A 53,952-nucleotide genomic window follows, 5' to 3' on the forward strand; every position below is an offset into this window, starting at 1 on the left:
ATCCTCGGCTTGCCTCTCGATTAGGGCCCCTCATGGGGCCGTGGTGTCTCACTGCGCAAGCGGCCGCGAGCCGATGCCTGACCCATGGCCAGTCGGCCCTCACTGTGCGTGCGGTTTCAGCCTGTTGTGGGACGTTCACGAGATCCTTTGACCAGGCGCAACGCGAGTTAATGATCAATAGTTTCCCGCAGCCCGCGAGATCACTCCCCGAGAACATGCGCGTGCATTCATGCGCCATGAACCGTTCCTACCGCGTCATGGGCCACCCACCCGTTCAAGCACCGGAGGCGGATCACCCAAACCGGCAGTGGATCAGGCATGCCTGAGACCGCCCTCTCCCCCAAGCCGTCCGCCTGCCGCGCCCGGGTGCTGGGCGAGATCACCATGGATAGGTCGACCGGGATTGCGGCCCAGATCGTCGACACGCAGTGGTGCTAGCAGGCAAATCATCGTGATCACTGCCAGCAGGCGATACGCGCACCTCCGCCTCCGGCCGTGCCGACCCCGCTCGCCATGCATGCCGGCTCCCGACGGCAGCGCTGCCCCTCACCCTCAGCACTGGAGTCCCACCGTGCCGACCATCGCCACCGACGGGGACCTGTACGTCTCCTCGCTTTACGTCGCCAGCTGCACCGTCACCGGCGAACCTGCCCTTGCACCCCTCGACCACGGCCTTGCCCTCCACGACAACGAGCTACATTGATTGGCGTAGGAGCACCGACGAAACGGGTTCCGGGCGGTGACGAAAGTCGCAGTCCGGGGCCCGTTTCTCGTTGATCAAGGGGTCGGCCTGTCGGCTGGGGCGGTTCTCGGCATCCTCACGCGCTGGAGCCCCTCTCGCTGGCCGTTTGCGGTCAGCGAGAGGGGGCTCTTTCGTATGGGTGATGTTCATCTGTGAGGCGCGTCACTCAAGTGGCGGGTGTCAGGTGGCGGTTGGTGTCCGGGTGCCAAGGGGTGATGAGAACAGCTCAGGCCGGTGCGGCCCAGCCTGTGTCGGGCCATGCGAGCAACGTGGCGATGGCCCCAGTCCCTATTCCGGCACCCTGCGCCCGCCGGTCGCGGATGAACGCCCAGTAATGCCGGGCGATGCCGGGATGGCGCAGCTCGTCAGCTCGTCCAAGCCGGTCCGAACGATCAGGGCGGCGATGACCATTGCGGGTGCGATCGGGGTGGCTTCCATGATGACCCTCAGTCGCAGGCGCCGGGAGACGTGTGCGCGAAGCCCTCATCATGGTGATCAGCGGAATCGAGATCCTCTTCCTCGCACAGCCGGCGGTAGACACGGTTGCGCCGCGCGAGCAGCACCGCGGCGACGGTCGCCGCGGTGACGGAGCCGACGAGGACGGCGGCCTTGACGTGCTCGACGGCGTCGGGATTTGTGAAGGCGAGTTCCCCGATGAGCAGCGCGACGGTGAAGCCGATGCCCGCCAGGACGGACAGCGCGAATACATCCGCCCAGGCGAGGCCCGGGTTGAGCCGGGCGCGGGTGAAGCGGACTGCGAGATATGTGGCCGCGAAGACGCCGAGGGTCTTGCCGACGGCCAGTCCCAGCAGGACACCCAGGGGCTCGGGGCGGGAGAAGACCTGCCCCAAAGCGGAGCCCGAGATGCTCACACCTGCCGCGAACAGAGCGAACAGAGGGACGGCCACGCCCGCTGATACGGGTCGCAGCGCATGTTCGGTGTGTTCGCCCAGATCAGCGCCACCGCGGCAGCACCGAGCAGCAACAGACCCCCGACCGTCTCCGTCCGCAGGGCCTGGGCGAGCGCGGCGCGCTCAGGCCGTGGCAACACTCCGAAGAGCAAGGAGCGCGAGCGGGGGTTTTTGGGCATAGGGACCGGCCTCCGGCTGTTCGACACGCGGGCAACAGCCCGCTTGGACGCCGACCAGACTTCCCGGCACACCCCGCATCGTCTTGACGCGTTCTTTACACCCTAGCCTCGATCTTTCGTGATGGTCCGTCGGATTCTCTGGCGGGCCGTTTCGGTCGTCCGGGCTGGTCACGGGCAGGTCGGGGGCCCGGCTGTCGCGTCGGGTGGGCGCCGGGTTCCACGGCTCCGGTTGGGTGGTGCTGCTGTTCGTAGGGGTGGGAAGTTGCTGGTCAGCCGGGGTTTGGCAGGGACGCGAGCCGTTGCAGGGCGTCGGTGATCTCGCCGGTCCAGGGCCAGTGCTTCGCGAGGCGGAGGATGCGGCGCCGTCCGGTGGTGGCGAGCTGGGCGGCGGCGGAGAACAGCCGCAGCCTCAGGCGGCGGGGCTCCCACAGCCGGGCGGGGCCGGTGAGGGCGAGCATCGGCATCCAGGCCAGCAGGTCGAGGGCGATCTGCATGATCTCCAGCCAGACCTGGTTCTGTGCACTGTCGTGCAGGGGAAAGTTGCGCAGACCGGTGGCGCGGGCGGCGCGGATGCGGTCCTCGGCGCGGGCCCGCCGGCGGTGCCGCAGTTCCAGCGCTGCGATCGGGACATTCTTGGTGTTGGTGGCGAACGCCGTGAGCCGCATCCCATCGGCATCGGTGAAGCGCAACTGGGCTCCGGGGTGGGGGCGTTCCTTGCGGACGATCAGCCGCATGCCCTGGGGCCAGCCGTCCAGGACGTCTCCGGCGAGTTCGGCGACCCAGGCACCGTCACGGATCTCACCGCCGGGTTCGACGGCCGGCGTCCACGCCGAGGCAGGAACCTGCAGCACTGCCTGATGGATCTGCTCGGTGATGGTCATGCCGACCGAGTACGACAGCCACCGCCCGCGCGCCGTGAGCCAGTCGAGGAACTTGTGGGTGCCGCCGGCGGAGTCGGTGCGGATCAGGGTGCGTCGGCCGCGCCGGAACTTCTTCGGCAGCTGGGCCAGCGCCAGGCGGGTGGTCTCGATGTGGTCGGCGGCGGTGTTGCTGCCCGCCCTGCCCGGCCGCAGCAGCCCCGCGACCGGCTCTCCGGTGCCGCCGCGTCCGTGGTCGACGAAGGCCATGAGCGGGTGGTGGCCGTAAGTCTTCTTCCAGGTCCGCGTGGCGTCCTCCTTGTCGGAGTGGGACAGCACCAGCACGCCGTCGATGTCCACGATCACCTGCCCGTCGGCGTGCGGAGCCTCAGGACCGGCCAACTGCCATATTCGGTCGCGGACTTCAGCTCGTGCGGAACGGATGGCGGCCAGTGCCCGAGAGCCCGCTGCGGCGAGCGTGTCGACCAGTCGGGAGACGGTCGGGTCGGAGGCCACCGGCCCGAAGAGGGCCGGCTCGGCCCGCAGCATCGCGACATCGGCCAGGCAGTCCCCGCCCAGTGCGACCGCGAGCGCGAGGTCCAGCAGGATCTTGCCCGGGTCGTGCACCGCCCGCGGCTTGCACCACGGCGCCAGGGCCACGGATATCGCGTGATCCAGGCCGCTCTTGCGGACCGTCTCCACCAGCAGAACCGCCCCGGCCTGCGAGACCACCGCACGGCCGTTGCCCTCGACTCGGACAGGCGGGTACGACCCGCTACGCTTCTTCACCTGGGAAGTGCTTCTTTCATCGCAACCAACAGGACCCTCAGCAAGTCCTATCGTTGCAGGTCAGGAGCACTTTCCGCTTTTCTGATCAAGCCTTGGCCAGTCCACTTCGTGAAAGCGCGAGGCTAACGGCCGACCGGGCGCGGGGGCGACCGGGTGAAAGAAGCCGCCCCCGTGGGTGTGGCGGTCAGAGGTCCGGAGCCGGGGTTTGGTGTCCGCGGTGCTGCAGCAGTCGGGCGAGTCCGTGGCGGGTGGCCGCGAGGACGACGCGGTCATCGGGCTGGAGGACGTAGCCGGGATGCAGGTCCCAGGCCAGTTCCGGTTCACGGGTGCCGAGATCGTGGTCGATGGCGGCGGCCAGGTCCGGGCGCCGGTCGGACGGCGCGGCGAGGTCGAGAGCGAGCACCCGCCATTCACCGGGTTGGAAGGCGTCGCGGATGGTGCGCCCCTCCAGCTCGGCGTGCCCGCGGACTTCGACAGCGGCGAAGAGGAGCACTTGACGCTCTACCGGTATGGCGCCGAGGATCTGGCGGCCCATCATGGCGCCGGCGAACGCTGGTGCCGCCAGGGTGGAGACGCTGCGGCTGCGGGTCGTGGCTTCGGGATAGGAGTCCCGCAGCGCCCGGTAGACGGTGGTGGCGAAGTCGTCGTCGAACAGCCGCATCACCACGCGCAGCGCGGGGGCAGCCTCCCGGGCGTACAGCGCGGCTTCGAGATTGGTGGTGTCGTCGCTGGTGAGCGCCATCAGGGCACGGCTGGCGCCGATGCGGGCCGTCTCGAGGACACCTTCCTGGGTGGCGTCCCCGATGACGACCGGCACGCGGCGCGCGCGGGCCGTGGCCACACCGCGCGCCTCGGGGTCCCGTTCCACGCAGACCACGTCGATGTCGAGCGCACACAGCCGGTCGAGGACCCGGCTGCCGACCTTGCCCAGGCCGATCAGGACGACGTGTCCGGACAGGCCCCGGGGAGGCACCCGCAGAGCGGAGGCGGTGCGGAAGCTTCCCAGCGTCTCCAGCACGATTGCGAAGAGCACCGGCAACAGCGCCATGCCGGCGAGTCCGGACAGCAGCTGGAGGATCTGGCGTCCGGGGCGCTCGTCCACCGCCGGGTCGTTGATATTGAGCACGTCCAGCAGCGACAGGTACGCCGCGTGAAGCGGAGAGCCGCTTATGACACGCCAGGTCAGGGCGGCGAAGACCACTTGCAGGACGATGAGACCGGCGGCGGCGTACCTCAGCCGCGGGGAGAACAGTTCCTGCAGCGGCGGTGCGCCCTGGCGGCGCCGCCGGGCCGTGGGCTGCCCCTGGCTCCGGGTGATGGCCTCCAGCACCACGCGGCCGTGCGAGCCGGCCGCAGTCTGGACCGTCCGGTCGTCGGGCAGCAGCCGCGCGCCGCCGGGACCGGGGCCGTCGGCCTCGCCACCCGGATCGGCGTGGGAGTCGGACAGCAGGGCCAGGGTGCACAGCGCCGGTGGGTGGCGAAGGCCGTCGTTCTCGCTGTTCAAGGGCCGCTCGGCGGCGCGCAGGAGCAATCCGTCTGCTTGGACGACCTTGCTGCTCCCGACCACGGCCGCCGCCACCAGCGCCGGGGCGGCGGTGTCCGCGTCGGACAGGACGGTGGTAGACGCGTCGAGCTCGTAGGGCCGCAACTGGGGAGAACGGCTCGCGGCAGCCCGTTCCAGCAGGTCCTCCAGATGTCGACCCAGCTTGCGGTTGTACATGCGGATGACGAGACGGATGTCGGGATTCATGCGCCTGGCCCGTAAGGCAGCGTGGATGTTCGTCTGGTCGTCGCCGTACGCCAGCGCCAGCGCGACCGCGCCCTCCACGCCCGCCTCGCGCAGGTCTGTGTCGCTCGGCTCCATCGCCTCCAGGACGCGCACGCCATGCCGCCGTGTGAGCTCGGCGATCTGCGGTCCGTGGTTGTGGCGCAACGACGGCAGGACCACGGTGACGTGCTCGCCGTAGACGGCGGCCAGTTCGTAGGCGAGCCGGTGCGCGAGCGCGTCGTCACCGCAGATGACCATGTGGCCTGTTGGCGGTGGGTGCTGGGCTTGGCTGGGAAGGCTGTGCACGCCCGTAGCTTCCCTGATGCGTGACAAGGAATCCCCCGTTTCCCTTTCTCGGCCGGTACTCGGTTGTTCGCCTGCCTGTGTCAGGTCGATTCGGCCCGGGCCTCGACGTCCTCCACTCCTGACGGGCGGCCGGCATGGGCCCAGCGCATGTAGAGGGCCCCGGCGATGGCGAGGGTGGCGGCAAGGGAGAGCACCGGCCATCCGCGCAGCAGGTTGACCAGGAGGGTGAACGCGACGGCTGTGGCCGCCACGGCATTGACCGCTGCCAGTGCCCCCTTGCGCTCGCCGTGTGCGAAGCGGGCCATGGCCAGCAGGCCCACCAGGAAGCTGACGAAGACGGACACCGCGTAGAACAGCACCAGCTCCTGTTCCTGTCCGGCCGCGGCAACGATGATCAACGCGGCGGCGGCGAGGTAGACCACGACGGACCAGTACGGAGTGTGGTGCCGGTTGACCCGCCCAAGTACCGGCGGCAGAACGCCGGGGCGCCCGGGTGTGCCCGCGAGTGCCTTGAGGAGTCCGGGCCCTGCCTGGAAGGAAGAGCTGGCAGCTGCCAGGAGGAGCAGGGAGCTGGTCAGCTGGAAGGCTCCGTAGAGCCAGCCGGGTCCCGCGGCGGCACGGGCGATGTCCGCGATCTGGGTCGAGTCCGCGCCGGGCAGCCCGATGTGAAGGCGGACAGCCAGGGCGGTGAGGGCAAGGGTCAGACCGCCGACGACTACCAGCAGCAACGCCAGGGTGCCACGGCCGAAGCGCCGGCGGTACGTGTCGCCGAGCTGGCCGAGCTGGGCGATCGCGGTGGAAGGGGCTTCGACGCCGGTGGCCAGAGCCATGGCCACCGGGAAGGCAAGCACCACGGCGAGAACCGCGGAGTGGCCGGGATCGGCCGTCGCCGACGCCGTGCCCACGTTGTGCGGGCCGGTGAACCCCAAGGTCACCACGGTCACCGAAACCACGAGGAACAGAACGGTCATGGTTGCGAAGACCAGGCGCCCGCCGTGCCCGAACCAGGTCAGTCCCGCGACGATCAGCAGCAGAAGCAAGGCCAGCGGAATGCGCACCGAAGCCAGCCCCGGAACCAGCGCGATCACCGCACTGGCGGCGGCCGCGATGGAGATGCCGATGGTCAGCACGAAGTCGACAACCAACGCCCCGATCGGCAGGAACGTCCAGCGGGGGCCGAAGGCCCGGGCGGCTGCCGCGGCGGCGCCTCCGCCCTTCGGGAAGCGCCGCACCAATTGCCAGTAGTTGGCCGTGATCACGACGACCAGACCCACCACCAGTGCCATGGTCGGCAGCAAGAGCGCCAGGTCCCCGTGCAGGGCATGGAGCGCGGCCTCGATCGCGTAGGCGACGGAGGAGACCGGGTCCGCGATCACCGCGAAGGCGAACGCGAAGAAGAGCAGGAACCGACGCGTCCGGGGACCGGCAGTGTCTCCGTTGCGGGAGAGAATGGGGACGGTTGTCCGTGGGGCGGCCATCGAAGGCCTTTCGTGACGGCGAGAACGACAACGACTGATTTCGCCGACCAGGCTTCCCGGCACACCGAGCATCAATGCTACGTCAGAGTCGCAACAAACAGGCGTTAAGGAACCGTCAAGACAACGAGCCCTCGGCTGACGTGCCCGGTTACGGCAAGGAACCGGTCCTCCCGCTGCAGCGGTCGCTCATTCCCCACCACCGGACACCGTGCGTTTACTACGGGGCATGAACATGACGTGCATGGCATGGCCCTGCCTGGCCTGGATCGCACCACTACTGCTGAGAACGGCGGCCGTGTCGGTCATGCGGCAGCACTGGTCGCGGAAGGCAACCGCAGGGCAGGCGATTCAGGTCTGGTGCCGCATGGAGGGCGACGCGTCGCCTTACCCGTGGCGCTTCGTACGGGGGCGCCTTGCCTGGGGACGGGTCAGGTCGCCTGGTGTTCCGTCCTTATGGGCGCGCCCCGATCCCGCTCGGCGGCAAGGGAGCCGTGCTGTCGGTGACCCTGCCTCGTCGTTCCCGGCGGTGGTCGCTCGCCCGGACCCGGATCGTGTACGCGCCCGCTCCCGGGGCGTGGCCTGTCCGTCTCGACGTCACGACCGCGTACGCTCCTGCGCTGCTCACCGTGCTCCATGCCGCCGACGCCACTCCATCACCTGAACGACCTGCCGACAGGCCGATATGGCGGCGGCTGCCGTCGGCGCAGTGGTTCCTCTGGCCGTCACGGCCAGCCTCGTTACCGCTGCCGGCTACCTGTACGGCCTGGGCCGGACGGTCCAGGCGTCGGTATCTGCCAACGAGAACGACCGATGCGCGGTGACTCGGGCAGACCCCTGGGAGCGTGTGCCCCGGCATGCCAAGGTCGAATGCGGCGCCGAACGCGTCGGCTCTCCACTCGACGTGACGGCCCTACCCGTGGCCTCTGCATGGTAGGGCCGTCGACCGCACCTTCACTCCGCGGCTGTGCGGTTTCCCCATTGTTCTTTTTTGGCGATGGGGCTGGTGACGGCCCTCGGCACATTGACTCGGGAGGCAAGGAGCTGGCGACCGCCCCAAGAAGAAGCGGCCCCGGCCCCGGCGCGGCCTTGACGCGTCTACCATGCCCCACTGCGGTGTCCGAGGTCGGGCGAGGCAGCCACCTGCCCTGCGACCCCGGTCCTCGCCACGCTGTGCTCACCCGCACGTTCCGCTCGTGTTGGGCGGTGCGGCCATCGACCGCGTTCCCGCGGCCGTGAAGACCTGGGCGATCCGGGAGTTCGGCACCGACGACAAGTTCGTACCGGAGCTCGGCATCCTCACTGTGCTGGGTGTGCTGGCGGTCTCAATGGGGCTGGCGTGCCTGCGGCACCGGCTCGTGGGGGCGATGGGCTTCTTTGTGTTCGGTGTCGTCGGAGCGTCGGCGGCGCTGAGCCGGCCGGACGCGGCTGGTGCACTGGACGCGCTGCCCTCTGCGGTTGGAGCGGTTGCCGGGGGTTTGCTGCTGCACTTCCTCATCGGGTCGACCACTCGGCCCGGCTCCGGCACGGATGCGTATCACGGCCAGGACGTGGGCCGTCGCCGTTTTCTGCTGGTTGCCTCCGGCGCGGCCGCGGCCTCGACGGCTGCGGGTCTGCTCGGGCGCCGACTGGGCTCGTCCGACGGCAGACAGGCGGTGGCGTCCCGTGCGGCCGTCATTTTGCCGGCGCCTGCCTCACCCGCAAGGCCTGTGCCCCGCCGCGCCGCTCTGCGCATCCCGGGAATCAGCCCGTTCGCCACGCCGAACCAGGACTTCTACCGAGTCGATACGGCGCTGGTGGTGCCCAAGGTCGACGCCTTGCGGTGGCGGCTGCGCATCCAAGGGCGCGGCGTGACGAACCCCTTGGAGCTGACCTTCCCGAACCTGCTCGAGCGTGAGCTGATCGAGCGGGACATCACCTTGACCTGCGTCTCCAACGAAGTGGGCGGACCGTACGTCGGTAATGCCCGCTGGATCGGGGTTCGGCTCGCAGACCTGCTGCGCGAGGCGGGTGTGCGGCCCCCGTCCCAGGGCGGCCCGGCGGACCAGTTGGTGTCCCGGTCAGTGGACGGGATGACCCTGGGCACTCCGGTCGAGGACGTCATGGACGGCCGCGACGCCATGCTCGCACTCGGGATGAACGGCGAGCCGTTGCCGCTGGTGCACGGCTTCCCCGTCCGTATGGTCGTCCCCGGCCTGTACGGCTACGTCTCGGCGTGCAAGTGGATCCAGGACATCGAACTGACCACGTTCGATGCCTACGACGCGTACTGGGTGAAGCGAGACTGGGCCCGCGAGGCCCCCGTCAAGACCCAGGCCCGCATCGACACGCCCAAGCCGTTCGCCCGCCCCAGAGCCGGAACGGTCACGGTCGCCGGCGTCGCCTGGGCACAGCACCGGGGCATCAACCGCGTCGAGGTGAGGGTCGACGACGGTCCCTGGCAGGAGGCCGCCCTGGCCGCCGAGGCAACGACCGACACCTGGCGCCTGTGGTCCTGGTCCTGGCCGGCCCTGCCCGGGTCTCACACCTTGACCGTCAGAGCTACCGACGGCACCGGCGCCTCCCAGACGTCCCAGCGCGCCCGCACGATCCCCAACGGGTCCAGCGGCTGGCATTCGGTGGTGGTCACCGTGGATTGACCGGCAGGCCTCGAGCAGCAGCTCCCACATGAACGCGTCGTCCCACGAGCCAGCACCCCTGTGAAGAAGACAACCAAGGAGAACCCGAATGCCCACTTTGCGCTTCCGCCGCACTGCCATCGCAGCGACCGCTGCTGCCCTCCTTCCGTTCACACTGACCGCTTGCGGCGACGACGGCAAGGACAACGCCTCCGACGCCTCGTCCACCATGGCACCGTCCGACCCCGCCGACGACAGCTCACCGAGCCAGGACCCCGCTGACGCCATGTCCGTGGACAACCCCTTCGGCGCCGCGTGCTCTGCTGTGCCCAAGGACGGCGCCGGCAGCTTCGACGGCATGGCCAAGGACCCGGTGGCGACCGCCGCGTCCAACAACCCGGTCTGTCCACGCTCGTGGCGGCGGTGAAGAAGGCAGGCCTGGTGGACACCCTGAACAACGCTGAGGGCATCACCGTCTTCGCCCCCACCAACGACGCCTTCGCGAAGATCCCCAAGGCCGACCTCGACAGGTGCTCAACGACAAGGCCACCCTCACCAAGATCCTCACCTACCACGTCGTCGGTCAGAAGATCACGCCCGCCCAGCTGGAGAGCGGCTCGTTCGAGACCCTCGAGAAGGGCAAGGTGACCACCTCCGGCGCCGGCGAGGACTACACGATCAACGGCACCTCGCACGTCGTGTGCGGCAACGTCTCCACCGCCAACGCCACCGTCTACATCGTCGACACCGTCCTGATGCCCAAGTAGCCGCCATCCGATCGGGGCCAGCGGCCTGACCTGGCCAGTCAGGAGCGCCACCGAAAGCCGGGCAGCCCGGAGGAGGACAACGGCTGTGTGCGTCCATCCATCCGCACACACCTCCTCCGGGCGCGCCCCTCTTGCCTTCCTTCTGTGTCCCGCACGGCGGCTGCCCCTTGAGGCCCGTCCCGCCCCGACGGGTATCAGATGCGTCCGGGCACGGCAGCGCACCAGAAGAGGCCGGATCCGGCCGGCAGGGCGCCGAGCGCGAACGTGTTCCGACGGCTGCAAAGTGGCAGCGTAACCGGAGGTGCAGAGGGGGCCCGTCGAACGGCGGGCACCCTCTGACCGCCCTCGAATCATTTCGACCCATGCCGCGACCAGTACGCGCCCAGGACGAAGGCGTCCCGGTTGGCGAGTCGCGGACGACGCCATCGGCCCGTGCCGCGTCGGATTGACGGCGGAGATCCATTGCGCGGTCGACGGTCACTGTCGGCTCCTCGCGCTTGTTCTCACCATGGACCAGTGCGGCCGGTCTGCCCCCATCTCGAGCATCTGCCTGTGGTCAGACCGATGCTCCGAACGAAGGCCGTAAGCGGTGGGCGCGCTCGTGGAGCGAGGAATCCGATGCGCTGCATCCGCTGACCGCACCCAGCTGGAATCACGGGTGTCCACAATCGGAGGACCTGAGTCTTTTATGAAGATTTGATTATCCGCCGCCCGTCCTCGTGAGTGTCAGAACCGGAGGAGCGTGTCTGTCATGGCAGCAACCGAACTGGTCCAGCTGGCTGTGCCTCACGGTTACATCGTCGGCATCGCACCGCTGGTCGTGGGCATCTTCCTCGTCGGAATCCTGGTCGGGGCCGTGTCCCTCGGGGTGTGGGCCCGCAGCAAGGAACCTCCGCCTGAGCAAGAGCCCCAGCCCCGCTGCGGGGCTTGGCACACCCGCCAGGAACACGGCCAACCCTGCCCCTCAGACCACGGGCCCGGGCACCAGGACGGAGAGAGGCATCAGGTGACCGAGTGGCGAGAACCGGATGAATGGCCAAGCGACGGAGTTCGACTCCTGCCCCACTCCTTGAAGGGATTCGGCAACTGGGGCTCTCACGGAGTCAGCCTCTCCGCCCCGGAAGGGAAGAGCAGTACCAACAACGGCACGAGGCAGGGCTCCGTGCAGAACTAGAACCGCGCTTTCCGCCGGATGAGACGGCGGTGACAGCACTGGCGATGTCGTGAGGTAGCTTCGACAGCCTCAAGGGTCGGAGCTACCTCACGGGTGTTCAGATGCTTAGCCGCGCCGATTCTTCTGCCGGCGCCTGGACGAACGGAACGCCCGACGGCCACTGCTTTGCCCGAGCGACGGCGAGCATCCCGGCTGAAGCGTCCAGCGCTGTGATGTTCGCGTGGGGTGCGACGGACAGCTAAGCAGCAGTCGATGTCCCTGTTCCGCACACCAGGTCGAGAATCCGTAGCGCCTCACCTCCTCCGGGCAGCCCGAGCCGCCGTGCTGATCGCCGTGGGTGCCGGTGGCACCCACGATTCACCGCAACCATCCAGTCGGAGGAGGAGCTCCAAGGCCCGCTCGGCAGACGCAAAAGCGTGATGCTCCTGCTCCTCGAGTTGGTGACGGGATGACGGTCAGCTGGGTGAGAGTCCTCGCGTCCGCAGCTGCCAGCGGCGTTCGGCGTAAGCCAGATCGTCCCGCCACAAGCGACCGGCGGCCGCTCGTACCAGCGGCCGCAACACCGGGGTGACGACGCGTGCCGCAGCAAAGCCGCGGCGGCCGGAGGTGGCGACGACAGCCTCGATGACTGCGGTCCGCGGCCGTCCGTGCAGATCCGGTCCGATGGGGGTGGCGTGGGTTTCGACCACAGAACCGGCACCTTCACCTTCCGTGATGTGCATGACGACGGTGCGCGGTTCCGGCGCGGTGAACACCGCCGTGACCGGAGCGACCAGCCGTCCGGCGAGCTTGAAGGACACATCGACGATCAGCGCGTCGTCGACGGCGGAGCCGGGTGGGCCTGCAGTGGCGGGCTGGTCTCGAACCGTCAGGTCCACAAAGGAATAGGGGTGGAACCATGCGCCGTGCCACGGATCGAGTCGGTTGGCCACGATGTCATCCGGTTCACAGACCCCTTGGCCGGTATAGACGCTGGCGATGGCGCCGGCCAAGGGAGGACGGGCCGGCAGAACCGGCCGATCCAGGGGCTGCTCTCCGCCGATGTCGTCGAGTCGCACCCAGGCGAGCAGGCCGTCGTCGAAGGTGGGATAGGGCTCCCAGCCGCCGAAAGCCCGTCCGTCCAGTGACAGCCCGTGCCAGTGACAGATGAGGGTGCCGCAGCTCACAGGGCTGTCCCGGAGGGGAGCACCCAGGTGGGGGCAGGCTCCCGGGCCCACGGCCAGGTCACCTCGTTCGTTGCGCCAGGCGACCACCTCGATTCCTGCGATGGTCTGGCCAAAGCTGGCGTCATGCCTGATCGAACGACTGTCGCCGAGTACGAACCAGTTGCCTGACTGGCGGGCCAGTGCCCGTTTCAGGGCGGCGTCGATCAGCGCCGGCTTGGCGTCGCGCCACGTGGGTCGCTGACGCTCCCAGGTGGTGGCGTTCTTCCGCAGGCGCAGCGGCGACCGTGGCCGGCGCGCGGGAGGGGTGGAGGTCATCCGGCTTCGCTTTCCCATCTGGGGCCGTGAACATCGGGACGGTATGACTGCTTGCCGCGCCGCTGGGCGGTGAGCCGAGCCGCGGTAACCCGGACCAGACCATCCAGTGCCACACGGGCCCGACGACGTCCAGGGACGACCGCACGCCGGTGGACCGATGTGTACGTGTCGTCGGCAATCGCCGCGAGGATGTCTCGGTAGAGGGTGAAGGCCGTGCGGATGCAGGGCCGCGTGACCGGATCCAGCATGTCCACGCCGGGCTCGGCCTGGCGGTACATGTCATGGGTGAGGTCCGCCGCTGCTCGCAGTGCCGCAGTGATCCGAGGGTCGCTCCTGCCGGTGGTGCGGCTCCATTGGAGCAGTTCCCTGCCCGCGCCGTGAGCGGCCAGGAGGTCCGCGGGCAGGTAGACCCGCCCGCGGTCGAGGTCCTCGCCCACGTCCCTGAGGAAGTTGGTCAGCTGGAACGCCACGCCCAGGGAAGCCGCGTATGGTGCCGCCTCTTCGCGAGGGACCACGGTCCCCAGGACCGGCAGCATCTGCAATCCGATGACCGCCGCGGAGCCGTGCATGTAGCGCTGCAGATCATCGAGGGTGGCGTAGTCCGTCACGCTCAAGTCACTGCGCATGGACTCGAGGAAGTCCGTGAAGTGACGGTGGTCTATGGCGTAGCGGCCGGCAGTGTCAGCCAGGGCCATCACCACTGGTTCGCTGCTGCGGCCGGTGCGCAGGCCGTCCTGCAGCCGGGCTGTCAGCAGTTGGAGCCGGTGCGCACGTTCGGCAGGTCCCGCGTCGCTGGTGAGGTCGTCGACGATGTCGTCGGCCCAGCGGGCGAATCCGTACAGGGCGTGTACAGCGGGACGACGCTGAACCGGTAGGAGCCGCGTCGCCAGGAAATACGTTTTGCCGTGCCGTGCGTTGAGGCGACGACACTGGTCGTAGGCAGCACGCAGGCCGGGATCGGTGATCGCTGCAGCGTCGAGTTCGCGGCGTGTCATGCGGTGCTGCTCTCCTCGACCTGGCGGCCACCTGTCCGGGACCGCATGTGGGCGCCGGTGATGCGGGCGGCCGCGAGCTTGCCGGAGATCAGGACCGTGGGGACGCCGACGCCCGGAGTGGTTCCGCAGCCGGCCAGGACGGCGTTGGCAGTGCCGTTGACGAGGTTGCGAGGCCGGAACGGACCGGTCTGCGCGAAGGTGTGCGCGACGGAGAACGGTGTGCCCGCGCCGTGTCCCTGCCTCGACCAGTCCGCCGGCGTCACAAGGCACTCTTCCTCGATCGCCGACGCGAATCCGGTAAGCCCTCGGCGCTCGAGCTCCGTCAGGATGCTCTGGCGATAGCGCGGTGCGAGTTCTTCCCACTGACTGGGACCGGGGCCGATCTCGGTGTTGGGGCAGGGCGCCAACACGTAGTGCACATGCTTGCCGGCCGGAGCCAGACTGGTGTCGCTGGCCGTAGGCCGGGTGATCAGTAGGGACGGGTCGCTCATCAGGCCGCCGGTCCGGGTCAACTCCTGGAACGTGCGTCTCCAGGAGTTCCCGAACGAAAGAGTGTGATGGCCCAACTCCGGCCAGCTGCGGCCACCACCTGTATGCAGGACGACCGCTGACGGCGCGTGGCGCAGGGTCAGGGGGCGCCTGGGGCTACGGCCCAGCAGCCCGTATGTTGCGTGCAAGTCCGGGGTGAGAACGACCGCGTCGCAGGGAATGCGCGCCTGGTCGGTGACAACGGCGATGATCCGGTCGCCGGCGCGTTCCAGGCGGGTGACGTGGTGTCCGTAGCGGAAGTCGGCACCCGCGTCTGCGGCGGCCTCCGCCATGGCACGCGGAAGCGCGTGCATCCCACCGACGGGGAAGTACACCCCGGCCACCGTGTCCATGTATGCGATCACTGCGTAGGCCGCCATCGCACGTGAGGGTGCCACCCCGGCATACAGGGACTGGAAGGAGAACACTCGCTGCAGGCGGTCGTCGGTGATGAAGCGCCCGACCTTCGCGTCCAGACGGCCGAAGCCACCGAGGGCTGCGAGCCTTGCGAGGTCCGAGTTCAGCAGAGCGAAAGGCGAGTCGAAATTCGTGTCGATGAAACGTCTCATCTGGGCCTTGTACAAGTCTTCCAGCCAGCGGCGCAGCCGACGGTAGCCCAGCGCCTCCCGGCTGCCGGCGAACCTCTCCACCTCCGCTTCCATGGCGTCGGAGTCAGTGTGCACCTCAAGGGCGCTGCCATCGGAGAATCGGGCGTGGTAGGCCGGGTGCAGTGCCATCAGCTTAAGCCGCTCACTGAGCGTGCCGCCCACGGCGGCGAAGGCATCCTGTACGAGGTCCGGCATGGTCAGCACGGTCGGACCCGTGTCGAAGTGGTATCCCCCCTGCGTGATACGGCCCGCCCGCCCTCCAGGCAGTCGGTCGCGCTCGACAACCGTCACACGCCGACCCGCACCCAGCAGATGCAGAGCCGCCGACAGGCCGGCCAGACCGGCACCGACGACAACGACATGATCCGTGCGGCCACCGACGGTCCTCATCGGCCACCTCCGTGGGCCACGGAGGAGATGAGTACGGACCCTGCGCCATGGTCCTCCTGCACTCCTCGCGCGATCGGCTCGAAAGCCATCACGGCGTCGAGTAGCTCCCCCAGCCGTTCCGTGGCGGCCTGGTCGAGGTCAAGAGCCCTCAAGTGCCCGGAAGCGAGCCGGCCGAGCCGAACTACGCGTTGTTCCACTGCCTGCCGGGCCCCGCAGGCGACAAGGGCGTCTCGAACCTGCCGCAAGTCCGATGGGGAGAGAGAGGTGTTGCCGACCGCGCTGTCCAGAACGGAGATGACGTAGCTGTCCCGCTGCGACTCCGCACGGGCGCGGGCGACTGCGATCAAGTAGGTGAGCTTGCCGGCCTTGATGTCCTCCCCGGACTCCTTCCCGGTCAGGAGTGAGTCTCCGAAGACGCTGTCGAGATCGTCTCTGAGCTGGAAAGCGATGCCCGCGTATCGACCGGCGCATCGCAGCCCGTGCAGCGTCGCGGCGTCGGCGCCCGCGATCACCGCGCCGAACGCCAAGGGACGCTCAACCGAGTACAGCGCGGTCTTCAGCCGCGCGGCCTGCAGGGAACGGATCACGGACCGCGAACCCGTCACCTGACCGTGCAGATCCAGGTACTGGCCGGCCACCATCTCGGTGCGCAGGCAGCGCCACATCTCGAGAACCTCCCGCCCTGACCCGTGGGGGAAGTCGGTGGCCGCCACGATGTCGTCGGCCCAGGACAGAGCCAGGTCACCGGCCAGGATGGCTGCCGAAGCAGCGAAAGACGCCGTGCGGCCGGCACCTGCGATCACATGCCGGTACTCCTCCTCCACCCGTGTGTGAAAGGACGCCCGACCACGCCGCTGCGGCGAGCCGTCCATGACGTCGTCCTGCACCAGCGCACATGTCTGGATCAGTTCGATCGCCGCGGCCATCCGCAGCGCCGAGGCGGTTTCCGCGCTCCCGCCGCCGCAGGCCCGCATCGCCCACCACAGCAGTAGTGCACGCGTGCGGCGGCCGCCTTTGAGGGTGAACTGTGCGACAGGTCGGGCCACATCCCGTGCGAAGACGCCGTCCAGGCGGGCGGAGTACGTCAGCCGCTCGTCGAGCAGCACCGCCAGCTCCTGGCCCACGCTGCCGACGACGTCGGCGTCTACTGCCTCGCACGGGGTGCCCGGGACGACGGTCCGCCCGCTGGCCGACACGCGTTCGATTGCCCCGGTTGGGCGCATCACGATCCTCCGGAAGGGTGACAGGCTCTTTGCTCTTCTTCCGCACCACCCGTTCCCGTGGATGCGCCGTTCAGGAGTAATGACCAGTGCTACGGAGCGACGGGGTGCACAGTGGTGCAACGTCAGTGCGTCACGCGGTCGCCGGACGGAGTTCGTCCATCGCCTCGCGCACCGATCCGATGACCGCTCGCGGTGACGGTTCATCGGGAACGACAGGACCGCTCCATCAGTCGACGATCCCGTCTTCCGCTCCGCTGGGGACGCCACGCAGGTCAATTACGACGCCACCATCGCCTTCCACGGTCCGGCCGGGCACGCCGACCCTCTCATGAAGGAGAGTTCGACCGGCTCGGAGAGGAAGTCGCCCGTACCGCAGACAGCAGAGGTGCTCTGCCGGGCTGACGATCGGCCACGTACCTCGCGTGGGACTGAAACGGTCACTCCCGCCCTCGTCCCAGCCGGAACCGCTCCAAGCCCTCAGAAAGGCCGACGATGGGATCCGGATAGCCGCACAGTGCGCGCCGTGCCTCGGGCAGCTTCCACGGCTGGTGCACCTCAGACCCCTCAAGCCCTTCCAGCTCCGGCACCCAGCGGCGAACGTAGGCGCCCTCGGCGTCGTACCGCAGGCCCTGACGTACGGGGTTGAGCACCCGGTTGGGTCGGGTGTCCGTCCCCGTACCCGCCATCCACTGCCAATTGAGCTGATTGTTCGCCACGTCACCGTCCACCAACCACTCGAGGAAGTATCGAGCGCCCGCCCGCCAATCGATGTAGAGCGTCTTGGTCAGAAAACTCGACGTGATCAGCCGTCCGCGGTTGTGCATCCAGCCCTCGTGACGCAACTGCCGCATCGCCGCGTCGACCAGCGGATAACCGGTTCGCCCCTCCTTCCAGGCCTGAAGGTCCTCCTCGGCTGCGCCCTCCGAACGCCAGCGATCCCCCCTCGTCCGGTAGTCCGTCACTGCCGCACCGGGCCGGGCTGCCAGTACCTGATGATGGAAGTCGCGCCAGCACAACTGTCGTACGTACGCTTCTGCGCCATCCCCACCCTTCGATCGCGCGCGTTGGACGAGCTCGGCGGCAGAAAGCGTTCCGAAGTGAAGGTGCGCGGACAACCGGGAGGTCGCATCGGCTGCCAGAGCATCGTGTCGTTCCTCGTACTGCGCGATCCCGTTCTGCAACCACAACGCCATTGACCGGCGTCCCTCTTCCTCGCCGCCCGACGCAAGGCCCGGCGAGACACCGGTGACGCTTTTGCGCTCGGGAAGGGTCTCCGAGTGGATCGCCGTGGGGACCTGCACCCCGCGCGGCGCGCCCAGCGTCGTTCGGATGTCACGCTGCGACCAGCGACGGAAGTATGCGCTGAACACTGCGAAGTGATCCGAACCGGAAGGCGCCACCGCGCCAGGAGCAAGAGCGGTCGTCACCGCCTCATGTACGTACAGCCGGGTCCCCTCCCGTTCCAGAGCGCGGCGCAGCCGCTCCTCTCGCGCCCGGGCGTAGGAGCTCACCCCTGCCGCCATGTGTACTTCGTCCGCCTCGGCGTCGGCGACCACCTTGCAGACCTGCTCGACGACCTCGCCCGAGCGCAGGATCAGCCGTCCACCGCGTCTCCGCAGCCCCTGATCGAGATCCTGCAGGCAGTCGGCCAGGAAAGCCTGGCGGTTGGGAGCGTCGAAGCCGACTGCCGCGATGCCCTCGTCGCGCACGAACAGTGGCACCACGAACGAGTTCGACATGACAGCAGCGTTCAGCGGTCGCGGTCGTGCGGACGAAGGTCCGACGTGAACAGCACAACCGCGACGTTCATGGGGCAGCTCCTGAGATGCGTCCTGGACCCGGGTTTCCCAGCCTGGCGAAGCCTCGGATGCGCGAGATGCGCGTGTCGCCACCCTCAGGCGACACAGAGGCCTGATGTCAGAATGAACCCGACATTTCTTCCTTCGCAGCAGCCCCGTACGCCGGATGCAGCGACCCCGTAAGTGCGTTGCCTGCACGGCCCTCGTCCCTCGGGCGAGCCTTTCGACAGCCCTCGGCACGAGCCGGCACGCGCGCAGGCCACGTACTTGGTCAACGTCCGCGTGTGAGCTCGACTCCCCAGGTGGTAACGGAACATCCGGAGGCTGTCTTTGGGCCTCAGCTGAGTCGGGCCAGCGCCCGCATGCCTGCGGACCGTCCCTGGATCGGCACGGACCACAAGGGGTGCCCGAGGATGCCCCAGCTCTTCAGGAGCGCGTTGGCGGCCTCGAAGCCGGTGGTGGCGGCTCGTTCCATCAGCGCGACTGGCAGCATCGACCGCACCATGTCACCCGCGACCACCAGCCGCGGGTGGCCGGTGCGGACGCTGGGCCGGTCAGCGTAGCCTCCGATAGGGAAGAGCGGGCAGTCATCCCGCCACTCATGGCGCACGTCGACCACGCGCGCGTCAGCGGACTCAGGGTAGACCCGGGCGAGTTCTCGGAGCATCGCGGCCTCCACGGCGCCCCGTTCGGCCGTGGGGTCGACGGCGTACGCGTGAAGTTCCACCACGGAGCCGCCGGTAACCGCGGCCCAACGGGCCGCTTCGCCCTCCCACCGGTCGAGGACGCTGATGTTGTCGACGGGCCCGTACCCGCTGGTGCCGAGGAAGCCTGGCCGGTCGGCGCGGACCGGGCGGTCCAGCCAGTACCGGGAGACGAGGAAGGGCGGTGCCTGGCGCAGCTTGTCGACGCGAGCGCGCCAGTCGGCATCCACCAGATCCGGTGAGGCGGCGACCACGCTCCGCAGCCCGCGGCTGTCGAGAGCGAGCACGACCCCGTCGTACGGCTCCTCCCGAAGGGGTGCGGCCGGTGAGTCCGCACAGGTACGGGTCACGCGGAAGCCGTTCCCGTCGGGCCGGACCGCAACGACCCGAGTGCCGGTCTCGACGGTGGTGCCGAGCTTGGACAGATAGGCGGCCAGCGGATCCCACAGAGCCTGGGGATAGGGCTCACGTGGCACATCGAAGAGCAGGCCCTCGGATGAGCCGAGAAAATAGACGTGGAACATCAAGACCAGTTCGGCGGCCGACAGTTGGTGAGGATCGGCGAAGAAGCTGCGGGAGAACACCTCGAAGGCCAGGTGCCGGGCGTCCTCGGGGAAGCGGACCCGGTCCAGGTATTCGGCCGCGCTGATGTGGTCGAGCCGTTCGTACACGTCGGGGACGCGGACATCCAGCAGGGTCAGCGCCTGGCGGGGATTCATCCCCGCCAGTCCCGACCAGGTGAAGCTCGGGCTGAGCGCGACGAAGCCCATGACACTCCACGGGGGCGTCCTCGGCACATGGCGGAAGCTGTCACGGGCCTTGCCGCGCTGCAGGGGGTAGTCGGCCAGCGGACGCAGCATGCTCGAAGTCGGGTCGGTGCGGCGCAACAGTTGCCGCAGGTTGTAGTACTGACGGAAGAAGGCGTGGAAGCCTCGGCTCATAGTGGCTGCTGAACCGTCTGCCAGTGTCGTCGACCAGCCGGAAACGCGGCCGCCGAGCGCGCTGCCCTGTTCCAGCAGGTCGACTCGAACGCCTCGTTCGGCCAGGGCGGTGGCGGCGGTCAGGCCGGCGATGCCGCCGCCTACGACGGCCACCCGGGGACCCGGTGAGGGCGCGCAGGCGATGCCGTCGGTGGCCGGCCACAGAACCGCTCGGCGGTCCCGGCCGTGGTGGGCCGAACGGTAGGGGCGGGTCAGGAACACGTCGTGGCCTTTCGACGGGGAAGCAGGGGAAGTTCCGCCAGGGAGCGCAGCATGGGGAGGACCGGGGTGCTCAAGCCGATGGCCCACTCGTCACGCAAGGACGAAGCACCGTCAAGGAACCTCACAACCCGCTCGGCCGGGTTGCGGCGGAAGAGTTCCTCGAAGAAGGCGGCCCCCCCGACCCGGCCGGTCGCCAACGCGCGCAGCATGACGGCGTCCATCAGCCGGTGCCGGGCCGTATGAGGCATGGCGGGCAGGGGAGTCCGGCCGGCGTGCAGGGCCCGAGCGGCGGCGGCCGACTGCCGCTGGATCGCAGCGAAGGCATAGCCTGTCGACGGACGGGTTGCTCCTCCGGCGACGCCGATACGGAACACCTGGCGTCCTACCCGGCGCGGAAAGAAGCCGTCGGTCATAGGGATGACGCCCTGCTCCACCGCTGTGACAGCGAAAGGGCCGAGCGAACGCACGCGGCGTACGTAGTGGTCGAGTGCCGAGTCGTAGGCCGCCTCAGACAGCGGTGCGGCGGAGAACTCCGTGTACTCCACGAGCGCCTGCCGGGTGCTGATCGGCAGCGTGTAGACGAAGGAGAGACCCTGGTCGGGCTGCCCAGTGCGGAAGTCCATCAGATCGGCGACTGCCGGATCGAAGCACTCCGCCTGTGTGGTGACGAACCAGCCCCGGAAATGCTGCAGCAACGTCGTGCGGGCGGCGGGCAGTTCCCGGGGCGGCCTGGAATCGAAGACGTAGCGGCCGGTGAGCCGCACGTTCCGCCCCGCAGCGTCCACCGCGCTTACCTCGGCGCCCCCCGGGACGTCGCGGACCGCGGTGACCGTCGCTTCCAGCCACCGCACCTGTGTCCGATCACGCAGCGCGGTGCCGATGTGGTGGAGAAAGTCGACCGAGCGGATCATCTTGTAGGCGCGGAGGAGCGGTGCCGTCGTGTTCGTACCGTCGCGGTTGGTGATGCGCATGTGCCGCCAACTGGCGGCGACGAGGTCGTCGTACTCACCTGGGTCCTCGTCCCAGAAGCACCAAGTACGCGATGCAGACCGCGCGGACGACCCGGCTGGAGGCTGCACGAGGATCACCGAGGGCGTCGCGGTTGACGACTCCGGCGGTCGTGTCAGGCGACGTGCGAGGGACAAACCAGCCGCGCCTGCTCCCACGATGACGACATCAGCGGTGTCGGATCGGTGCACGGCAGTCCCTTCCCAGCGGTACGCGGGATGACCGCGATCATTGGTCCTTCCGTCGTCTCAGGCGTGGCGGATGCAAAGACCTCGACACAACCGCCTACGGGCTGGCAGGCGACTGCGGCCGGACCACGTCTCCCCTCGAGGTCGGCCGCGGGCGGCAACCGCGGTGGCCTTCCGGCCACCGCCCTGTCAGGGAGACCTGGTTCCAGGTGCGGCAGCCGAACGTCCGGCACGGTCACGGCGCGAGTGCGCTCCCGCCTCCTGTGCGGCGGGACTCAGGACTTGGCCAGTCCCGTGAGCAGATCGAGCGCGTCTTGCAGGCTGTGGGGGCGGAGACTGCCGCCAAGGTGTCTGGCATGCGTTGCCCAGCCCGGTCCCGTGAGGACCACCGCCGGAGCCGTCCGGGCTCCGCTGACCCCCCACTCACTGGCGCACAGCACGGCTGCCAATTCACGCTGAGCGGTCGACCTGCCCTGGGACCACACCACCACGGCTACCGGTCCCAGCCGGCGTACAGCCTCGAACAACGCTCCGGCGGGAACGGCAGCCCCGAACATGCGCACCGGGACATTGCGCTGCGAGAGTCCGGCAGCCACTGCTTCCAGCGGCAGGGTGTGCTGCTCGCCGGGTGCGCAGGCCAGCAGCACCGGACGGCCGCCCGGTCTTGGCCGGTCCGCAGCGGTGACTCGCCGCAGCGCGCTGGAGACATGCCAGGACAGCAGGTGTTCGACCTCCACGTAGCGTTCACCGGAGGAGGCCCACTTACGGCCCACGGCACGCAAGGCGGGAATGATGATCTCATCCCATGCTTCGACCAGATCCAGGTCGGCGAGTGCTGCAGCCAGGAGTCGCTCCACCTCCGGACTGTCCAGACGCACAGCTGCACGGGCAAGGCCACGGCACTCTGCCCGCACCTTGCCCAAGGGCAGACCGTGGCCGCCCGGTGCGCCCGGTCTGATCATCGGAGCAGGCGACTTCGCCGGTTCCGCCTCCTGCGGACTGCGAGGGCGGTCCTCCGCCAGTGCCTGCCGGGCCGCCTCGCCCGGAGGCACTCCTGTCGCCGTGAGACTGCACATACGCTCCAGGACCGCGATATCGCGCGCTGACCAGCGGCGATGCCTCCCGCCCTCGCGTGATGCCGGCCCCAGGCCGTAGCGACGGTCCCACGATCGGATGGTGGTCGGGGCCACACCCAGCTGCCGCGCCACGGCACCCGTGCTGAGCCCGCCGCGTCCCGTGATGTCCGCTGTCTCCCGACCTTCGTCCGTGTCTGTGATCACCCCTCCAGAATACGACGCACAAACGATGCGAGTTGTGTCTCCTGCGCTTTCGGACTGCCATGGTCACTGCCGGATCGTGATGCGAGACCTGCGCGATTTAGCCGGCCCACCTGCGGAGGGATCACATGACTGCTCTGACGGATACCCGCAACAGCGTCCGTGCCGGCGCGGCACCCACGGCTTGGGCTCCGGCCACTGCGGGCCTGTCCGGCGAACGGCTGTCGGACGAGGAACTGGCCGCCGGCATCGTGCGGGGTGACGAGCGATGCCTTGCCGCCGCCTACCACCGCTGGGGGAGCCTGGTCTACTCTCTCGCCACCCGCGCTCTGGGAGACCCGACAGAGGCCGAAGACGTGACTCAGCAGGTCTTTCTTGGTGCATGGCGGGGACGCCACACCTATCGCGCCGAGCGCGCGGCACTGCCCGCATGGCTCGTGGGCATCGCCAAGAAGAAGATCGCGGACGCGCTGAGTGCACGTACGAGAAGGCGCAATCTGGCCGATGCCATGATCACCGCTGTGGCCGACCCCGCCCCTCCTGCCCTGGCCGAGCAGATCATCGACCATGTTCTCGTCGAACGCGAACTGGCCAGGCTCCCCGCTCCGCAGCGCGAGGTGCTCCGCCTGGCGTTCTACGACGACCTCACCCACAGCCAGATCGCCGAGCGGACCGGGCTGGCCCTGGGCACCGTCAAGAGCCATGCCCGCCGCGGGCTGATCCGCCTGCGGCACAGGCTCCGGACCGTTCTCCTTGATCAGTGATGCCGTCACACGACGCCCTGTGGTGACGGACGAGGGGCCGCGGCGCAGTGGACTGCCCTGCTTCAGCAGCGGCGCTGTCAGCCAGAAGCCGGCTCCGGTCCGGCGGCCTGCAGGGCTTGTCTTCTCGGAGACGAGAACCTGCCGTGCATCCGCAGGGGGCCGGCGGGAGGAAGCCGTCTGTGTAGCAACTCGTGAAAGGACTGCCGACCCTTCAGGTCTGGTGCCCAAGGCCAGCCCGTTCCACGCTGGTTGGCTGATCCCGGAAGGCAGGCACCAATGCCGCATGTCGATACCCGCATTCTTGCTGACCTTGCGCTCGGCGAATCGACGCCCGAGCAAACGCGCCTGGTCGGAGCCCATCTGCGGCAGTGCGGGAGGTGCCTGGGAGAGCTCGAGGCCCTGCGGCGCGTCGTACGGGCGGGGCGATCCCCGGCCGCTGAGCCGCTCACTTCGCCCCCGGAGCGGATCTGGCGGAACATCACGGTATGTCTGGATGCCGACTCGGGGCGGACTTCTCGTCCTGATCCAACCGCGGTACCGCGCCTCCGCCCGCGTTACCCCATGTGGTTGCTTGCCGCCTGCGCGTTCCTCGTCGCAGGAGTCGCTGTGTGGAGCGTAGCCACGCGGTAGCCCGCGCCGGTCACGGCCCCGTAGCTCAAGGCGGACGCGGTCGCGCTCGACCGGTCACGGCCCGGGGCGACGACTCGGCAGGTCGCTGCCGACCCGGAGATCAGACCCGAGACCTGCGCGACTGGGTCAGGGCGGCCGGAGCGAGCCGCGCAACCGTGTCCAGGCGCAGCTCTTCCGAACTGGTGGGCAAGTTACCTGGCAGCACCCTCGCCCCGACACGGCGGCAAGTACCGTACCCGCTGATGGGCGGCGGGGCGGGCATGGACGTGTAGGCAGACATCGCCGGGCGCTGCGCGGTTCGCCGTGGAAGGACACCGGCGGCGGCAGCGGCCCGGCGTGTTCACCGGAGGGTGGCCAGTACCTCGTTGAAGGCTTCGGTGGAGCTCGGGTGCGTGTAGATGGCGTCGCGCAGCTCGGTCGCCGTGACCCCGTGGCGGATCGCCAATGCGACCGTGTTGACGAGTTCCTGGGAGTCGACGCTGAACAGTGCCGCACCGAGCACCCGGTCGGTCGCCGTGTCGAGGACGAACTTCATCAGTCCCCGGGTCTCCCCGACGATCTTGGCCCGGGGCATCGACGCGATCTCGCCGACCGCCTTCTCGGCGACCGCGACCGCGTACCCCTGCTCGCGCGCCTGCTGCTCGGTGAGCCCGACGCGGGACAGCGGGGGCGTCGTGAAGACGGTGTACGGCACCGCTTCGCGGTCGCGGGTCGTGCGCGTGCCGGCCCCGGTGAGCTGGTCGGCCACGATGCGGCTGTCGTCGAGCGAGATGTAGGTGAACTGGGGCCCGCCGTTGACGTCCCCGACGGCGAAGACGTTCGGCTGGCTGGTGCGCAGGTACTCGTCCACGGCTATGGCACCCGACTGCGTGGTCAGGATGCCGGCGTCCTCGAGCCCGAGCCCCGCCGTGGCGGGCCTTCGCCCGGTCGCGACGAGTACGGCCTCGGCGTCGACCGTGCGGTCCTGCCCGTCGACACGGTAGTGCACAGCGGCGTGGTCGGCCGTGTCCGTGACGCCCGTGACCGTCGCTCCCGTCACGATGGTGACGTTCTCGTCGGCCAGGACGGCCGCCACCGCGTCCGCGACGTCCTCGTCCTCACGCGGCAGCACCCGCGTCCCCGCCTCCAGGACGGTCACCTCGGTGCCGAACGCGCGGTACATCCCGGCGAACTCCAGTCCCAGGTAGCCCGCCCCGAGGATCACCATGCGGGCGGGGCGTCGCGGATCACGCACCAGGTCGGTGCTGGTCCTCATGAACGCGCTGCCGCGCAGCCCGGGGACGTCGGGCACGACCGGCACCGCGCCGGTGTTGACGACGACGGTGTCCGCGGTGACGAGCAGGCGGTCGCCACCCGCGCTGACCTCCACCGTCTTCGGGTCGACGAACCGGGCGCGGCCGGTGACGACCGTGACGGAGTCGACGGTGTCGAGCATCTCGAAGTTCTTCGCGCGGAGCGCGTCCGTCAGCCGGGTCGTGCTCAGCACGGCGTCGCGGAACCCGGCCTCCGGCGGATCGTCCGGGCGGCGCTCGCCTGCGTGGTGGATGAGTGCCTTGGTCGGTACGCACCCCACGTTGACGCAGGTGCCGCCGTACATCGCGTCCGACTGCTCGACGATCGCGACGCGCCGGCCGAGACGGCCCATCCGGCCCGCCAGGGTTTTGCCGCCCTTGCCGAATCCGATCACGAGGAGATCGACATGCATGGTTTCCATGCCCCCTACCTTGCTGCCCCCGTGTCGAGATGCCAAGATCAGTGAGTGCCGATTTCTATCGAGAAAGTCTCATGGATACTCTGAGTCGCGTGGTCCACCTCGCCCGGCTTCGGGGCAGCGTCGACATCCGCTGCCTGATCGCCGGGAGCCACACCCTGGACAATCCCGCGGGCCGGACCGGCAGCTCGCCCTTCCATCTGCTGCTGGAAGGCGAATGCACCCTCGAACTGCCCGACTGGAGCATCGACCTGCGGGTGGGCGACATGGTGCTCCTCCCCCGTGGCACGGCACACCGCATCCACACCCACGGCCCCGGCCCGGCGACGTCCGTCGAGCACCGGGACGTCGGTCCGTACGCCCTGGTGAGCGGAGCCGCGCCGGACGGCGACGTGGCGCCCGTCGACCTCTTCTGCGGCCACTTCACATGGGAGCCGGGCGCGGGACAGGTGCTCATGGGCATGCTGCCCGAAGTGCTGCACGTCCCGCTCGGCGCCGGCGCGGACAGCCCCCTCGCGCTGCTGAGCGCCTTCATGCGTGACGAGGCCCGCGCCGCCGGACCGGGCACGGAGGCCGTCCTCGACTCCCTCTGCGACGTGCTGCTGACGCTGGCGCTGCGCGGGGTGCACGGCGTGAGCCGGATGGCGTGGCTCGCCTCCACCCGCGGTGTCGTACGGACCGTCACCGACGCCGTGCTGCGCGACCCCGCCCACGACTGGGGCATCGAGAAGTTCGCCGCGCTCAACTCCATGTCGAGGGCGACCTTCATCCGGCACTTCGGCCGGGAGACCGGGATGAACGCCGGGGAGTTCCTCATGCGGCTGCGCATGCTCCTCGCCGCGGAACTGCTCGCGGAGACCGAACAACCGGTCTCCGCGGTCGCCGCCGCCGTGGGCTACGCCTCCGAGTCCGCCTTCGGACGCGCCTTCCGTCTCGCGGCGGGCGACACCCCCGCCCGGCTCCGCCGCGCGGCCCGTCAGGGCGTACCCGGCGAGGGCGCCTCCGTCCTGCGTCTGCGCGCTGCGAACGGCGTGGAGACGCCGGGGCCGTGACCGCTCGGCGGCGGCGCCGCAGACGGCGGACCCGTCTGCGCGGCCCCCGCGCGTGGCGCGTCACTGCTGACGCCTGTCACCGCCAGGCAGCGCGACGACGGCGGCATCACCCAGACCGTCACCCGGGCCCTCGGCTCATGCGACACCCCGTGGCCGGTGCCTGACGCGAGGCGTCAGGCACCGGCCGCACACCGACAGGCGGACAGCGACGCGGCATGGGCCGTGCCTCGGCGGCCGCACACGGGCCCGTGCTTGCAGTTCGCGGTCCGCCACGAAGTGACCGTGCCGGTCGCTGCCCTCCACGCATGGCTGTGACCGGCGCTCTCGATGCCTAGTGAGCAGCGTCGACACCGGCGGGCAGCTCGATCCGCCCGGCGTACGCGCCCTGGTTCTCCTCACGGACGTCCTGCTCGTACGCGATGTCCCCGGCGCCGGTATACGGGACGAGGATCCCGAACTCGAACCGGTGACTCTTGACCCGGTATGTCGCCGCGTCCAGGACCAGGACCTCCTCCAGCCGGGACAGGGTCAACTGGTCCTCGTTCACCGGTACACCGGCCTTGCGCAACTGCTCGGCCGTGGGGTCGAACTCCCGCTGCGCCTTCTTCGCCCACGCCCGGTCCTTGACGGCGGCCAGCTTCTGCTTGCCGGCGGCCACGCGGAGTTCGACCGTGCCGCGTGACTCGGTCAGCTTCACGTCGCCTCCGCCGGCGGCCTGCGCGTACCTCGCGAACTCCTTGACGGCCGCGACCGGGTCCTCGGTCTTGTCCTCCATCTCCGGGTCGGAAGCGGGTGCCCGCTTCCACGCCGCGTGACCCTCTTTGAGGTATGCCGTGCCACCGACGACGTAGATCTCCTCGCTCTTCTTCGTCCCCTTGCTGCTGGTGCTGACTCCCTCGGCGTGCAACGCCTCGGGGTCCGTGCCGCGGTGGACCGTGGCCCGATACGTGGCAGCGCTCCGCTGTCCCTGGAGAGTCAGCCCCTCGCTGCCGGTGACCGAGAAGGTCCATCCGCTCTCGTCGGCCATGGCCGCCGCGGCGAGGTTGAGGAAGTCCTCCGGCGACTTGGGACTTTCGGGGGACTGCCCGACCGACGTCGCCTCGGGACGCGCGGCGCCGGTCTGCGCAGGCTCCTTCCCCGCGCCGCAGGCGGCGAGCGGCAGCGCAAGGGGGAGAACCAGTCCGGCCGTCAGGCGGCGAGTACTCATGGACGTCTTCCTTTCGTCACGGCGGGGAAGCGCGGAATGTACAGCACCGGTCAGCCCCCGATCACTCCGGCACCCATCGGGTGTGAGTCATCGGATAACGGAACACATCAGGAGCTGTGGCTTCCTTCCGGACAGGTGGCGCGCTCCGCAGAGCCGCCCGCCGCCGGCGCGTCGTCCTCGACGCCCGACTTTCCCCACGCGGCGGAGAACAGCCCCATGCCCGCCGGTTCGGCCGGTCGCAGGCGTACATCGCGGTCAGACCGAGAAGGGTGCCGCCCTTCGCACCTGAACGCCGCCACACCCTTGCGCCGTCCGGCCGCGTCTCTGCTGCGGTACACCGTGGCCGATGTCGGCACCGGCCAGGACCGGGATACCGAGGTCGCCGAGCCGGTCGTGCAGCAGTTCCTCGACACGCTCGCGCGTGCCGCAGTCCGTGAAGGTGCCGCAGACGATGCCGGCGGCGCCGTCGAAGTAGCCGGCGCGCCGTAGCTGGGTGAGGAACCGGTCGAGCCGGAACGTCTCCTCGTCGACGTCCTCCAGCAGGACGATGCCGCCGCGCGCGGGCAGTGAGGTGTCGGTGCCCAGGGAGCAGGCGAGCAGGGTGACCGTGCCGCCGAGCGTGACGCCCTGCGCGGTGCCGCCGGCCAGAGGGCGGGAGTCGGGAAAACGCAGTTCCTTGACGGACGCCGGGTCGGTGAGCAGCGCGGCGAGCCCGTCGAAGTCGGCCCGACCCGGCCGGAAACCGCCGATGGCGGGCATCGGCCCGAACAACCTCGTCCAGCCCAGCTTCACCGCCACCGCCTCCAGCAGCGCCGTCGCGTCGGAGAAACCGACGACGGTACGCGGGGTGGGCGTGCCGACGGCGTCCCAGTCGACCAGCTCCAGGGTGCGCTGGGCGCCGTAGCCGCCTGCCGCGCAGAACACGGCCGTGAACGCCGGGTCGGTGAGCGCGTCGTCACCGGCGAGGTACTCGCCGCCCGCCCGCGCGGAGGCGAACACCTCGGGCTGGAGGCCGAGCCCGCGCAGCGACTCCAGGCCGACCTCGAGGTTCTCCTGGTCGGTCGGCCCACTGGCGGCGATGACGGCGACACGGTCACCGGGCTTGGGCGCGGCGGGGCGGACGAGCCCCTCGGGGGGCAGGGCGGGCATGTGGCTCCTTGGGATCAGGGGGTGGGGTGCGGGGTTGCGGTGCGGCGGCCGATGCCGGGAGTGCCGCGGCCGACCTGCCGGAGCGGCGGTCAGTGGGTGTCGAGGAACGCGGCTATGAGGGCCGCCCTCTCCAACAGGGCGGACAGTGAGGCGTACTCGTCCTCGCCGTGGGCGTCGGCGCCCGCAGGACCCAGACCGTCGACCGTCGGGATGCCGAGCGCGCCGGTGAGGTTGGTGTCGCCCGCGCCGCCCGAGGAACCGAGGGGCACGAGACGTACCGGACGCCTGGGAGTGGCGCCCGTACGGGACAGCAGCTCCATGGCCAGTTCGACGGCCACCAGGGAGCCCTTCATGTCGAAGACCCCGGGGCCGGTGACCGTGTCGCCGTCCTCGGCGAGGGTGAACGGGCGTCGGGAGATCGTCCCGGCCGGGAAGACGATGTCGCTGTGGGCCACGAGCAGTGTGTGCCCGGCAGACAAGCCGTCTCCCGCGAGGTCCTCGGTCTCGCGGCCGTTCCAGTACGCCACCAGGTGGGCGCCGTCCGGCCCCGGTGGCTGCTCGACACGCCCGGCGGTGGCGGCGAGACCCGCGGCGAGTCGCTCGCCGAACACAGCTGCACGGTCGGCGTCGCCGGAAGGGGTCTCCAACGAGACCAGGTGTTCCCAGCGTTCCAGTACCGGCTCGGCGGACGTGCGGGCCAGGGCGAGGAGTTCGGCGGGCTCAGCCCTAGCAGTTCTCCACGGCCGAGGTGACCACCCGGGTCAGGGCACGGAAGCAGCGGATCGCCTCGTACATCGTCGGTCACGTCGTAGCCGGAGTCCATCACGATCAGGATCTCGGGATCCCCTGGCTGCCAGTGCCTGGCTTGCCTCAACCGCTCTACCGCGTGGCTAAGTTGGGCGGCCGTGACGGCGGTCGCGTCGTCGGCGGGCCCGAGGCGGACAGCGTCCAGCAGCGCGACCCAGGAGGTGCGGCCGGTCTCCAGGGCGGCGACGAAAGAGTACGGCCACCCCGGCACGAACTGATCCTTCTTGCGGTCACCGCGTCCGTAGACGTGGCAGAACAGCCGGTCGTCGCTGGTGGGGGCATCAGGACGCAGCCAGTTGCTGACGTCCACGGCCAGCACGATCCGCCCGTCGGCCGCCTTCGACAGCGGCAGGCCGGCCAGCGCGCGCCGCAACCGCACCGGCTCCAGCCACAGGGTTTGATCAAGTTCCGGATTCGTGTGGCTGGGCCGGGAGATGACCGGTTGGGGTGCATAGCAGAGCAGGCACGGGCTTCGTGATCATTGGGGTGTCGAAGCTCAACGATCACGAGGTGGCCCGTGCCTGCCGCTGTATCCTCCCCCATCCCCCCCGGTGTTTGCGAAGTTGGGTCCCTTGGACCTTGGCCGGGTCGCTGACCTGCGCCCTTTCCTGAACCTGGTCCCCGATCCGCGGGCAAGGAAAGGCCGCTGGTACTCGCTGACGGCGATCCTCCTCGTCTGCGCCTGCGCGGCCGTCTCGGGAGCCAGGACCATCGACGAGATCGCCGAGTGGGCGGCGCGGGCCTCGGAGGCCGTGCTGACCGCCGTCGGAGTCCGACGGCATCCGCTCAGATGGCGTCGCTCACCCTCGCGGACCACGATCGCCCGTGTGCTGGCGGCCGTCGACGAACCAGACGTCCTGCTTGGCTCTTCCTGGCTGGACCCGCGTCGTCATGGTCATTTTGTCCCGTTTTTGCACCTCGGCCCAAAAACTGGTGGTGTGACGACCGGTCGAATCCGCCTTGGCAGCCGCGATCGGAGTGGAAGCTCACCGGACGGGTGGGGCGGCGGCATGCTGCGGTGAGGGCCTCGGCGGCCAACTCTGTTTGACGGTGATGGAGGGTCGCGAGAGGGCATTATGGGCGTGGACCGGCTAAGCGGAGAGCCGGTCGCAATCAGTTGCGCGCCGTGCTGGCTGGAGTGCGGCCACCGTGTCACGACTTGTTTTCCGGGTACCGTGCTGTCGGGCGCGGGACGGGGGTGTCGAGGCCGAGGCTGTGGTGCATCTGGTCGGCGATCCAGGCGGTGTACTCCTGTTCGCTCCAACCGCACGCCCGGACCAGGAACCGGTAGTGGGAGGGGTCGTTGAACATCCATATGGCGTCGATGGCGCGCTCGCGGGCGATGCGATGCGGTCCGGGTTCCAGTGCTTCGATGATGTCGATCACCATGCTGGCGCCGGCTCGTCGGTTGCGCTGCATCGTTTCCCACAGTTCGGCCAGCTCGGGACCTTCGTCGGCGGCCCGGCGTACCACCTCGAAGACCTCGGCGGCGCGCCCGCCGATGATGCGGCAGACCTCGGCGTAGGCGTTCAGGACCGCCTGCGGAGTTCGACCGTCCCGCACCGGCCGGAACCAAGGGCGTTCGGCTACCGGCACGGGCTCGTCGTCGCCCGCCAGCGCCTGGTTCACTACCTCGCGCAGCAACGCGGCCTTGGAGCCGAAGGCGGCGAAGACGGTCGGCCGCGCCACAGCGGCGTCTGCGGCGATGTCGGCGAAGGAAGTGGCGGCGTAGCCGCCGACGACGAAGAGCCGGTTCGCTGCCGCGACGATCGCCTGCCTGGTCTGACGGGCCTGCTCGTCGCGCAACGGCGAGTCGTACCGGCGCCGCCCGCGCCCGGCTGAGCCGCTATTGACGCCCATGAACCGTCATACTACCGTCATATTCACTAGACGCGGTCTATTCAACTGGGGGAGGCGGCATGCCGTCCGTCAACCGTCCCTACGTCCTGGCCGGCGCCGAGGGGCAGGCGCTGTGGTTCCTCGGCAACCTCGTCACCGTCAAAGCCACCGGAGAGCAGACCCGGGGCCGACTCACCGTGGCGGAGTTCCTCAACCCCGCCGGCTTCGCCCCGCCCCTGCACCGGCACCTGGAAGAGGACGAGATGTTCTACGTCCTGTCGGGCACGGCCCGCTTCCTGTGCGACGGGGAGGAGCTCACCGCCCGCCCGGGGGACTTCGTGTATCTGCCGGTGGGCCTGCCCCACACGTTCGTCGTCGGCTCCGAGGAACCTCTGCGCTGCCTGCAGATCACCACACCGTCCGGCTTCGAGGATTTCGCCACGGATGCCGGTACCCCAGCCCGCGAACGCCGGCTCCCCGACCCCGGGCCACTCGACCCCGCGGCCCTCGGCCACGCCGCATCACGCCACCACATCGAGATCCTCGGCCCGCCGCCGAAAGCCCACACCGGCGCATAACCGCATCGGCACGCCAGGTGCGAGCCGCGGCGACCAGGCGAGGGCCGTCCGCCCCCCGGCGGCTGCGTACCCGCTGCGGACTCCGGCACGCTCTGGGCGTTGTACCGCGATCACGATGGGGTAGCGGGGCGTGGCGCGCGCCGGATGCGGATAGCGCAGCGCTGGATGCAGTAGTGGCCTGGGCGGTCGGCCTCACGTGCTACTTGCGATCGGAGGCCGACGGCAGGTTCAAGTCATGGCGGCCCGTCGTGAGCGGATGCGGTTGGGAGCGTGGCGCCGTGACTGTGTTTCAGGCCACTGGTTCCAAGGGTGGTTCAGAACCGGCCCTTGCGTAGATAGAACGGCGCCGCGCACTGGCTTTTCGGCGAGTTGGTCGATCGCCTCATGCCGAGAAGAACAGCGCGGGTGCACTGGGGCCGCTGTTGTTGTCCACTCTTTGCCCCGCATCACGGCGACGGAACAGCGGGCGTGATGCAGTAGTGCCTGGCTGACGGAGCCGAGCGGGTCATGCGCGGGTGACCGAGACGGTGGGGGTGCCGGCGGAGACGAGTCAGACGACGGTGGAGCGGAGCAGCGATGGCCGGGAGCCCAGAAGGGGGCAACGGAGGGCGTGCCATGATCACGGCGAGAGCTGGACGATCGCCGGATACTTGGCGCCCCACTCCTCGGAGAACTCCAGGAAGCTGTCCTCGGCGGCCTTCACGGTCGCCGCGGCGTAGACGGGCCTGAGTGCCTTGGCGATTTTGTCCCAGTCCTGGCGGGCCGCGTAATGGAAGCTGTTCCATAGAAGGTGAACCACGCAGGTCTGGACAATTGTTTGAGGCCAGACGGTCTCGACGGCGTCGGGCAGGCCCTTGAGACCGTCGCAGACCAGCATCAGCACGTCGTCCAGGCCGCGGTTCTTCAGCTCGGGGAACACCTGAAGCCAGTATTTCGCGCCCCCGCCGCCGTCACCGGCCCAGATCCCGAGGATCTCGCGGTGGCCCTCGACGGTCACGGCCATGACCACGTAGATCGGCCTGTTGGCGACCTGGCCGTCGCGGATCTTCACGTTGATCGCATCGACAACAGGACCGGATAGACGCGGTCATCGCTTCCGAGGTCGTCGCCGGTTCCAACTCGGCACTCTGGTCAGTCATTTGGCGTCTCTTCCTTGATCGGTAGATCCGCCGTTAGTTTCACACTCCCCTCAGGCGCCGTGTTCACCTGCTTCCGGGGCCCGCCAGCATGATCAACCGGCCCAGGCCGGGGCGATCCGGGCAAACGCCGGGGCCCTGCCGCTTGGTGTGGGAATTGGAGGTGGGGGAGCGCGGAGGGAGTTCGGTGACGTTGATGCCCTCGCCGGGAGCCGGTTCTGTTTTTGCCTGACGCCGTGTCGGTCAGTCGGCGGAGGGCGGGAAGCTGAAGGTGTCGGGGTCGACCGGGCGGCTTCGTCTGGGAAGGCCCGCGACGACGAGCAGGTACGACTCGGTCACGAGGTCGTCCACCAACGCCTGCTCGATATCCTCACCAGGTCTGACGGTGATCCAGTGCTTCTTGTTCATGTGGTAGCCGGTAGAGATGCTCGTGTGGGACGCGCGGAGCGTCTCCGCATCCGAGGGATCGGCCTTGAGGATCACGACCGGCTCCCCGGGCATCGATGTCTGCAGCATGAACACCTTGCCGCCGACTTTCCACACCTCCCAGTCGCCGGCGAACTGGTGCGTGTGCTCGGAACCCGGGAGCTCTGCGGCGCGCGCGGCGGCGCGACTCTGAAGTGTCCTGTCTGCGTGCATCTTGGCCTCCTCGAGGTCGGTAGAGGTCGACCGCCCGGCGTCCTTCGAGGAGAGGTACGGGCGCCGGACGGCCGAGTCGCCCAGAACTGAGCGGGCGCGTCGATCGCGCACCCGCTCAGTTCGTCACGTGTAGGTGAAGATCTTCTCGGCGTCGAAGCGCGAGACCGGCTGGCGAGAGACGCGCGTCTCGTCCGGGTACCCGAGCGCCATGATCAGCGTCGTGGTGAAGTCGGTGTCGGTGAGACCGAACGCTTCGTCGATCGCCGCGCGGTCGAACCCTTCGAACGGGGTGGCGTCGACTCCGAGAGAAGCAGCGGCCATCATGGTCGCGCCGACCACGAGGTACGTGTTCTTCTCCAGCCAGTGGAGCACCTCGCCGCCATAGTTCTCCGACTGGATCTTCACGAAGTGGGACGCTCCAGCCTCCCATCCCTTCTGGATCTCCGGGTCCGCGAAGCGACCGTCCGCGCGCTCCTTCGCGAAGATCTCCTGCAAGTGCTCGTCGGGAATCGTCTTGCGGGTCGTGAACACGATCGCGTGCGACGCGTTGCGCACCTTCTCCTGGTTGTCCTCGAAGCGACCGACGAGAGCGTCCGCAAGCTTGTCCTTGCCGGCCTGCGATTCCAGCACATGGAAGTGGTTCGGCTGGATGTTGATCGTCGTCGGCGAGGTGCGCAGGTAGCGCAGGAGGAGCTGGAAGGTCTCCTCCGGGATCTTCTTGTTCGGGTCGAAGTAGCGGGTGAGGTGCCTGGTGATCAGATTGTTGAGATCCATGCCTGGTTTTCGTTTCCTGTTCGGACAGATCGGGTCAGGAGAGGGAATCTGGGCGTTGGAGTCACGTCAGTACGTGGTGAATGTCGCCTTCATCGGGGCGACCTCCGTGCCCGTCGACGCGGGTCGCTGGTTACGCGCCCGCACCGGGGATGTCGACGACGGTGTCGTTGACGTTGTTGAGGTAGTTCGTGAGCAGCGTGACCACCGCGACGGTGACGATCGCCTGGATCTCGGGGTCGGTGTACCCGGCCTCGCGGACCGCGGCGATGTCCTCGTCGCCCACCTGACCGCGGGTCTCGATCAGCTGCTGGGAGAAGCGGGCGACGGCGGCACGCTTGGGATCGGTGGAGCCGCCGGTGCGGGCCAGCTCGATCTCCTCGGTGGACATGCCTCCGAGGTTCGCGGAGATGTATCCGTGCATCGCCGAGCAGTAGTCGCAGTCGTTGGAGTGGGATGTGGCCAGTGCGATCGTGTGGCGGGTCTTCGCGTCGAGGAGCTTCGCGATGCTGCCCTGCAGGCCCATCACGATCTCGAGGACGGTCGGGTTGGCGGCCAGCGTGGTGAACATGCCCGGAGCGAAGCCGAACTGCTTGGCGATGGCGTTCAGCGTGCCCTGCGTCTTGGCGTCGATGTCGGTGAGCTCGGGCGTGCTGAGGCGAGACATGGTGGTGGTCCTCCGGTCGGAATTTTTCTGGGCTGTTTGGCCCACTTGCAGTCAACGCGATGCAGAGTGGGCTGTCAAGCCCAATCCACCTTACTTTGGGCTACTGAGCCCAACATGAGCGGGGTGACATGCGCATGGACGATCGATCGCGTGGTCTTCGCGAGCACACGGGCAAGGGGGCCGGCGACGCGAGGTCGCATCCTCGAGCACGCCGCGGACTTGATCTACAAGCGGGGTGTCCACGCGACGAACAACGAGCTGGTGCGAAGAGCAGCGGGGGCGGCGGCTCGCAGCTGAGCCACTACTTCCCGAACAGCCTTGGTTCGTCCTCGTCGTACTCCTGCGGACGCAGAAGGTTCGAGTCGGCCAGGCCTTCGTAGGGTGGGACATTGGTGGGTGAAGTCATTGAGGCCTCCAAGCCATCGGATTCCCGCGACCTCTCGGTACCAGCGCCGCGGCCACGGCCCGGCGGGAGAACACCATTCAAGCGGCCCGATGTCGACGCGGCGTCTATCCGGCATAGTCACCTGGGCGGCCGGCCATCGGCTCACGCCGAGCAGTGAAGACGCCCCTGGGGCTCAGGGCTGCCCCGCCGCGCTTCCCTACCTCCCGGACCGGCCGCAGCGTCGCGCGCCTGTCGGCGGTCTCTGAACCTGGACCCTTCGGGGTCGGTGATTTCGATCCGCACCGAGGTCTGCCACCAGCGCGGCGGCGCGGTCGGCGGCAGCAGCAGCATCGCGGCCCGGTCGGCATCCCGCCGCCCGGCACGGTCAGCACCTTGTCCACCCTCGCGGCGACGTCCTGCGCCTGTCGCCATGCCCGTCCTCGGAATCGCCCTTGACGGGCAGCCTGGGCCGGCCGAGCAGCCGCGCCTGCCCAGGTGCTCCTCGCGAGCGACCTCGTGTCGCCCGTCGAGGCGGCCGAGCGAGATGGCCAGCGCCGCCGACGACGTCGCGATCGCCTCGGAACCGGCATCGGCCGGCATCAACCCCGACAGGCCGTCCCAGGCTTTCGGCATGACTGGGACACCCTCGCGGGTGTCCAACGCCATGAGCTTCTCGTAGAGCTCAGAACCTGGCACGTGAAGCCCGCTCTTGAAAGGGCATCAGTTCGATGAGAGGGGCGCGGGCCGTGTACGCGACCCGGTACGAGGGTTCGAGCGATCAGCCGGACGTTCCGACCGAGCCGACGCCGGGGATGTCGATTTCGGTCTGGTTGACGTTGTTGATGAAGTTGGTCAGCAGGACCTGCACCGCCACCGTGACGATCGCCAGGATCTGCGGGTCGGTGTATCCCGCGTCCCGCACGGCCGCCAGGTCGGCGTGGCTCACCTGACCGCGGCTCTCCACCACCTGCTGCGCGAAGCGAGCGACCGCGGCGCGCTTCGGGTCCACCGAACTCCCTGCCCGGCACAGGTCGATGTCCTCGCTCGACATACCGCCGAACTCCGACGACATGTACGAGTGCACCGCCAGGCAGTAATCGCAACCGTTGGCCTGCGAGACCGCGAGCGCGATCGTGTGCCGCGTCTTCGCGTCCAGAACCCGCCTCGAAGAGCCCTGCAGTGTCGTGACGACGTTGAGGACGGTCGGGTTCGACGCGAGAATCGCGAACATGTTCGGGACGAAGCCGAACTGTGCGCCGATGTTGTCGAGGATGCCCTTTACCCCGGCGGGGACCTCGTCAGGTGAGGGAACGTGCAGTCGGGACATAGCGAATCAACCTCCGGTGAGTAGTCGTCGTCAGCCCGGGTTGTCCTTGAGCTGTTTTGGGCTTGTCGGCCCACTTCTGTGGTTGACGCCGCTCGGGACCGGGCTGTCAAGCCCAATTCGGGGATCGTCTGAAGCGTGAAACCCACCACAGCAGTTCGAGTCCGCGCCGCGGGTGTTCTGGCGGTCCTCGGTAGAAGTCGGGAGCCTTCTGAGGGCGGTGCCGGTGCCCGGTGGTGTGGAGCCGCGGCACGTCCCGCAACCGTGCACGGCGCATCCGGAACAGATCGTGGAGTACCCGAGCAGCGATCCGCCGCGCGACCTGTTCGACCTCCTGTTGGAGCGCTTCAACCGACTGGAGGCTGAGACTGGCTGGGATTACTGGAGCGAGCTGTCCGTGGCGGAGGGCATCAAGTGTGGAGGGTGTCCAGGCTGGACCCGAGACCGGCAGTGGCCATCTCCCTGTGTGTTCGTTGCTGATCGGCACGGCGGCGATGCTCTGACAGTGAGGTTCTTCATGATCACTCACCATGTTGGCTGATCGGGTCCGCATGCGGGTTGCGTGCAGCGAGGACAGTGAACAGGGTCGCGATGACGACAAGGGTGCCGTATCCGAGTGCGATCTGTGGTAGCGAGAGAGCGTTCGAGAGCTGGCCGAAGAGGAGGCTGATGAAGGCGGCGCCGCTGTAGCAGAGGAGGTAGATCGCGCTGAAGATCGGCGCCCGGTCGGCCAGAATGCTGCCGTGCAGCAGACCGCGGGTGGCGGCGCTGACGGCGATGCCTTGACCGACGCCGCTGACGATGGTCGCGGCGATGAACAACGGCAGTGTGCCGATGGCGATGGCTGAAATGATGCCGATCCACCCGGTCAGGAAGATGATCATGCCGATGCGTTGGGCCGCCGCTGGTGTGAACCGGCCGCCGATGGGAGCGCCGAGAACGCTGGGAGCCATGTAGGCGGCGAACACCAATCCGAGGATGAGCGGGCTGTGGGTGTGGAGTTGATCTTCGACGAGCGCGGGCATGAAGGACTGGTAGAAAGCCCCGGACGCATAGCTGATCACGAACACCGTGGCCGCGACCGGGAGCAGACGCCTGACCCGGGCCGGTACGCGGACCCGGGGTATCAGTGATCGCCAAGCGCCCGGCGTCGGCTTCGCGGTCTCCGGGCTGATGACGATGAGCGCGGCGGACAGTGCGAGGAGACCGGCGCAAACCAGGTAGATGAGCTCGCGTGGCCAGGGGGCGAACTGGACCAGGGCACCGGCGGCGACGGCGCCGAGGGTGAGGCCGAGCATGGGTCCTTGGCTGGAGGCGACGGAGGCCAACCATGCCGGCCGGGTGGGCGCGGCGTCGACGATGTAGGAGGTGAGGCTGCTGCTGGCCAACCCCGTACCGATACCCATCAAGAGCCGAGCGGCCAGCAGAGTGCCGATGTGGTGCACGTCCAGCAGCAGCAGAGTGCCCAGCAGGAGCAGGCCGAGGCTGGCGATCGCGGCGCGGCGTCGGCCCAGATGGTTGGACAGTCGTCCCAGCAGCAACAGTGCGGCGATGATGCCGACCGAGTAGGCGACGAAGGCCAGCGAGAAGCCGGCGTTGGTGAACCCGTCCTCGGCCCGGTAGGTGTTGAGCAGGGGAATCGGTGCGGCCGATGCGGCGAACGAGGCCACCAGGGAGATGATCGCAGCGGCGAATGCCAGCCGGAGTGTTCTGCCCTGGTGAGGCCGGTTGATCACTGGTGACACGCCCATGTCGTCGGCAGGGGGCGCGTTCAGTCGTGACATGGCGGATCAACCTCCGGTAGCTGTGCGAGTAGTCGCCGAGCCCAGGTCGGGGCGAGCACTTTCATGGGCTTGGCAGCCCATTTCGCAGAGTTAACAGTGCTCGAGACTGGGCTGTCAAGCCCACTCGCTGGTGCCGGGAGAGAGGGGCGCGCGGGAGACGATCCGGCGGGCGAAGCAGCCGGGCGAGGAATCCACACGCTCGAGGCGGCCATGTTGAGCGGTGGCGCGCGGCGGGGCCCAATGGGACGACTCGCCAGTCGATGGCGTGGGAGTATCGTCTATTCATATGGCAGGTTCTCGGGCCAATTCCGGAGCCGGTCCGCCTCCCGCGGTCGGTGCCGACCTGCATCTGGAACTGCGCGGACCGGGGCTTCGCGCAGGGCTCACAGACGCCTTGAGGGAGGTCGTGCGCACGGGGCGTCTGGCGCCCGGCAGTCGGCTGCCGGCCTCCCGCTCACTCGCCGCGGATCTCGGCGTCTCGCGTAGCACCGTGGTCGAGGCCTACGCCGAGCTGGTCGCTGAGGGCTGGCTCACCGCGCAGCAGGGCTCCGGGACCCGGGTGGCCGCCCGGGCCGAGCCGTACAGGGGTGCGCCTGACGCTCCTCGTGAGAGGTCGGACGAGCCCCGTCCCCGCTATGGCGTCTGGACCGGTGCACCGGACCTGGCGACCTTTCCGCGCACTCAGTGGCTCACCGCGGCCCGCCGGGCCTTGATCGCCGCGCCACACGACGCCCTCGGCTACGGGGACCCCCGCGGCCGGATGGAGTTGCGCACCGCACTCGCGGACTACCTGGCACGGGCCCGAGGGGTGTGCGCCGAGCCGGATCGGGTCGCCGTGTGTTCCGGTTTCCACCACGGTCTGGCGCTGATGGCGCAGGTGCTCAGGGTACGGCGGGTGCGAGGGGTGGCAGTCGAGGCCTACGGACTCGACGTCTTTCCCGACCTGCTGGCGAACGCCGGGCTGCACACCCCGCCCCTCTACGTCGACGACCATGGCGCACGCATCGACGACCTCGCGCGACTGCGCGATGTGGGGGCGGTGCTGATGACCCCGGCGCACCAGTACCCGACGGGCGTCGCGCTCCGCCCGGACCGGCGCATGGCTGCCGTCGACTGGGCACGTGACACGGGTGGCCTGATCCTGGAGGACGACTACGACGGCGAGTTCCGGTACGACCGTCAGCCGGTGGGGGCCCTGCAAGGCCTCGATCCGGAGCGGGTGGTGTATTTCGGTTCCGTGAGCAAGTCCCTGGCGCCGGGGGTACGGCTCGGCTGGATGGTGCTGCCGGAGGAACTCGTCCCGGAGATCGTGGCGGCCAAAGGGCACGGCGACTACATGACGAGCGCCCTGGATCAGCTGACACTGGCGGAGTTCATCGCCTCGGGTGCGTACGACCGTCATGTGCGCTCGATGCGGCTGTTCTACCGGCGTCGCCGCGATCAGCTGGTCGAGGTCCTGCGCCAGAGGGCTCCCGGCATTCGCGTGACCGGGATGGCTGCGGGACTGCAGACGGTCCTCGAACTCCCGCGTGGAACCGAAAGCTCGGTGGTCCGGGCCGCGGCCCGGCACAATCTGGTGATCAGGGGGTTGACGCAGTTCCGTTACGAAGCGGCGGACTGCGGATGGCGGTTGCCCGAACGGGACGCCTTGGTGGTCAACTACGCGGCGCCTTCGGGCAGCGCGTGGGCAGGCACACTGGACGCACTGTGCAGCGTGCTGCCGGGGGGTGAGAGCCGGAAGCCGATCAAGCCCAGCCCGTGGGAGGGACCCGCGTGGTAATGCGTCCTGGCTGAGTACCAGTGATGTCGTGCAGCCGATCTTCAGGTAGCCGTTCTGGCCGTGGTGGCCGATGACGTATACGTAGCCGACACCTTCAGCGGCTTGCACGAGCACCCCGCGATCGAGGAGGAGGTGCCGACCACCTCGGCCACGAGGCCGGCGATCCCGCCGGACGGGGCTTGGGCAACTCCTGTAATGGCACCTGCTTCAAGGCGGTGTCCATGGTGACCGGGCCGGTCACCATGGACGTGCCAGGCGATCGCAGGTCCGAGTCCGAGCCGGTGATCGTGCCCATGGGCAAGCGGCGCCTGACCCGGGTCGACATGATCGTGGGATCTCCGCGGCGGCATCGGTGTGCCGGTGTGGGGACCGAGGGTGGAGCCCTCGTCGAACCGTGTTTCACAGCGTGGGCGGCAGGTCTTGGTCGGCCCAGACGAGCTTGCCGTCCATAGCGGGGCGGAATCCCCACTTGCTGGACAACTGGGCGATCAGGAACAGTCCCCGGCCGTTCTCGTCGACGATGCGAGCATGGCGCAGGCGCGGGTAACACGTTCCGCTGTCAAAGACTTCGCAGGTCAGGACTTGATGCTGGATGAGCCGTAGTCGGATCGGGCCGGCGCCGTGGTGGATGGCGTTGGTCACCAGTTCGCTGATGATCAGCTCCGTGGTGGGCACGAGATGCTCAAGTCCCCAATCGCTGAGTTGATGGGCGGCCAGGTGACGGGCGGTGCTGACGACGGCCGGCTCGGGCGGCAGGCCCCAGGAGGCGATTTGGGTCGGCTTGAGTGTGTGGAGCCGGACGAGGAGCAAGGCGGCGTCATCAGATGCTGCCTGAGGCGGCACGGTTTCCATCACTGTGGTGCACAGGTCTTCCAAGGGCTGTTCGGGTTGTGCCAGGGCGGTGCCGAGGCGGTGCATGCCGACGTCGATGTCGTCGTCACGGGATTCGACCAGGCCGTCGGTGTAGAACGCGAGCAGACTGCCTTCGGGCAGTTCCACTTCCACGGCGTCGAAAGGGACCAGCCCGAGGCCGAGGCCGAGTGGAGCTCCGGTGGGCAGGTCGGGGAAAGTGACCTGGCCCTGTGCGTCGACTATCGCGGGCGGTGGGTGCCCGGCCCGTGCCATCGTGCACCGCTGGGTTGCCGGGTCGTATACGGCGTACACACAGGTCGCACCCATGATCAAGGGGATTTGATCCGGGGCGTCGTCATCTTCCCCGATCAGCCGCCGGACGCTGTCATCGAGGTGGTTCAGCAGTTCGTCGGGGGGCAGGTCCAGTTCCGCGAGCGTGCGGACGGCGGTGCGGAGCCTGCCCATGGTGACCGCGGCGTTGATGCCGTGTCCGACCACATCACCGACAACGAGGGCCACCCGGGCGCAAGGCAGCGGGATCACGTCGAACCAGTCGCCTCCGACACCGGCGTCCGTGTCGGCCGGCACGTAGCGCCCGGCCGCCTCGACGGCGACGCCGCCCTTCAAACTGTGAGGGAGCAGGTTGCGCTGGAGGGCGAGGGCCGTGCTGCGTTCGCGAGCGTACTGACGGGCGTTGTCCAAGGAGAGCGCGGCCCGGGTGACCAGCTCCTCAGCCAGGAGCAGGTCATCCTCCTGGAACGGCATCGGGTCCTCGGTGCGTGCGAACAACGCCACGCCCAGCACGGAGTGCCGGGCACGGATAGGCACGATCATCAGGGAGTGGATCCCGTTCTCACGGATCGTTTGCGCCTGTGCCGGGTCGTGGTCGATCCATGTCCCAGGGGTGGTGTCCAGGATCGGTTCCAGGCGGGACTTTCCCGTGCGCAGTGCGCCGGCGAGTGGCGAGGTCGGGGGGACGGACGTTGTCTCCCCGCGCGCAGACGTCGACTCTGGGACCCCTGGGTGGATCGAGGCCAAACCGGCACGGCGGAACACGCGGGGCTGATCGTACATTGTCTCGACTCGGGCAGAGGGCTCCTTGCCGAGTGGAACCGACTCTGCCAGGTCGACGGTGACGTAGTCGGCCAACAGGGGCACGGCGAGACTGGCCAGTTCCTGTCCGGTCTGCATGACGTCCAGGGTGCTCCCGATGCGCGTGCTGGCCTGGCTGAGGACGGCAAGGCGCTCGCGCACCCGCTGGTTGCTGGTGACATCCATGGTCAAGGAGCACACCCCCAGTGCCTGGCCGTCCGCGCCCTGGAGGCAGATGAACGAGGCCGAGAACGCATGCTCCCGACGCGGATCTTCCGGCGGCCATGCCCGGTACTCGTGGACCGCGGAAGTGCCGCTCGCCAGCACCTGCCGCATCACCGCTTCGAGGGCCTCGGCCTCGAAGCCGGGCAGTGAGTCCTTCAGGCGGCGTCCGAAACTCCGGTCACGGGAAATGCCGTCGTGCTCCATCGTGTCGTTCATCCAGATACAGCGCAGCTGCGGGTCACGAATGGAGATGCCGACCGGCGCGTGGGCAAGCAGCGACTCCCGCACCGATCCGTTCACCATCCCTGAGGAGAGCGCGCCTGTGTCGGTCAGAGATACCAGCCAGCGGTGGGTCGCGTGCGGTCCCCACAGCAGCGAGAGGCGCAGGCTCAGGTTGAGCGTGCGGCCGTCGCGGTGGCGGACCGCCGCGGTGCCCGACCAGCCACCTTGGGCATGGCACTGCTCGGTGAACGCTGATGCCCCCAGCGCCTCCTCGCAGAAGGGCAGCACGAGTGTGGCGGACCGGCCCACCACGTCCTCAGCGCGGTACCCGACAAGGTGCTGAGCGGCTTGCGTCCACGCGACCACCGTCCCTTGCTCGTCGATCATCGCTATCGCTGCGTCGGATATCTCGCGGAGCCCCAGCAGCTCCAAGAGCGCGCTCTGGTCAGTGCTCATCATCATGGTTCCCATCAGATGCATGGCCTCGACCGTATGTGCGGGTCTGCCCACCCGGGCGGACCATTCTCTGAGCAAAAGACCGGACCACTTCACGCCGAACGACCAGGCGGGCCCTTGGGCTCCGCCTGTCCGAGCGGTTGCACCGCGAAGCGCCACCTCGCATGTTCGGAACGCCACGCTCGCGAGCGGGTTACTCAGGTCGTTCCGCCAGGGGACGGGGATCACCGGGTCGGGGAAGCCTGCGTCGATCAGGGCGGCTGCGCAGGTCGAGAGCACGGGTCACGGTGTGCTCGCCGACGTACAGGGTTCCGGAGGCGTCGAGGAGGTGTCGCCAGATCTTGTCGGGTGTGGCGGTCTCGTAGCGGGGTGGTTTGCAGGCGAGCATCCGGTAGAGGTTCCCGGCGACGACGGCCAGTATGGTGTCCACGTCAACGATGAGCGGGGTGCCGGAGGACAGGGCGCGACGTCGTTGGTGTTCAGCAGGGCGGGCTCGCCGCGGCCGATGCCGCGGATGGGGCCGCGATCTTGTTGAACGGGCCCCGGCAAGCCGCACATCCACGGACTTGCCTTGACCTCGATCTTGTACGAGGGGCCGCCGGCCTGCTGACGGCCCCTCATGCAAGATCGAGGTCGATGATCGGCAGGCCCTCAGCGAACCTGCGGTACGTCGACTTCGGGAGACCTCACGAAGGTCTGCACGTAATCAATGGCTGCCTGCAACGCGTCCTTCAGCGGGGTGATGTCCCGAGCGACCTGAGCGAGGAGACTGCCGCCCTGGAATGCGGAGAGCAGCAGATTGGCCAGCTGCGCCGGATCCGCGTCAGCGCTGATGCGGCCGAGTCGCTGCATGTGCTGGAGCCCGTCGCGGAAGATGCCCCGCCACTGGTCGAACGCACTCGCGAGCTCGTCGTGAACGTCGAGATCCGTCTTGATGATCTCGCTCGCGAGGGAGCCGAGGCTGCAGCCTTCCTGGTAGGCGCGCTCGTAGCCGACGTAGAAATCCGCCCACTCCCGAAACGCGTCGAGATCGTTGAAGGAGGCGAATCGCTCACTGCGATGGAATGCAAGGACGCGATCGGCCTGCCAGGCGATGACTGCCAGGACGAGACTCTCCTTGGTCGGGAAGTAGTGGTTGAGCTGTGACCCGCTGACGCCGGCTGCGCCACGGAGCTGCTCGTTGTTCGTCGCGTGGACACCCTTCGTGTAGATGAGTTCCGCGGCATGCTCCAGGATCCGGGTGCGTGTCGCCTGGCCCTTCTCCGTGAGCTTGCGAGGCACCCGCGCCCGTGTCGTTGCTTCCATGCGTCACACCATACCGCAGGCTGGGCTTGACAGCCCAGTCATGGGGGTGTCAGCTCTCGGAAATGGGAAATAAAGCCCAAAAGGTGCACGACCCGACTTGGGCTCGGCGGCGACTCGCAGAGCTACCGGAGGTCGAATCGCTGATGTCACGACTGAACGTTCACTTTTCCGCCGATTCCCCGCGGGAGTACAGGGCATCCTCGACAAAATCGGCGCACAGCTCGGCTTCGTCCCGAACATGTGCAAGACGATCGCGTCGAACCCGGCCGTTCTTGAAGCCGTCGTGACGCTGCAGAGCACCATGAGTCGAGTTCTCGACGCCAAGACGCGGCACACCGTCGCCCTCGCGGTCTCGGAGGCCAACGGTTGCGCTTACTGCCTGGCGATGCACACGTACGTATCGTCCGAACTCGGCGGAACGTCGAGCGACGACATCGACCTGGCTCGCGCCGGCAGCTCGGTGGACCCCATGCGCGCCGCGGCCGCTCGCTTCGCTCAACGGGTGGTCGCGAGCCGCGGACGAGTCACCGACGCGGACCTCGCGGCCGTGCGCGGCTCCTCTCCACCGGCAGCTCCACGGCTCCGCCGGCCATCGGAACGCACCGCACCAACCCGCCGATGGCGCATCTCCGAGTGACACACGGTGTCGACCTATAGTTGACGGCATGAGCCGTTGGGAGGAGTTGACCGGGGGGACGTCCGGACAGGACTACGCTGCACGGTTCGCGGCCGTGGCCCGCAAGGGGAAGGACGTACACGGTGAGGCGCGGTTCTGTGCGGCGCTCGTGCCGGCCGGAGCGCGGGTGCTGGACGCCGGATGCGGCACCGGACGGGTCATGATCAGGCTTGCGGAACTCGGGTACGACTGTGTCGGGGTGGATCTTGACGCATCGATGTTGGCAGTGGCGCGGAAGCAGGCGCCGGGACTGCCCTGGTTCCAGATCGATCTGGCCGGGTTCGACGCGGACACGCTCGGCATCGAAGCGGACTTCGACCTCGTGGTCGCCGCAGGCAACGTCTTCCCGCTGCTTGCTGCCGGCACCGAGGCCACGGTGATCAAGCGCCTGGCCGCGGCCCTGCGCCCAGGCGGAGTGATGATCGCCGGCTTCGGCCTGGACGAAGCCCACCTGCCCGTACCGCCCAGCATCACCCTGCCCGAGTACGACCACTGCTGCGTCGCAGCCGGCCTCACCTTCGTCGACCGCTTCGCCACCTGGGACGCCGACCCTTACGACGGCGGCGGCTACGCTGTCAGCGTCCACCGCCGGTAAGGTCCGGCGGGACATCGTGGTCACCGCGCCCGCCAGGCGGCCGGAGGACATCCCTGACTCATGGCAGCGATTCGACGGCTCGACCGCCGAGTTCGTCCACCATATGCTCACCGACCCGCACCACCGCTTCTCACGCTCCCCCTTGGCCTGCAGAAGCACGGCGTAGATGCGGAACAGATCATCGGAGTTGGCAGGGGGCCTGGCGTCAGAGGGCAAGCAGGACCGGATCAGGTCGGCGATGGGGTCGAGGTAGGTCACGCGGCCAGTGTGCCCACAAAGAGGACCAAGTGTGCCACGGCGAACACCAGGGGGACGATGCGTTCCGAGGTGCCCAGTTCCGCGTATCGTTTACGCCAGTTGGGGATCGGATCGCTCTTGAGGGCCTCCCACTCGTCAGCGAAGATCTTGACCGGGAGGTGCTCCTCCAACTGGTTGATGACCTTGAACTTTGCCATGGTGAGGTCCCGGTGGCTGCGAAGCTGCGTCCACCAGGTGGCTGAGAGGGTAATGCCGGCGAGGGTTACGGCGAACGGCACCCACCAGGGAGAGTCGGAGAGCTTTGGGAATCCGAAGCCGACCAGAGCGACGAAAGCGCTCTGCACAGACAGGAAGAAAGCATTGGCCGTTCCTCGGCGCGCAGAGATTCGGTCGGCCATCTCCACGGCGAGCTTGTAGAACTCGAGTATCTCCAGTCGCTGGTTCGGCCCAGGAGGCGTTGTCACCGGTTCCCCCCGACGAGCAGCTCGAGGTTCTCCCGTGTGCACTTGTAGATCTTGTCCGTGGCCTTGGCCGTTTTCGGCTTCTTGCCGTTCTTGCCGCTGTACCCGTTCAGCAGGAAGTAGTCGATCCCCTCTGCCTGGGCAGTCCTGAGATCGATGGCAACGCCGACGGCCGTCTTGGTGTGCTCGCCGCAGATGACGATGGCGATATCCGAAGCCCGGGTTCTGGCGCGGGCCTTGTCCTTCCAGTCGGGGGACGTTTCCTTGAGCGACCAGTCGTGGATCCCGAAGGGCGCGTCGGGGTTTTTTGCCTGCCCGATCAGGAAGTCCTTCAGGGGCTTGTCGTAGTCGTAGTCGAAACTGACGAAGACGCGCTTTGGCATGGGACTCCTACTCCAGCTGGCTGTGTCTGGGGATACGGTAGACGGAGGTACTGACGCCGGTGCGGGCCTGCACAGCAGTGGTTTCCGGGGGCAGTTGCGGCCATACGTGGCCGTAAGGTTCGAAGTGCTCAGCGTCCCCGCTGCGATACGTAGCTCGTCTGCAGACGGCCGAAGCCGCGATGCTCTCCCGCGATCCGGCAGGTACGTTCCGCACCGGCCGCACCGACTTCGGCGGGGTCCTTGGACGGTGCTGCGCAGGTCACCCTGGCGCCGTCGCGTCGGTCGACTGCGGGTCCCAGCCGATGTGCGGGACCGGCTCAGACGTTCCCGTCTCTGCCGCTGTGCCTGTCGGCCCCGGCGATGCCTGCGGAATTGCCGGGGCCGGACGGATGAGTCCGGACCCGGGCTCCGCCCCCGTCCCGGCGGCCGTGCCTCGTCAGTCCGGCAGGATGTTGTGGTTGACGCGGAACATGTTGGTCGGGTCGTACGCCTTCTTCGCCGCGGTCAGCCGCCGGTAGCGCTCGGCGCCGTAGACCTCGCTCAACCGCTCGGGGTCGGTGGCCTCCTCAGCGGACAGGAAGTTGACCATCCGGCGCCTGTCCGCCCAGGGCTCCATGGCGCCCATTGCCTCGTCGAGCTTTCCGCCCAGGTACGCGGCCTGGTCCGGGGCGCCCACACCGAAACCGAAGAGGACGAAGGGTAGCCCTCGGGTGGAGACGGCGTTGGGCACCGCGGGCTCACGGTCGAGAGCGCCGCCGAGCATGCGCAGCTCGACGCTCACCAGCGGGCAGCCGGAGTCGGGGCCGAGCAGTTCCACCAGCTTGTCGGCCGCCTCGGCGGGGAACTCGCGCAGCATCGTCGTGCGGTCGCAGTAGGGCATCGGCGTCGGGGGGTCCATGTGGATGGCGCCCATGGCGGTGTAGGGCATCTCACCCACGGCGTCGATGAGCGCCGGGGCGGCCGCGCGCAGAGGTGCGATCAACCGCTCGCCCTCGGCCACCGGACCGAGGAAGGCGAAACGCACGTGCACCACGAACGCCCCCCGCAGGGGCTCCGGCAACTCGGGCAGCGGAGGCAGCCGTTGCACGGCCACCGAGGAGGTCATCTCCTCCGGCATCGTCGACTGCCAGGTGCGCCAGGCGTGGAGCACATCGGCGAGGCGTTCCCCGGGGAAGTGGATGCCACCGCCGTAGAAGTGGGTCAACGGGAAAAGGTCGAACTCCAGCGCGGTGACGGCGCCGAAATTGCCCTTGCCCCCGAGCAGGGCCCAGAAGAGTTCGGGGTCGCTGTCCGCCGTGACATGCCGCAACTCGCCGTCCGCGGTCACCACCTCCAGCGAGCGGACGTGGTCCGCCGCGTAACCCCGGCTCCGGCCGAGGACCGGACTGAGCCCACCGCCGAGGGTGTAACCGGCCACGCCGACCAGGGGTGCCGAGCCGCTCATCGGGGCGAGGCCGAAGGCGGCGGCCTGGTCGATCACCTCCTGCCAGATCACACCGGCCTCGACTCGTGCACGTCGACGGCCGGCGTCGACGGCGATGCCCTTCATGCGCCGGGTGCTGATCAGAACACCGCCGCGGGCCGGGTCGACCTGCTGGTGCCCCGTGGTCTTCACCGTCACGGGCCGGCCCTGGCGGGCCGCGAAGCGGACCGCCGCCTGCACGTCGGCCGCGTCGGTGGCACCGACCGCGAGCGCCGGCTGGAGGGGCACGTTCAGGTTGTAGATCTGGCACTCGGCGTCGTAACCCTCGCCCCCGGGCAGCAGGACCGGACCGCTCACCAGCGAGGCGAGTTCGGCCGCGTCCGCCGGCGACACCTGGGCGAACGGATCGTCAAAAATCATGGGATTCCTTGTGAATCGTGCTGCGGGGAGGGCGGGCACCCGCCCGCTGAACCACCCCCGCGCGTGCGAACCGGTGCTGCATCCGTGTCGGCGGCGGCCGGAGACCACAGAGGCAGACATCGAGCATATAGATTATATACATGATTTAAATGGGTTGCGCCGGCAACACCCACCCCGAGGAGTCGTGCACGCGCGCGTATGCCCGCAGCCGCGCCGTCACCGCACCACTGCGCTCACCCCAGAGGTCCGTCCTCATGGTGGACGCCGACTGGACATCGCCGTACCGCTGCCCAGGTCCGACGCCTCGGGCGTGGCGATCTGCAGCTCACTCGCGATGAGGCGGAGGTGATCCACGGCACGCAGGCCAGTACAGGTAGTCGAGCGCGTTCTTCAGGGCGCCCGTGGTGGAGTGGTTGTACTCCGGAGTGACGAACACGAAGCCGTCGAACTCGGCGATCTTCGACGCCCACGCCTTGGTGTGGTCGTTCTGGTACTGCCCCAGTGACGGTGGAAGCGCCTCGTCGAGGAGCGGCAGCGGGTAGTCCGCCAGGTCCACGAGCTCGAACTCCGCGTCGGAACACTGCTCGGCGATGTCGAGAACCCAATCTGCCACGGCAGCGCCGTTGCGCCCGGGGCGGGTGCTGCCGTGGAGGATTGCGATCTTGGTCATGTCGTGCCTTTCGTTGGTGCGGCGCACGTCAGGTGGTGAAGCGGTACCTGGCGCCGGAGCGTGACGTGTGGCGGAAGCCGGTGTGCTTCGGGGCGCGGAACCCGTCGGGAGGGGGATCGGGTGCGCGTTGAACCTGCCCCCCGCCCGCGAGGGCGCACGCGAGGTGGTTCTCCCGGGCAGGTGCCCTCGTCGAGGAGCGCGTGCCCGGGGCCGACGTCGTCGTCGGCGACAGTAGAGCGAAGCAATGGAGAAGACAATCGAGGTCGAATGTCGGATTTACCCCTTCTCGGGGGCGCGATGTGGAACGGCGCACCGCACGGATCGGGCGCCTGCCGAGTGCTGCTGCGGGCCGGGGGAAGCGCGGACTTCGGGGCCGCCGCCGACCCGCTCGGCGCCCGATCCCGCCGATCGCGATCCCCGCATGGTCCGGCCCGCTGGGGGGCGGTGCCCCGCTGGCCGGCTCCTCGGTACCAGGAGGCGGGCCCGAATTCCTGCACGGAAAGGCAGGTCCTGGGCCGAACCGTGCAGGGTGAGGCAAGGCGGCGACCGGCGTGCCGATGGTGGGGAGTCGGCGACGTCGCGCTCTGTCCGGCTTTCAGCGAGGGGTGACGGAAGGGGGCGTCGCGCGGTGACCGCCCCTGCCTCTCGCGTGTGAGAGTGCCCCGCCCTCACTGCGAGGTGTCTCGCATCGGGACTTCCTCTCCGCCGCCCGGCGGGCGGCCGAGAGGTCAGCCGGAGGCGGTGTCCGGGCGGCGGGGCTCGGTCGGCTGCGGGAAGTCCGCACTCCCCGCCGCTTGTTCCAGCCTCCACTCGCGGGGGCTCACGCCATACGCCGCCTTGAACACGCGACTGAAGTGGGGCGCGCTGGTGAATCCCCATCGGTGGGCGATCGCCTCGATCGTCATGAACCGATGCGCGGACGACGCCAGTTCTCTCTTGCACTCTTCGAGGCGCTGCGTCCTCATCCAGTCACCGAGGGTGATTCCCGCTCGGGACAGGGTCAGGTAGAGCTGACGTACGGAAACGTGGTGCTCGGCGGCGATACGCGCGGCAGTCAGGTCGGGTTCTGCCAGATGGAGGCGGACGTACTCCTGGACGCGCTGAAGAAGGGTGTTGTTCAGCGGCGCTCTGGCGAGGTCGTCACGGCCGAGGGCCATGGTGACCAGAGCCCTGACCAGGTCGACGCAGGGTTGCGAGAGCAGGGCGGTCTCCGTCTCGCCCGCGGCGGCCTGCTCGCGGGCCAGTCGGGTGAAGAACGCCGCTGTGGCACCCGCGACCTGGTGTTGCGTACTCAGCGGTACAGCTGTGACCTGCTCGAGCAGGGGCGACCGCAGCCCCAGGACGCGCGTGGGGACGCGCACGAGCACCGAACGCATGGCACCGTGGAAGAAGACGTCGTAGGGCTTCGCGTTCTCGAGCACCACAAGATCTCCTGACCGTGTCAGACCCTGCCTACCCCCCTGGTGGATCCGGGAGACCCCCGCTTCCTGGAAATGGACGTGAACGTGCGGCACGACGTCCTCATTCACCGGGGGGACGGCGCGGCGGAGGCGGGCCACGTTCCAGCCGATTTTCGAGACTTTCACCGAACCCACCGCGTTGGTCGTCGCAACGGCCCGCAGGTTCTGCGGGTTCGGCGGAAGGCCCACCTCTATGTGGCCGTTGATCGCCCACGAGAATTCACGGATCGCGTCCGCCCGGTCGCCCGGAGCCAGCGACCCCACGTCGAGTCGATCTGCCATGAGAGCTTCCTCCTGAACCGGTCGCGGAGTCTGCGTTGCGGGGCCGGTTTCCACCGTACAGCGGCCTGTGGCCGGTTTTTAGGCATCTTTATCCGCTCTGCACGTCTATCTCCCCGGGTCTTGCGGTGCGGCGCCAGGACGCGGGGGCCGGGTGAAGGGGGTCGACGGGCCCCGAAGCGGGAAGCGGCCAGGTCCGTGCCTCGGGGGTGGTCCTCCGATTGCGACGTCGGACCGTTCTTCAAGGCGCGGGGTCGACCCCGCCCACCGGATCGCCCCGGGGGACTGTCAGTGGTGCTCCCTAGAGTGAACCCATCATCGGACGGTCCGGGGCCCGTACCGGGTTTCGCGATCCCGGGGCGCCGTCGCAGTCCCGCGGGAATCGAACAGAGGGGGTGGCGCGATGAGCGCTGCGGTGAAGGACCGGCTCAAGAAGCACTTCGTGAACCATGTCGCCCTTGTCATCGACAAGTCCGGTTCCATGAGGGGTCACTCGGAGCAACTCGTGCGGGTGGTCGACGAGTTCGTGAAGGGTCTGCAGGAGGAGTCCGACAGGCTCGGTCATGAGACCCGCATCAGCCTCTACGCCTTCGACCATCTGGTCGAGAACCTGGTGTGGGACATGGACGTCAAGCACCTGCCCTCCATGCGTGGCCTGTACACGGTCGAGAACGGCGCGACCGCGCTGATCCAGGCATCGCTCAAGGCGCTCGACGACCTCGGCCACATATGGGAGGAGTACGGCGAGCACAGTTTCCTCGAAGTCGTCGTCACCGACGGCGAGGAGAACGCATCCGGGGCCGACAGCACGGGCGCGCGCCATGACCGCCTCTCCGGTGGGCGCGCGGTACTGGACGAGTGGCGGGGCAGGATCACGGACAAGATGAACAGCCTGCCGGATCACTGGACCTCGGCCATTCTGGTGCCCAACTCCCTGGCCAAGCGCACCGCTCAGCAGTACGGCTTCCCGACGGGCAACATCTCCGTCTGGGACGCGGACTCGGCGCAGGGCGTGGAAGAGGCGATCGGCACCGTCAAGACGGCCGCCACCAGGTTTCTGCGGGACCGCGAGCAGGGGGTGCGCGGAACGAGGAACCTCTTCGCGATGGGACAGGACCTGAGCCCGGCGGATGTGAGGTCCAGCCTTCAGGCCCTCGGCGCCGGCGGCTACGTGCTGATCCCCGTGGACCAGCGGACGTCCATCCGTGATTTCGTCACCCGCGCGGGGCACCACTACACGACCGGGTGCGCCTTCTACGAACTGTCGAAGCGCGAGAAGATCCAGGCCAACAAGAAGATCGCCGTGGCCGAGAAGGACGCTGCCACGGGCCGGATGACCGGAAAGGTCTTCACGGGCCCCGCCGCGCGGCAGGTGCTCGGCCTGCCGGAGACGGAGGTGACGGTGACACCGGGGAGCAACGCGGCTTACACGGTGTTCGTCCAGTCGACCTCGGTCAACAGGAAGCTCGTTCCGGGGACCAAGCTTCTCGTCCTGCTGTAGCCGCTCGTCACGTGCGCCCCCGCCGGCCTTGGCGCCGCGCGGGCCGGGACGCCACCAGCCCCGGTGAGGTCGTGCCGGATAGGGCCTCTTCCCCGCGACGGCGCGGGTGGCACGTCCGCTCGCCGCGACGACGCAGGCAAGGCGGCCGAGAATCTTCAGCCGGTGCGGGCACCCGCGGACGCTGGCAGGGCGCCCGTACGCGCGCCCTGCGGACAGCGGGCTCGCGGGCCGGTCGGGGAGCGGCAGGGACGGGGTCGCGGCGGGGTGTGGACCGTTCCTGGCGGCGGGCAGGGAGCCTGCGACCGCGACCGTAGCGCCGACCGCACGGAGAATTCTTTGCCCGCCCTCTCTGGACATCCACGCCGCGGGCCGCGACCATGGTTACTCCATACGGTATGCAATCTGCAGTATGGAATCCTGCCCTATCACTCCTGACCCGTCGTGGGATGCGAGGTGGCCATA

At 68.7% G+C, this 53,952-nt stretch carries 40 protein-coding genes and 8 pseudogenes; 13 read left to right on the plus strand and 35 right to left on the minus strand.

What is annotated here, in order from left to right; genetic code table 11:
• Positions 1 to 571: 571 nt before the first annotated feature.
• Entirely contained in the window at positions 572 to 703 is a 132-nt protein-coding gene (locus ACRWNP_RS29935) for a hypothetical protein (RefSeq protein ID WP_431966840.1), read from the plus strand.
• Positions 704 to 1,188: 485 nt separating this feature from the next.
• Here the strand turns inward: ACRWNP_RS29935 and ACRWNP_RS29940 are convergent.
• The 4 genes and pseudogenes from ACRWNP_RS29940 to ACRWNP_RS29955 form a co-directional block, all read right to left on the minus strand.
• A pseudogene (locus tag ACRWNP_RS29940) lies at positions 1,189 to 1,692 on the minus strand (Na+/H+ antiporter NhaA); the annotation flags it as partial.
• 409 nt (positions 1,693 to 2,101) lie between these two features.
• A complete protein-coding gene (locus ACRWNP_RS29945) occupies positions 2,102 to 3,478 on the minus strand; it encodes an IS1380 family transposase (RefSeq protein WP_431966842.1) in 1,377 nt (458 codons plus the stop codon).
• 184 nt (positions 3,479 to 3,662) lie between these two features.
• A complete protein-coding gene (locus ACRWNP_RS29950; RefSeq protein ID WP_431966910.1) occupies positions 3,663 to 5,504 on the minus strand; it encodes an NAD-binding protein in 1,842 nt (613 codons plus the stop codon).
• 128 nt (positions 5,505 to 5,632) lie between these two features.
• Complete coding sequence (locus ACRWNP_RS29955; protein WP_431966844.1) at positions 5,633 to 7,030, minus strand: amino acid permease; 1,398 nt, start codon at positions 7,028 to 7,030, stop codon at positions 5,633 to 5,635.
• A gap of 1,100 nt (positions 7,031 to 8,130) precedes the next feature.
• On the opposite strand from ACRWNP_RS29955, the gene ACRWNP_RS29960 reads away from it, so the two are divergent.
• The 4 genes and pseudogenes from ACRWNP_RS29960 to ACRWNP_RS29975 all read left to right on the plus strand — a co-directional run bounded on the left by ACRWNP_RS29960 (position 8,131) and on the right by ACRWNP_RS29975 (position 11,586).
• On the plus strand, positions 8,131 to 9,666 hold the full coding sequence (locus ACRWNP_RS29960) for a molybdopterin-dependent oxidoreductase (protein WP_431966846.1): 1,536 nt from the start codon (positions 8,131 to 8,133) through the stop codon (positions 9,664 to 9,666).
• Positions 9,667 to 9,754: 88 nt separating this feature from the next.
• Positions 9,755 to 10,072, plus strand: coding sequence for a hypothetical protein (locus tag ACRWNP_RS29965; protein ID WP_431966848.1), 318 nt, complete (start codon positions 9,755 to 9,757; stop codon positions 10,070 to 10,072).
• Positions 10,073 to 10,086: 14 nt separating this feature from the next.
• Positions 10,087 to 10,412: pseudogene (locus tag ACRWNP_RS29970) on the plus strand (fasciclin domain-containing protein).
• A 751-nt stretch (positions 10,413 to 11,163) separates the two neighbouring features.
• Positions 11,164 to 11,586: a DUF6479 family protein gene (locus tag ACRWNP_RS29975; protein ID WP_431966850.1), complete on the plus strand. Its 423-nt coding sequence runs from the start codon at positions 11,164 to 11,166 to the stop codon at positions 11,584 to 11,586.
• A 112-nt stretch (positions 11,587 to 11,698) separates the two neighbouring features.
• On the opposite strand, the pseudogene ACRWNP_RS29980 reads toward ACRWNP_RS29975, so the two are convergent.
• The 9 genes and pseudogenes from ACRWNP_RS29980 to ACRWNP_RS30020 all read right to left on the minus strand — a co-directional run.
• Positions 11,699 to 11,998: pseudogene (locus ACRWNP_RS29980) on the minus strand (methyltransferase domain-containing protein); the annotation flags it as partial.
• Between the two features lie 43 nt (positions 11,999 to 12,041).
• On the minus strand, positions 12,042 to 13,067 hold the full coding sequence (locus tag ACRWNP_RS29985) for a DUF5914 domain-containing protein (RefSeq protein WP_431966852.1): 1,026 nt from the start codon (positions 13,065 to 13,067) through the stop codon (positions 12,042 to 12,044).
• Entirely contained in the window at positions 13,064 to 14,062 is a 999-nt protein-coding gene (locus ACRWNP_RS29990) for a phytoene/squalene synthase family protein (protein WP_431966854.1), read from the minus strand. The genes ACRWNP_RS29985 and ACRWNP_RS29990 overlap by 4 nt, the downstream gene beginning before the upstream one ends.
• Positions 14,059 to 15,588 carry a phytoene desaturase family protein gene (gene crtI / locus ACRWNP_RS29995; RefSeq protein WP_431966856.1) on the minus strand — a complete coding sequence of 510 codons (1,530 nt, stop codon included), beginning with the start codon at positions 15,586 to 15,588 and terminating at the stop codon, positions 14,059 to 14,061. Before crtI ends, ACRWNP_RS29990 begins: the two co-directional genes overlap by 4 nt.
• A complete protein-coding gene (locus ACRWNP_RS30000) occupies positions 15,585 to 16,694 on the minus strand; it encodes a polyprenyl synthetase family protein (RefSeq protein ID WP_431966858.1) in 1,110 nt (369 codons plus the stop codon). The genes crtI and ACRWNP_RS30000 overlap by 4 nt, the downstream gene beginning before the upstream one ends.
• 554 nt (positions 16,695 to 17,248) lie before the next feature.
• Positions 17,249 to 18,621: pseudogene (locus tag ACRWNP_RS30005) on the minus strand (cryptochrome/photolyase family protein).
• 326 nt (positions 18,622 to 18,947) lie between these two features.
• Positions 18,948 to 20,510: an FAD-dependent oxidoreductase gene (locus ACRWNP_RS30010; protein WP_431966912.1), complete on the minus strand. Its 1,563-nt coding sequence runs from the start codon at positions 20,508 to 20,510 to the stop codon at positions 18,948 to 18,950.
• Positions 20,507 to 21,682 carry a lycopene cyclase family protein gene (locus ACRWNP_RS30015; protein ID WP_431966860.1) on the minus strand — a complete coding sequence of 392 codons (1,176 nt, stop codon included), beginning with the start codon at positions 21,680 to 21,682 and terminating at the stop codon, positions 20,507 to 20,509. The genes ACRWNP_RS30010 and ACRWNP_RS30015 overlap by 4 nt, the downstream gene beginning before the upstream one ends.
• Positions 21,683 to 21,987: 305 nt before the next feature.
• Positions 21,988 to 22,989: a B12-binding domain-containing protein gene (locus ACRWNP_RS30020; protein ID WP_431966914.1), complete on the minus strand. Its 1,002-nt coding sequence runs from the start codon at positions 22,987 to 22,989 to the stop codon at positions 21,988 to 21,990.
• A gap of 128 nt (positions 22,990 to 23,117) precedes the next feature.
• On the opposite strand from ACRWNP_RS30020, the gene ACRWNP_RS30025 reads away from it, so the two are divergent.
• Positions 23,118 to 23,753: an RNA polymerase sigma factor gene (locus tag ACRWNP_RS30025; protein WP_431966862.1), complete on the plus strand. Its 636-nt coding sequence runs from the start codon at positions 23,118 to 23,120 to the stop codon at positions 23,751 to 23,753.
• Positions 23,754 to 24,723: 970 nt separating this feature from the next.
• Here the strand turns inward: ACRWNP_RS30025 and ACRWNP_RS30030 are convergent.
• Positions 24,724 to 26,097, minus strand: coding sequence for an FAD-dependent oxidoreductase (locus tag ACRWNP_RS30030; protein WP_431966864.1), 1,374 nt, complete (start codon positions 26,095 to 26,097; stop codon positions 24,724 to 24,726).
• Between the two features lie 71 nt (positions 26,098 to 26,168).
• On the opposite strand from ACRWNP_RS30030, the gene ACRWNP_RS30035 reads away from it, so the two are divergent.
• Positions 26,169 to 27,146 (plus strand): AraC family transcriptional regulator, encoded by a 978-nt coding sequence (locus ACRWNP_RS30035; RefSeq protein WP_431966866.1) that lies wholly within the window; start codon positions 26,169 to 26,171, stop codon positions 27,144 to 27,146.
• Between the two features lie 331 nt (positions 27,147 to 27,477).
• Here the strand turns inward: ACRWNP_RS30035 and ACRWNP_RS30040 are convergent, their stop codons facing one another.
• The 4 genes and pseudogenes from ACRWNP_RS30040 to ACRWNP_RS30055 all read right to left on the minus strand — a co-directional run.
• Complete coding sequence (locus tag ACRWNP_RS30040; protein WP_431966868.1) at positions 27,478 to 28,353, minus strand: hypothetical protein; 876 nt, start codon at positions 28,351 to 28,353, stop codon at positions 27,478 to 27,480.
• 255 nt (positions 28,354 to 28,608) lie between these two features.
• On the minus strand, positions 28,609 to 29,502 hold the full coding sequence (locus ACRWNP_RS30045; RefSeq protein ID WP_431966870.1) for a S66 peptidase family protein: 894 nt from the start codon (positions 29,500 to 29,502) through the stop codon (positions 28,609 to 28,611).
• Between the two features lie 89 nt (positions 29,503 to 29,591).
• Entirely contained in the window at positions 29,592 to 30,113 is a 522-nt protein-coding gene (locus ACRWNP_RS30050) for a M20/M25/M40 family metallo-hydrolase (RefSeq protein ID WP_431966872.1), read from the minus strand.
• 194 nt (positions 30,114 to 30,307) lie between these two features.
• Positions 30,308 to 30,685, minus strand: a pseudogene (locus tag ACRWNP_RS30055) (transposase); the annotation flags it as partial.
• 175 nt (positions 30,686 to 30,860) lie between these two features.
• Here ACRWNP_RS30055 and ACRWNP_RS30060 point away from each other — a divergent pair.
• Positions 30,861 to 31,331, plus strand: coding sequence for a transposase family protein (locus tag ACRWNP_RS30060; RefSeq protein ID WP_431966873.1), 471 nt, complete (start codon positions 30,861 to 30,863; stop codon positions 31,329 to 31,331).
• A gap of 130 nt (positions 31,332 to 31,461) precedes the next feature.
• Here ACRWNP_RS30060 and ACRWNP_RS30065 read toward each other — a convergent pair whose 3' ends face one another.
• Positions 31,462 to 32,115, minus strand: a complete 654-nt coding sequence (locus tag ACRWNP_RS30065; protein ID WP_431966875.1) for a TetR/AcrR family transcriptional regulator — start codon at positions 32,113 to 32,115, stop codon at positions 31,462 to 31,464.
• A gap of 113 nt (positions 32,116 to 32,228) precedes the next feature.
• On the opposite strand from ACRWNP_RS30065, the gene ACRWNP_RS30070 reads away from it, so the two are divergent.
• On the plus strand, positions 32,229 to 32,726 hold the full coding sequence (locus ACRWNP_RS30070) for a quercetin 2,3-dioxygenase (protein WP_431966877.1): 498 nt from the start codon (positions 32,229 to 32,231) through the stop codon (positions 32,724 to 32,726).
• Between the two features lie 628 nt (positions 32,727 to 33,354).
• On the opposite strand, the pseudogene ACRWNP_RS30075 reads toward ACRWNP_RS30070, so the two are convergent.
• The 7 genes and pseudogenes from ACRWNP_RS30075 to ACRWNP_RS30105 form a co-directional block, all read right to left on the minus strand.
• Positions 33,355 to 33,815, minus strand: a pseudogene (locus ACRWNP_RS30075) (IS256 family transposase); the annotation flags it as partial.
• A gap of 290 nt (positions 33,816 to 34,105) precedes the next feature.
• Complete coding sequence (locus ACRWNP_RS30080) at positions 34,106 to 34,501, minus strand: MmcQ/YjbR family DNA-binding protein (protein WP_431966879.1); 396 nt, start codon at positions 34,499 to 34,501, stop codon at positions 34,106 to 34,108.
• Between the two features lie 123 nt (positions 34,502 to 34,624).
• Positions 34,625 to 35,275 (minus strand): nitroreductase family protein, encoded by a 651-nt coding sequence (locus ACRWNP_RS30085; protein ID WP_431966881.1) that lies wholly within the window; start codon positions 35,273 to 35,275, stop codon positions 34,625 to 34,627.
• 130 nt (positions 35,276 to 35,405) lie between these two features.
• Positions 35,406 to 35,939, minus strand: coding sequence for a carboxymuconolactone decarboxylase family protein (locus ACRWNP_RS30090; RefSeq protein WP_431966883.1), 534 nt, complete (start codon positions 35,937 to 35,939; stop codon positions 35,406 to 35,408).
• Positions 35,940 to 36,486: 547 nt separating this feature from the next.
• Entirely contained in the window at positions 36,487 to 36,990 is a 504-nt protein-coding gene (locus ACRWNP_RS30095) for an isocitrate lyase/phosphoenolpyruvate mutase family protein (RefSeq protein ID WP_431966885.1), read from the minus strand.
• A 112-nt stretch (positions 36,991 to 37,102) separates the two neighbouring features.
• On the minus strand, positions 37,103 to 37,651 hold the full coding sequence (locus tag ACRWNP_RS30100; RefSeq protein WP_431966887.1) for a carboxymuconolactone decarboxylase family protein: 549 nt from the start codon (positions 37,649 to 37,651) through the stop codon (positions 37,103 to 37,105).
• Between the two features lie 518 nt (positions 37,652 to 38,169).
• Entirely contained in the window at positions 38,170 to 39,432 is a 1,263-nt protein-coding gene (locus ACRWNP_RS30105) for an MFS transporter (protein ID WP_431966888.1), read from the minus strand.
• Positions 39,433 to 39,718: 286 nt separating this feature from the next.
• Here ACRWNP_RS30105 and ACRWNP_RS30110 point away from each other — a divergent pair, with 286 nt between their 5' ends.
• Positions 39,719 to 41,212, plus strand: a complete 1,494-nt coding sequence (locus ACRWNP_RS30110; protein WP_431966890.1) for a PLP-dependent aminotransferase family protein — start codon at positions 39,719 to 39,721, stop codon at positions 41,210 to 41,212.
• 399 nt (positions 41,213 to 41,611) lie between these two features.
• Here the strand turns inward: ACRWNP_RS30110 and ACRWNP_RS30115 are convergent, their stop codons facing one another.
• The 3 genes from ACRWNP_RS30115 to ACRWNP_RS30125 form a co-directional block, all read right to left on the minus strand.
• A complete protein-coding gene (locus tag ACRWNP_RS30115; protein WP_431966892.1) occupies positions 41,612 to 44,083 on the minus strand; it encodes a SpoIIE family protein phosphatase in 2,472 nt (823 codons plus the stop codon).
• 169 nt (positions 44,084 to 44,252) lie between these two features.
• A complete protein-coding gene (locus ACRWNP_RS30120; RefSeq protein ID WP_431966894.1) occupies positions 44,253 to 44,489 on the minus strand; it encodes a hypothetical protein in 237 nt (78 codons plus the stop codon).
• A 221-nt stretch (positions 44,490 to 44,710) separates the two neighbouring features.
• Entirely contained in the window at positions 44,711 to 45,364 is a 654-nt protein-coding gene (locus ACRWNP_RS30125; RefSeq protein ID WP_431966896.1) for a TetR/AcrR family transcriptional regulator, read from the minus strand.
• 238 nt (positions 45,365 to 45,602) lie between these two features.
• On the opposite strand from ACRWNP_RS30125, the gene ACRWNP_RS30130 reads away from it, so the two are divergent.
• Together ACRWNP_RS30130 and ACRWNP_RS30135 are read left to right on the plus strand one after the other, a co-directional pair.
• On the plus strand, positions 45,603 to 46,001 hold the full coding sequence (locus ACRWNP_RS30130; protein WP_431966898.1) for a carboxymuconolactone decarboxylase family protein: 399 nt from the start codon (positions 45,603 to 45,605) through the stop codon (positions 45,999 to 46,001).
• Between the two features lie 28 nt (positions 46,002 to 46,029).
• Positions 46,030 to 46,635: a class I SAM-dependent methyltransferase gene (locus tag ACRWNP_RS30135; RefSeq protein WP_431966900.1), complete on the plus strand. Its 606-nt coding sequence runs from the start codon at positions 46,030 to 46,032 to the stop codon at positions 46,633 to 46,635.
• Positions 46,636 to 46,824: 189 nt separating this feature from the next.
• On the opposite strand, the pseudogene ACRWNP_RS30140 reads toward ACRWNP_RS30135, so the two are convergent.
• The 6 genes and pseudogenes from ACRWNP_RS30140 to ACRWNP_RS30165 all read right to left on the minus strand — a co-directional run.
• Positions 46,825 to 46,893, minus strand: a pseudogene (locus tag ACRWNP_RS30140) (DUF7701 domain-containing protein); the annotation flags it as partial.
• Entirely contained in the window at positions 46,890 to 47,399 is a 510-nt protein-coding gene (locus ACRWNP_RS30145) for a RipA family octameric membrane protein (RefSeq protein ID WP_431966902.1), read from the minus strand. The gene ACRWNP_RS30145 and the pseudogene ACRWNP_RS30140, both read right to left, overlap by 4 nt.
• The gene (locus tag ACRWNP_RS30150; protein WP_431966904.1) at positions 47,354 to 47,737 is read right to left on the minus strand and encodes a hypothetical protein; all 384 of its coding nucleotides are present in this window, start codon (positions 47,735 to 47,737) and stop codon (positions 47,354 to 47,356) included. The genes ACRWNP_RS30145 and ACRWNP_RS30150 overlap by 46 nt, the downstream gene beginning before the upstream one ends.
• A gap of 436 nt (positions 47,738 to 48,173) precedes the next feature.
• Positions 48,174 to 49,580 (minus strand): FAD-binding oxidoreductase, encoded by a 1,407-nt coding sequence (locus tag ACRWNP_RS30155; RefSeq protein WP_431966906.1) that lies wholly within the window; start codon positions 49,578 to 49,580, stop codon positions 48,174 to 48,176.
• A 300-nt stretch (positions 49,581 to 49,880) separates the two neighbouring features.
• Positions 49,881 to 50,250 (minus strand): annotated as a pseudogene (locus tag ACRWNP_RS30160) (NADPH-dependent FMN reductase); the annotation flags it as partial.
• Positions 50,251 to 50,978: 728 nt separating this feature from the next.
• The gene (locus ACRWNP_RS30165; RefSeq protein ID WP_431966916.1) at positions 50,979 to 51,992 is read right to left on the minus strand and encodes a helix-turn-helix domain-containing protein; all 1,014 of its coding nucleotides are present in this window, start codon (positions 51,990 to 51,992) and stop codon (positions 50,979 to 50,981) included.
• A 400-nt stretch (positions 51,993 to 52,392) separates the two neighbouring features.
• Between ACRWNP_RS30165 and ACRWNP_RS30170 the strand changes: the two genes are divergently transcribed.
• Positions 52,393 to 53,490 carry a VWA domain-containing protein gene (locus tag ACRWNP_RS30170; protein WP_431966908.1) on the plus strand — a complete coding sequence of 366 codons (1,098 nt, stop codon included), beginning with the start codon at positions 52,393 to 52,395 and terminating at the stop codon, positions 53,488 to 53,490.
• Positions 53,491 to 53,952 lie beyond the last annotated feature (462 nt).

The sequence above is a fragment of the Actinacidiphila sp. bgisy160 genome, from assembly GCF_965342435.1.
Classification (GTDB): domain Bacteria; phylum Actinomycetota; class Actinomycetes; order Streptomycetales; family Streptomycetaceae; genus Actinacidiphila.

What these genes read in the sequence shown, in the direction of transcription:
- ACRWNP_RS30105 (WP_431966888.1), bottom strand. Translation starts at nt 39,432, where the DNA reads ATGTCACGACTGAACGCGCCCCCTGCCGACGACATGGGCGTGTCACCA.
- ACRWNP_RS30130 (WP_431966898.1), top strand. Translation starts at nt 45,603, where the DNA reads ATGTGCAAGACGATCGCGTCGAACCCGGCCGTTCTTGAAGCCGTCGTG.
- ACRWNP_RS29965 (WP_431966848.1), top strand. Translation starts at nt 9,755, where the DNA reads ATGCCCACTTTGCGCTTCCGCCGCACTGCCATCGCAGCGACCGCTGCT.
- ACRWNP_RS30090 (WP_431966883.1), bottom strand. Translation starts at nt 35,939, where the DNA reads ATGTCTCGCCTCAGCACGCCCGAGCTCACCGACATCGACGCCAAGACG.
- ACRWNP_RS30095 (WP_431966885.1), bottom strand. Translation starts at nt 36,990, where the DNA reads ATGGCGTTGGACACCCGCGAGGGTGTCCCAGTCATGCCGAAAGCCTGG.
- ACRWNP_RS30100 (WP_431966887.1), bottom strand. Translation starts at nt 37,651, where the DNA reads ATGTCCCGACTGCACGTTCCCTCACCTGACGAGGTCCCCGCCGGGGTA.
- ACRWNP_RS29985 (WP_431966852.1), bottom strand. Translation starts at nt 13,067, where the DNA reads ATGACCTCCACCCCTCCCGCGCGCCGGCCACGGTCGCCGCTGCGCCTG.
- ACRWNP_RS30080 (WP_431966879.1), bottom strand. Translation starts at nt 34,501, where the DNA reads ATGCACGCAGACAGGACACTTCAGAGTCGCGCCGCCGCGCGCGCCGCA.
- ACRWNP_RS30070 (WP_431966877.1), top strand. Translation starts at nt 32,229, where the DNA reads ATGCCGTCCGTCAACCGTCCCTACGTCCTGGCCGGCGCCGAGGGGCAG.
- crtI (WP_431966856.1), bottom strand. Translation starts at nt 15,588, where the DNA reads ATGAGGACCGTCGGTGGCCGCACGGATCATGTCGTTGTCGTCGGTGCC.
- ACRWNP_RS30045 (WP_431966870.1), bottom strand. Translation starts at nt 29,502, where the DNA reads ATGCCCGCCCTGCCCCCCGAGGGGCTCGTCCGCCCCGCCGCGCCCAAG.
- ACRWNP_RS29990 (WP_431966854.1), bottom strand. Translation starts at nt 14,062, where the DNA reads ATGACACGCCGCGAACTCGACGCTGCAGCGATCACCGATCCCGGCCTG.
- ACRWNP_RS30040 (WP_431966868.1), bottom strand. Translation starts at nt 28,353, where the DNA reads ATGAGTACTCGCCGCCTGACGGCCGGACTGGTTCTCCCCCTTGCGCTG.
- ACRWNP_RS30170 (WP_431966908.1), top strand. Translation starts at nt 52,393, where the DNA reads ATGAGCGCTGCGGTGAAGGACCGGCTCAAGAAGCACTTCGTGAACCAT.
- ACRWNP_RS30035 (WP_431966866.1), top strand. Translation starts at nt 26,169, where the DNA reads ATGGATACTCTGAGTCGCGTGGTCCACCTCGCCCGGCTTCGGGGCAGC.
- ACRWNP_RS30030 (WP_431966864.1), bottom strand. Translation starts at nt 26,097, where the DNA reads ATGGAAACCATGCATGTCGATCTCCTCGTGATCGGATTCGGCAAGGGC.
- ACRWNP_RS30115 (WP_431966892.1), bottom strand. Translation starts at nt 44,083, where the DNA reads ATGCATCTGATGGGAACCATGATGATGAGCACTGACCAGAGCGCGCTC.
- ACRWNP_RS30085 (WP_431966881.1), bottom strand. Translation starts at nt 35,275, where the DNA reads ATGGATCTCAACAATCTGATCACCAGGCACCTCACCCGCTACTTCGAC.
- ACRWNP_RS30150 (WP_431966904.1), bottom strand. Translation starts at nt 47,737, where the DNA reads ATGCCAAAGCGCGTCTTCGTCAGTTTCGACTACGACTACGACAAGCCC.
- ACRWNP_RS29950 (WP_431966910.1), bottom strand. Translation starts at nt 5,504, where the DNA reads ATGGTCATCTGCGGTGACGACGCGCTCGCGCACCGGCTCGCCTACGAA.
- ACRWNP_RS30165 (WP_431966916.1), bottom strand. Translation starts at nt 51,992, where the DNA reads ATGGCAGATCGACTCGACGTGGGGTCGCTGGCTCCGGGCGACCGGGCG.
- ACRWNP_RS30110 (WP_431966890.1), top strand. Translation starts at nt 39,719, where the DNA reads ATGGCAGGTTCTCGGGCCAATTCCGGAGCCGGTCCGCCTCCCGCGGTC.
- ACRWNP_RS30025 (WP_431966862.1), top strand. Translation starts at nt 23,118, where the DNA reads ATGACTGCTCTGACGGATACCCGCAACAGCGTCCGTGCCGGCGCGGCA.
- ACRWNP_RS30155 (WP_431966906.1), bottom strand. Translation starts at nt 49,580, where the DNA reads ATGATTTTTGACGATCCGTTCGCCCAGGTGTCGCCGGCGGACGCGGCC.
- ACRWNP_RS30135 (WP_431966900.1), top strand. Translation starts at nt 46,030, where the DNA reads ATGAGCCGTTGGGAGGAGTTGACCGGGGGGACGTCCGGACAGGACTAC.
- ACRWNP_RS29975 (WP_431966850.1), top strand. Translation starts at nt 11,164, where the DNA reads ATGGCAGCAACCGAACTGGTCCAGCTGGCTGTGCCTCACGGTTACATC.
- ACRWNP_RS29960 (WP_431966846.1), top strand. Translation starts at nt 8,131, where the DNA reads ATGCCCCACTGCGGTGTCCGAGGTCGGGCGAGGCAGCCACCTGCCCTG.
- ACRWNP_RS30125 (WP_431966896.1), bottom strand. Translation starts at nt 45,364, where the DNA reads ATGGAAGCAACGACACGGGCGCGGGTGCCTCGCAAGCTCACGGAGAAG.
- ACRWNP_RS29955 (WP_431966844.1), bottom strand. Translation starts at nt 7,030, where the DNA reads ATGGCCGCCCCACGGACAACCGTCCCCATTCTCTCCCGCAACGGAGAC.